Here is a 57,671-nt window from a genome sequence, read left to right as displayed (position 1 = left end):
GTCTTCAACCTGAATTTTCATGTTCTGCTTAACAGGAACCTGACAAGATAACCGCCATCCTTCTTTAGCTTCACGCAAAGTAAAGTAAGTTTCTTCCGTAGGCAGCATAGAGCCACCACCTTCATGAACTTCACATTTACACTGCGCACAGGTACCACCACCACCGCAGGCAGAGGCTAGGAATACACCCTTATCTGCCAGAGCGTTCAGTAGTTTACCGCCCGCTGGTACAACGATTGTTTTATCTGGATCACCATTGATTTCAATAGTGACATCACCAGCACTCACTAATTTTGAGCGTGCAGCCAAGATGATAGCAACCATTGCTAACACCAAGGCAGTAAACATTACTACGCCCAGAATAATTTCTGCATTCATCAGCTTATTCCACCCTTATCATTGAATTCCAGTGGATTAAAGCGATACGCCGGAGAACGACATAAAGCCAAGAGACATCAAACCAACAATAATGAAGGTGATACCTAGGCCACGCAGTCCTTCAGGCACATCACTGTACTTGAGCTTTTCACGAATACCGGCCAGCGCAGTAATAGCTAACGCCCAACCGATACCAGCTCCAGCACCATATACAACAGACTCACCGAAGGTGTAATCACGCTCTACCATGAACAGAGCCGCACCTAAAATAGCGCAGTTAACTGTGATCAACGGTAGGAATACACCCAAAGCGTTGTAGAGTACTGGTACATACTTATCCAAGAACATCTCAAGGATTTGTACCATCGCTGCAATGATACCGATGTAAGAAATAAAGCCTAAGAAGCTTAAATCCACATCAGGGTAACCCGCCCAGCTCAATGCACCTTCACGAAGCAAGTAGTTATAAATCAGGTTGTTTACAGGAGTCGTGATCAACAATACCACTACAACCGCTACACCTAGACCAAATGAGGTTTGGATCTTCTTAGAGATTGCCAAGAAGGTACACATCCCCAAAAAGAACGCCAGAGCCATGTTCTCAACGAAAATGGCACGTACAGCAAGACTGATATACTGTTCCATGACTTACACAGCCTCCTGACGAGTGTTCGGAGCGATAACGAAATCAGGCTTCTCAACCTGCTCTGGGTATTTAGTACGAATCAACCAAATCATGATACCGATTAGGAAGAATGCACTTGGAGGCAACAACATCATACCGTTGCTGTAGTACCAACCACCATTAGTGACCAGAGGCAGAATTTCATAGCCAAATAAAGTGCCTGCACCAAACAGTTCTCTGAAGAAAGCTACGAATAACAGAACCACACCATAGCCAAGACCATTACCTACCCCGTCAATAAAGCTGGGAATAGGAGGATTCTTCATCGCAAAGGCTTCAGCACGACCCAAGATAATGCAGTTCGTTATGATCAACCCAACGAAAACGGAAAGCTGTTTAGAGACATCATAAACAACCGCCTTCAGAACTTGGTCAACCACGATAACCAAAGATGCAATAATGGTCATCTGAACGATGATACGAATATTGCTGGGTATCTGATTACGTATAATGGAAATAAACATGTTCGACAAAGCCGCTACTGCAACCACAGCAAGCGTCATGACGACCGCGTTATTCATGTTTGTTGTAACCGCCAATGCTGAACAGACACCCAATACCTGCAAGGCGATAGGATTGTTCTTAAACAGCGGCGTAATGACGATTTCTTTAGTATTTGACATGATTACACCTCATCCACTTCAGTAACGGCATCTTGCTCAATAACGTCTACTGAACTGATATCATCGGCAGCACGTAGATTAGCCAAGAGTGGAGCAAAACCAGATTCACCCAACCAGAACTGAATCATATTGGTCACGCCATTTGCTGTCAGCGTAGCACCCGCTAAACCATCGATACGATGCTCTGCACCACGTTCAGAGGTATCAACAGCGCCTCTTATCACGCGCAAAGCAGGATTATCTTTTTGGCCTTCAGCAAAAATTTGCTTGCCGACCCAAGAAGCTCTCCAAGATGGATTATCGATTTCACCACCCAAGCCTGGCGTTTCTGCATGCTCGTAGAAACCAAGTCCAGCAACGGTATTCAAGTCACCTTCAAGTGCCAAGAAACCAAACATGGTAGACCAAAGACCATAACCATGAACGGGCAAAATTAGCTTTTGAATGGAGCCATCATCTGCTTCAACGATATAAACAGGCATCAACATAGGTTGACGCTTGATCGAAGCAATATCCTCACCTCGACTGAGTGCGCGAGACATAGATGGATCACCTGCAGCGCGACGGAAGTTTTCAGCTTCTGGGATGAATTCTTCAGTGAACTGTCCGGTTTGTAGATCCACAATACGCGTAGTGATCTGTTCAAACAGCTCATCAACCGTTTTGCTTGGATCTACAATACCCGCTGCACGCAGGATGTTAGATTTACGATCCTGATCCATATTGAATTGTTGCATCGGTCTGAGCATAACTGCTGCAGCCGATACAACGACAGAACAGACTACACAGAGCACAAGTGCAACGATAACTGTTCTTCCGATAGAGTCTTTATTAGACGACATTACGCAACATCCTCCGTTTGATATTCGCCTGCACGACAAAGTTGTCGATTAGAGGTGCAAAGAGGTTGGCGAACAAAATTGCCAGCATGATACCTTCTGGGAAAGCAGGGTTTACAACTCGAATCAGAATGGTCATCACACCGATCAGCGCACCGAAAACCCACTTACCGGTATTAGTCATGGATGCTGAGACTGGGTCAGTTGCCATGAAGAACATACCAAACGCTAAACCACCAATAGTAAAGTGCCACCAGAAAGGAAGACTGAACATTGGATTAGTGTCTGAGCCTATGGCATTGAACAACAAGGTTGTACCTATGACACCTAGGGCCACACCTGCGACGATTCGCCATGCGGCGATCTTGGCAAACATAATAATGGCACCACCGATCATTATGGCAAGCGTTGAAACCTCACCTACAGATCCTTGTATCGTACCAACAAATGTACTAAACCAAGTCACATTCGCAGCCAAGATAGCCTCAACACCCCCTTCTGCCGCTAAAGCTAAAGGAGTTGCACCTGAGAAGCCATCGACCGCAGTCCAGATGGAGTCACCTGAAATTTGTGCCGGATAAGCAAAGTACAGGAAAGCACGACCCGTAAGCGCAGGGTTAAGGAAGTTTTTCCCTGTACCACCAAACACTTCTTTACCGATAACCACACCAAAGGTGATACCGAGCGCTACCTGCCACAAAGGAATGGTTGCCGGAAGAATCAATGAGAACAGAATAGAAGTGACGAAGAAACCTTCGTTGACTTCATGTCCACGCTTCATCGCGAAGAGAACTTCCCAGAAACCACCGACAATAAAGGTCACAGCATAAATAGGTAACCAATACACAGCACCATGAATGATGTTGTCCCAAGTACTGGTAGCATCATAGCTAGTCAGTGCCGTTAGGATTGAACCACGCCATCCGGTTGCTTCCGTGATACCTAAGTTAGCCATTGCAGTGTTGGCTTGTAAACCGACACTATAAAGACCGAAAAATACGGCAGGGAACGTACACATCCATACCAGAATCATCATACGCTTGAGGTCTACACCATCACGTACATGGGCTCCAGCACGCGTGACCTTGCCAGGCGTGTAAAAAATGGTATCAACTGCTTCGTAAAGCGCATACCAATTTTCATATTTGCCGCCTTTGTGGAAATGCGGCTCCATTTTGTCTAAAACAGCTCTAATACTCATGCCTGTCTCCTACGCCTCTTTTTCAATGCGCGTCAGATTGTCACGGAGAATGGGGCCGTACTCGTATTTACCTACGCAGGCAAAGCTACAGAGTGCAACGTCCTCTTCATCCAATTCAAGACAACCCAGCTGCATGGCAAGCACGATGTCACCAGTGACCAGTGCTCGCATCAACTGAGTCGGCAGAATATCAAGAGGCATCAGCTCTTCGAACTGACCCACTGGAACCATTGCACGCTCTGAACCATTGGTTGTCGTAGTGAAATCAAAACGCTTACCAGGAGATAGCTTGGATGCAAACATATTCAAAACAGAGAACTTGTTCGTTCCAGGAGCAACCCACCCCATAAACTCGCGCTTGTCACCTTCTAACAGCACAGAGATTTGATTTGCATAGCGAGTTAGATACGCCAGAGGTCCATTAGCTGATAAGCCATTCCAAACTGAACCACTGATAATTCTGTTCTTACCGTTACGCAATTTGCCCTGAGTTAGCTCAGTCAGGCATGCACCAACACGAGTCCGAACTAATACTGGTTTTTCTACCTGAGGACCCGCCAATGCGACTACACGATCTAAGTGCAATCGACCTGTGGTAAATAACTTTGCCACAGCAATCACTTCTTGATAGCCGATATACCACACTGTTTTTTTCTGAGATACAGGATCTAAGAAGTGGATATGTGTTCCAGGATTACCAGCAGGATGGACACCTTCAAACTCTTCGGTCGTTACGCCATCAGTTGTTGGAATATTGGCATTGGGTGCTTTACATAAAAACACTTTGCCATCAGTCAGCTTGGTTAACAGGGATAGACCTTGCTTAAAAGCGTCCGCCTGCTCTGCGATGATCACTTGTGGATCAGCCGACAATGGATTGCTATCCATTGCAGTGACAAATATTGAATGAGGCACTGAATCAGCAGCAGGAACCTTACTGAAAGGTCGAGTACGAAACGCAGTCCACAGACCTGATTGAATAAGATTTTCTTTGACTTGTTCACGTGTTAACGAAGCAAGCTGACCGTCTTCATAACGGTTGAACTCAACAGCTTCTTCTTCAGCATCCAGTTCTATGACTACGGATTGCAGAACTCGACGCTCACCCCTGTTGATCGCTTTGATCACACCTGCACCCGGAGCTGTATATTGAACGCCTTCGGTTTTTTTATCGGTAAAGATCACCTGTCCAAGCTTTACTCGGTCGCCTTCTTTAACAGCCATGGTTGGTTTCAAACCAACGTAATCATAGCCTACAAGTGCGACAGAGCTTACCTTTACAGCATCTTCAATCGTCTGTGCCGGTTCGCCCGTAATCGGTAGATCCAGACCTTTCTTGATCCTGATCATTCGCCTCACCCAATCTAACTAAGAATTTTGAAATTTCTTTTATGCCCGATATTAAAAACTGTTCATTTAGCACCACTTAAATGAAAACAATTATCTTTATCAAGCAAACCAAAACTCCACCAAAAAACTTTGTTAGTATACCTGATATTCTTGTAATTTTTCTACCGGATACGCACTAGCATTGTGCATTCTAAAGTTGTATGTTGCTTACATAGGTAGATGAATTTGCTATAAAGATATTCACTTAAAGCATAGAGAAACAAAAACGCCGCATAAATGCGGCGTTTTAATGTTGTTAATATGTCGAAACCTTAAGCAACTGGCTCAGTCGGATAAGGCTTAAGCGTCGTGTTACAGATGTACTGAGCCATACGAATAACCTGACAGCTGTAGCCATATTCATTATCGTACCAAACATACAGAACGCAACGATTACCTTCTGCTATGGTAGCTAACGCATCAACCACACCTGCAGCACGAGAACCCACAAAATCTGAGGAAACGGCTTCTGGAGAGTTACTGTAATCTACTTGTTTCTGAAGACCCGAGTGCAATGCGATATAACGCAGGTAATCATTCAACTCATCGCGCTGCGCTTCAGACTTAAGATTCAAGTTAAGAATCGCCATAGAAACGTTGGGCGTTGGAACACGAATAGCGTTACCCGTTAACTTACCTTCCAGTTCAGGAAGCGCCTTAGACACTGCTTTAGCAGCACCTGTCTCAGTAATAACCATGTTCAATGCAGCAGCACGACCACGACGGCTACCTTTGTGGTAGTTATCGATCAAGTTTTGGTCATTGGTATATGAATGAACTGTTTCAACATGACCGTTCTCAATACCATACTTATCTTGAAGCGCTTTCAGCACAGGAACAATCGCGTTCGTGGTGCAAGAAGCAGCAGAAAGAACGGTATCTTCAACGGCGATATCCTGATGATTAACACCCATCACGATGTTTTTCATGTTCTTACCAGGCGCAGTTAAAAGAACTTTAGCGGCACCTTTAGCTTGCAGGTGACGAGACATCGCTTCTGCATCACGGAACATACCCGTGTTATCAATGACCAACGCATCATTGATACCGTATTGGGTGTAATCAACATCTTCAGGTTGGTTAGCAAAAATCACCTGGATAGCAACCCCATTGGCGATGATGCATTGGTTTTGCTCATCAACCTGGATGGTGCCTTTGAAAGATCCGTGAACCGAGTCACGACGCAACAAACTTGCGCGCTTTTCTAAATCATTTTCGGCTTTACCTTTACGTACGACGATGGCACGCAAACGCATACTGTGTCCGATACCCGCACGATCAACTAATTGACGCGCCAGAATTCGACCGATACGACCAAAACCATACAGCACAACATCAACGGGTTTACGGTTATCAATAGGACCGACAGCATCAGCAAGCTCATCCGCAACAAATTGCTCTAGTGAGCGGCCCGCAGCAGAAGAACGGAATTTAACAGCCAATTTGGCGATATCGATGTGGGCATTGTGAAGATCTAAACCACTGACCACTTCCAACACGGGAAAAGTATCAACAACTGACAACTCTTCCTCTTCGACCTGTCGTACAAAGCGATGCGCTTTGATGATGTCGATCACAGAACGCTTAACGATTACTCGTCCGTAAACAGAGATTTCAACATTACGCTCACGGTAGAGTCTACCGATTAACGGAATCATCGCCTCAGCGATAGATTCACGCGCATTCCAGTCCGCTAATATCAGTTCTTGGCTCACAGGCTTGCTCCGAATTTTAAAAGGATCCATTTTGCGTGCGCGCATTATCCCTGTTTAGCTCGCGAGGATCAAATTTGATTCGCTAGACTTTGGTCAGATCTTGTTAATATAACGTATAGCGCGATCTGTTTATAAAAGCATCTGTGTTTTTAGACGCTATTGGGTAAACTATAACCCCTTGAGACTTATTGATTTCAAATCCTAACGGGAGCAAATTGTGCTAACTGCTTTTTCTTACGCCCTGCCTCACTCTGCTGGCGACATTAAACGCTTAGGTCAAGTGACCGGCTGTAGTACTGGTCTGTTGTTGCAGCAACTCTTAGAGCAGCAACATCAAGGACTGGTGTTAATGGTGTGTAAAGATAATGAAACGGCGTTGCGCGTTCGTGAGGAAACTCGATTTTTTTGTCAGAACGATCAAGAGATCCTACTTTTCCCTGATTGGGAAACACTACCCTATGACAGTTTTTCTCCTCACCAAGACATCATCTCTCAACGTATAGAAACGCTCTATCGCCTACCGTCAATGAAGCGAGGCGTGTTAATTGTTTCTGTGTCGACTTTAATGCAGCGCATAGCGCCCAAAACCTTCATTACCGGACATAGTTTAAGCTTAGATGCAGGACAGGCTTTCAACCCAGAAGAACTTCGTAAGCAATTGACCCACGCTGGATATCAAGCAGTCAATACGGTGTTTGAACATGGTGAATTTGCTGTGCGTGGTTCAATCATCGACATCTTTCCAATGGGTAGCGACGTACCTTTTCGAATCGACCTGTTTGATGATGAAATTGAAACCTTGAGGACATTTGATCCTGAAAGTCAGCGATCTATAGATACATTAGATCAAGTTCGTTTACTCCCAGCGCGCGAATATCCCTTTAATGAACAATCTATTCGCTTATTTAAGCAGCAATGGCGTGAACGCTTTGAAGTAGATTTTACTCGCTGCCCTGTTTATCGCGATGTGTCTGAGGGCATGGCACCATCAGGTATAGAATATTATTTACCTTTATTTTTTGAAGAGTTATCGACCCTTTTTGATTACTTACCTGATCAAACTTTAATTGTTGAAGAAGCAGGTATTGATCAAGCCGCTAAACACTTCCACAGTGAAGTCCGTAGCCGTTTTGAAGATCGTAACTTTGATGTGCAAAGACCGATTTTAGCGCCAGATCAAATTTATCTACCGCCAGATACACTTCTTAATCAGTTAAAGTCTTATGGTCGTTTACGACTATCAGTAGATGCAGAAGAACTTCGACCGGGAAGAGATAATCTACCCTGCTCGACACCACCAGACTTAACCGCTGAACCTGGCAGTGATCAGCCCTTATCTCGGCTTAAGCAACTAATCGACCAGCAGCCTAAGGCCCACATCCTGATCTGTGCAGAATCTGCGGGGCGTCGCGAGTCTTTATTAGATTTGCTCAGAAAAACAGGACTCACTGCTGCTTTAGTTGATTCATGGCAAGACTTCGCCAAACAACCTGTCAAACTAGGTATTACCGACTTTCCTTTAGATCAGGGAATCTCGATTGATCAGATCTTTCACTTAATTACTGAAACGCAACTCTTTGGTCGACAAATCTTTCAACGTCGCCGCCGTCAACGTGATAAAGAACAATCGGATCAGGTTATTCGTCATCTATCTGAATTATCCATGGATGCTCCAGTCGTTCATCTTGATCATGGTGTCGGTCGCTATCGCGGACTGCAAAGCATTCAAATCGATGGACAGGTCAACGAATTTCTATCGCTTGAATATGCCAATGAAGCTAAGCTCTATGTACCCGTTTCTTCATTGCACCTAATTAGTCGCTACACCGGTGCAACTGATGAATTGGCACCGATGCATCGCTTAGGCACTGAGCAATGGAGTAAAGCACGCCGTAAAGCGGCTGAAAAAGTGCGTGATACGGCAGCAGAGCTGTTAGATATTTATGCGCGCCGAAATGCACGACAAGGTTTCTCTTTTGATTTCCCCGAAGAAGACTACGCCCGCTTTGCTTCAGCCTTTCCATTTGAAGAAACGCCCGATCAAGCCAGTGCTATCGAAGCGGTTATTCGCGATATGCGCGACATCAAACCCATGGATCGCTTAGTCTGTGGTGATGTTGGCTTTGGTAAAACAGAAGTGGCGATGCGAGCCGCCTTTATTGCGGCTCAAGCAGGTAAGCAAGTGGCAGTGTTGGTTCCTACCACCCTATTAGCCCAACAGCATTTCGATAACTTCCGCGATCGATTTGCAGACTGGCCGGTCAATGTAGAGTTAATTTCACGCTTTAGAAGCGCAAAACAACAGCAAACGATCGGGCAACAACTTAGCGAAGGCCAAGTTGATATTCTGATCGGTACGCATAAATTACTGCAAGGCAGCCTAACCTTTAAAAATCTAGGCTTGCTAATCATCGATGAAGAACATCGCTTTGGTGTCCAGCAGAAAGAGAAAATTAAAGCCTTGCGTGCCGAAATAGATATTCTCACCATGACGGCAACACCGATTCCAAGAACGTTAAATATGGCCATGTCGGGTATGCGTGACCTGTCTATTATTGCCACACCTCCGGCTCGACGTTTATCAGTGAAAACCTTTGTACGTCAATCTGAACCGGCCCTACTGAAAGAAGCCATTCTTCGTGAATTACTTCGCGGTGGTCAGGTGTATTTCCTGCATAACGAAGTCAAAACCATCGACAAAGTGGCAGCCGAAGTGGATGCTTTGGTTCCCGAAGCGCGTGTTGCTGTCGGTCATGGCCAGATGCGTGAGCGGGAACTGGAACAGGTAATGGCTGACTTTTATCATAAACGTTTTAATGTCTTGGTCTGTACCACCATCATTGAAACCGGTATCGATATTCCCAATGCCAACACCATTATTATTGAGCGTGCAGATAAGTTTGGTTTAGCGCAACTGCACCAACTTCGTGGACGCGTCGGTCGATCACATCATCAGGCTTATGCTTATCTATTAACGCCTGAAGCGCGAAACATGACGGAAGATGCACAACGGCGTCTTGAAGCCATTTCTGAAGCATCTACCTTGGGTGCAGGTTTCACTCTGGCGACCCACGATCTTGAAATACGTGGTGCGGGTGAATTGTTAGGTGAAGATCAAAGTGGCCAGATGCAAACCATAGGTTTTGGCTTATATATGGAGATGTTGGAGCAGGCGGTTGAGGCGATACGTGAAGGGAAAACACCGAACCTAGACAAACCATTACAGCATGGCTGTGAACTGAATCTTCATCTTTCAGCGATTATTCCTGAAGACTATTTGCCGGACGTGCACAACCGTTTAATGCTGTATAAACGCATCGCTAATGCTCGCAGCGCCTATCAGCTTGAAGAGATTCAGGTGGAAATGATTGATCGTTTTGGCCTGCTGCCAGAGCCTACCAAGCATCTTTTCCGCATGACCGCCTTGAAGCTCAGTGCTGAAGCGTTAGGTATTTTGAAGCTAGATGCCAATGATAAGGGTGGCAAAATTGAGTTCGACAGTGAACCGAAGGTAGACCCAATGCGCTTAATTCAACTCATTCAGCGCCAGCCTCACATCTTCAAACTCGATGGTCCAACCGGGTTACGCTTTACGATTAAAATGCCAAGTGTTGAAGAACGTTTTCAGCAGCTTGAAAGCTTAATCAATAATCTTCAAGCTGCCTAAAAACGATTAGCACTTAATCATCAGTTAAACGTCAAGCCACTCAATCGCTTAACTCGCGATGTCAGGGCTTGGCGTAACACTGTTTCACGACTGTAGATCAAGCTGAACTTCTCGCGTGATCGCGTGATACCGGTATAGATCAACTCTTGAGTTAACACGGGATTAGGCTGATCAGGCAACACTAACGCCGTATGCGTAAATTCTGATCCCTGGGATTTATGCACCGTCATGGCAAATACGGTCTCAATCGCTTGCAAGCGACTGGGCATGACCCATCGAACTCCACCATCAGCCGTCGGAAAGACAACACGCAAGGCAGCTACACTTTCACCCTGTTCATTAACATTGCCCTGCAGGATGGGTCGTTTCAGTGCAATGCCGATATCACCATTCATTAAACGCAGGTTGTAATCATTTTGTGTCACCAACACCGGACGACCTTCATACCACAAAGACTGCGTTTCTTTGATCAAAGCCGCTTTAGTTAGAATTTGTGTAATCCAACTATTTAAGGGATTGACACCCCAAGGCCCTTCTCTAACGGCACAGAGCAATTGGAACTGCGTATGTGCTTTTAAGACGTTTTCAGCCCAGTGATCAAATTCAGTCGAGTCTGCATTAGCCTCTGGTCGCGCCTGCGTCAGTGTTTCTAAATAACCGCGATAGCCCCGAATGACCAAGTCAGCAAAGGATGAATCGGTGGCACTATTTACTTTATATTGTTGGAGTTGTTCGGGTTGTTGAGTAAAGATCTGTTTCAATGCTGCTAATGAATCCGCCACTTGCTGACCGCGATACTCACGCTGATTAACAAGGTGTGCCAGCGCACCTATTCCACCCTCGGCTGAAAAGCGGTGGCTATAACGCAGCATCGTAATCGCTTGATCTAAGTCTCGACTCTGCTGCTTAACTAGATAATTTTCTGGCAACTGATCTCCAGTGATCTGCGCTAACCATTCAGCGGTATCCTCAGAGTAGCTTCCATTAACCGCATGATGACAGAGATCACCCAACACAGCGCCTGCTTCTACAGAAGCTAATTGATCTTTATCACCTAACAGAATTAAACGTGCAGTGGGTTTTAAGGCACTCACTAAAGTGGCCAGCATTTCCAGATCTACCATCGAGGCTTCATCGACAACAATACAATCCATCGGTAATGGATGCTGCGAATGATAGCGAAAACGTCGACTATTGTGGATCGGTCCTAATAAACGATGTAGCGTTGTCACCTCTGTCGGAATACGCTGTTTAAGTTGTTCAGAATGCTGTGTCAGCTGATCAAACGGTAAAGATTCAATTTGCGCGGCAATGGATGCATTCAGACGAGCCGCAGCCTTTCCTGTAGGCGCAGCTAAGGCGATCTCTAAGGTGGGTAAATTTTGCTCTAGCGCCAGCGCCTGTAACAGTGCCAACAACCGAACAACCGTGGTTGTTTTTCCAGTACCGGGGCCTCCGGTGATTACCGCAAAAGAGCGTCGTGCTGCTAAAGCACAGGCGAACTTCTGCCAGTCCGGCTGCTGTTGAGTGGAAGCAAATAGCACGCTTAACAACTGGTGCATTAAGGCTTTAGGATGCTCATGTAGGCATCCTAAACGTTGATTTATCGACGCTCTAACCAGTACTTCGTAACTCCAATAACGTCTTAAATACAGTCTGGGGCGATCCAGCGATCCAGATAACACCAATGGAGACGTAGATTCTTCATCGGTGTTATCTGAACCTACGACCTGTATCGCCATTGAGCGGCTTAATCGACGCCACCAATCCTGAGTGGTCAGGGATTTGATAGACACTAACCATGCATTCAGTTCTGAATACTCAGGCAGTGTCATCAGTTCATGATTTTGCACTCGATCAATAAGATCAAGGCAAACATCACCATGACCGTTGCGTTCACTGGTTAAGGCAATCGCAAAGAGTACCGCGTGATCCGTTTCGTTGGTTTCTTCTGCAATATAACGACTTAATGCGAGGTCTAACGATCTTAAAAGACCTAATTGCTTAAGTTGTTCAAGGGGCCACATCACAGCATTTTCTATGATCATTTACGCCACCTTTCCGAACAGTGATTGACCGGAAAACAAGCGATCTAAACCTTCAATCACTTTACGGTCAGGCTTATCAAAGAACACACCCTGAGAATCTGCTTCATTGCCTCTTAAGAAGAAATAAGCCGCACCGCCTATATGCTGATCATAGTCATAATCCGGTAATCGACATCTTAAATAACGATGCAACGCCAGCAGATACAAGACGTACTGAAGGTCATAACGTTTTTCCAAAATCACTTTTTGCATCGACTCGTCACTGTAAGAGGTTTCATTTTCACCTAACCAGTTTGATTTCCAGTCGATCACATAATAACGCCCTTGGTGCTCTACCACTAAATCGATAAAGCCTTTTAACATGCCGTTCAACTGATTGGATTGAAGTGCTGGTCGAGTTTTACCTTCCAGTGTATTTTCTGTCACCCACTTGTCTAAAATTAACGTGCTAACTTCGTGACTGGCAAACCAGAACTCCATCTCAACACTCATTTTTTCAGGCGGCAATTTCGCTAAATAGAAGGTATCCTTATTTAGGTTTTCAGCATTTTGTGATGACCCATTCACCGGAAACTGCCAAGCAGTTTTCACAAAGAGCCTTAACCATTCCCACAAACAACTCGTCCACTCCTCCAGATTTCGTTGCTGACACTTTAGCCGCAGCGCTTCATAGTGCTGTTCATCAAGATCAGGTTGCAAGAGTGCACCAAAGCCTTGTTGATCATCTCCATTTTGATCCTCGTAGACCAATTCCGCTGCCCACTCCAACAAACTGTGAAGGAAGGTTCCGATATGACTCCCTTTAGGGAGTGTATGCATGTTTTTTTGATGATCCGTTGGACGAATAACCAACGGATCATTCTTTTCTTGCTCTTCACTCAGCTGATCCTGTTTAGCAGACTCGATCACATAACTGGAGTTGTGCTTTAAAGCAGAATAACTCGCAATCCACCAAGGATCATAAGATAAGGTCGGAGCAGATCTTGCTGAAAATTCAGTGATAGACTGTTCAGCTTGCCAAGGTTCAGACCATTGATTTGGCAGATCAAGCAGTTGCAGATCAGTCAATTGAGTAATCTTGTCACTTAAATCATCAGCCGATGCATTCAATAAGTAAGCAATGGCAGATGCATTAAATCCATCGGTTCCTGCCAAGCCTAACCAATTAACATAGCGCGCCCGTGTCAAAGCCACGTAAAGTTTACGAAGATCTTCGGCTAAACGTTCTTGATCGGCTTGCTCTAAAACCTCATCAGAGACAGTCAAGTGAACTTGCGGTTCTGACGACTCGGCATGAGTGACTAGCACACTATCCTGTTTCTTTGCTTTACGGGTTTCCCCTATAAAGGGTAAAAACACCAAGGGATACTCCAATCCTTTGGATTTATGAATGGTGACCACTCGAACCAATTGACCATCAGTTTCTAGACGAAGTTGTTGTGCTTCACTGCTCTCATCCGGATCAAGGATTGCCTCTTCTAGATAACGAATCAGCGCTTGCTCGCCATCAAGGCTACTCGCTGCTTGATGCAACAATTCACCTAAGTGAAGTAGATCCGTTAGCTCTCTTTCCCCTTGATCACGAGAGCCAACACCCTTGGCTAAATTAAAATCCTGAATCCATCTATACACCAGAGGTAACACACCTTGTTTTAACCAAAGCGTGTGATAATCCCAAAAGCGTCCTGCAAAACTTTCCCAATAGAACTCGTCTTCATTAAGCCGATTTAAGGATTCAATATCCAGCCGCAGTAGTGGACTTGCCAAGGCTGTTCGGATACGACGCTCATTCAAAGGATCAGCCGTTGCCCTCAAGAGTTCCAACAGTTCTGCCGCGATCCAAGAACGAAATACACTGGATCGATCAGACAGATAGACACTGGCAATACCCACGCGTTGTAAGGCTTTGCGAATGAGACTAGCTTCAGTAAAACTATTGACGAGTACGGCACAATCGAAGGGTTGAACAGCACGCCACTGATCTTTTGTATCGCCTTCAGAATGTTCATTAGGAAGTAACGCTTCGCCTCGCTGCCCTAAGGTTAATAACTCAGCAATTTGACAGGCGGTTGCTTGCGCAAGGGTCTCGTTAGTTTTTGACTTAGTCAGCTTGCTATCTTCCTTGCTGATCAACCATCCCTGCAAAGAAGATACCTGCACACCCTTAACTTGAAGACCGAGTAACTCTTTTTTACCGGTATTCACAGGTAGAAAAGGAACTGGATCAAAGGATTCAGACTTAAATAGAAAAGCGCCTTTCTGTCGTTGATCGCCCAACGCAAACACACTATTAACCGACTGGATTAACTCATGACAGGAACGAAAGTTGGTTCCCAAGGTGTAATGATGCCCTTCACTGTCTTGACGTGCCTGCAGATAGGTATAGATATCAGCACCACGAAACGCGTAGATCGCCTGCTTCGGATCGCCAATCATAAAGAAACCGAGCGCTTGATCGGGTGTTAACTCTTGTTGAGAAGCATTCAGATAGATACGACGAAAAATACGATACTGAACTGGATCGGTGTCTTGAAACTCATCCACTAAGGCAACCGGAAACTGCTTTCGTATTGCCGCCGCTAGTTGCTCTCCCTGTGCAGAAGAAAGTGCCCTATCCAAATGCAGTAACAAATCATTTTGGCTTAGGCTATTGGACTGTTTTTTACTCTGCTCGATACGTTTTGCAATCGCATGAGCTGCGTGGGCTAGTAGTTGAGGTTTCAGCTTGGGTAAATTTTCCATCTGCTGCTTAAGCTGAGTCATGGCAACACAAGCCGGATGATTAACCGGTGGCTCAAAGCCTTCATTCCAAATCTCTGCGACTCCCTCTGAAGTCATACGAAGTCCGCTTGATCCCTTAAAACAATCTGGATCAAGCATTGATGGCTGATCAAGCCATGCCTGAAGCTTATCAAGGATTGATTGACGATGACCTGCGTTCAGGCTACTTAATTTAAAAGCTTTACGCTTAGCCTCTTGATCAAAAAGCTGCTGCAATTGAAGGATATAGCCCTGCTGAAGCCATTCAGATTTCAGCCCAGACACAATCGTAGCTAGGTTTTGATTGAATTGAGTCAACACATTAAACAAAGCGCCCGCAGGAGCATCAATGTAATTCAGCTTATCCAAGCAGAAATACACATCATCAAACAACGCCTTCGGCGATTTCCAGCAGGACAGCAGTTGCTTTAACTCTGTTAAAGGAAGTGGATTGACGTCGCAACGCCAGTAATCTTCTGAAGCACGTTGTTGCCATTCCTTTTCGTTGGTTTCTAAATTCGGTTCAAACGCACTGCCGCTATCAAAGGCATGTTCTTTTAACATGCGATAGCACCAACCATGTATGGTAGAGATAGCAGACTCATCCATCCATTGCGCCGCCATGGTTAACTGTCGTGCTGCTCGGGGGTGATCTGCTGATGGAACTTGATCTTTGAGGGCATGTAATAATCTATCACCTGTATCCTCACCTTGAAATACAGCAGCCGCTTCGACTAAGCGGGCTCGTATGCGATCTCGCAGTTCAGCGGTTGCGGCATTGGTAAAGGTGACGACAAGAATTTCTGGTGGTAATAAAGGTCGAGTAAATGCATTTTCCTGACCATGTTGGATGATCAAGCGTAAGTAAAGTAATGCCAGCGTGAAGGTTTTACCCGTACCCGCACTGGCTTCAATCAATGCCTGACCTTTCAGTGGAAAGGTTAATGGATCCAGTAGTTGAACCTTCTGATTCATTAACGCTGCTCCTTTTTCAGATTTTTCAGATGCTTCACCGCCTGAAAAAAATCACCATATAATCCTTCAGCCAAGCTGACAAACTCACCTTCCATCCAAAGATCAGCCAAATTCTCGCAATGATGGTGAAGAAAGCGGCTCTTGCTCATACTCTCCTCTAGCGCTTTTATCATGGCGTTTTCTACCTCAGGTGCATCAAACCCTTCAGAACCGTTTTTTTCTTGAAGCTCAAACCAAGTAACCGCCGTTTCAATACTGAGATTGAGAGGCTTTTGTAAACCAATATGCACAAACTCCAATAACCTGCTTAAGATTTTCTCTACCTCAGCCACAGATTCGGACGGTGTGAAACTGATCTGGCCTTCTGGACTCATTAGGTGTGTCGTCATCGAGAAACCCGCCTGCTGTGCTAACAGATGCATCAACCAACCACGCAGAAAATTAGGCCAGCGGCGCTTTCGTGCAGAATTAAATAGATTACTGCTCTGTACAATAATTTGTGTTACCTCATCAGTATTGGGATCTTGATAGAAACCATCTAATTGAGTCTCTAGTGACAATAACCCCCATTGACTTTGATGCGAGAATCGAACCTGATGAGCATCCAAGACGCGACTGAACTGCTGGCGCTTTTCAGCCCACTCTGCATACAGAGTGTCTAGGCCATCAATTAACTGCTGACCTTGATATTCACCTAAACTACCCTCTACCAACACACCTTCTTGCTGTAAGCGTTTGACCTGCTGACTGATCAATTCTGCATAGTCTTGCTGATCTAAAGCTGGAATGATTGACGCAGCAATCAAACGATCTTTAAGTTGCCAATTCTCTAAGCCATCAAAGGAAAAGTTTTCGGTATCCTTCAGTTGCTGTATCTGATCGACTCTTGGAATTTGTAAGCGCAGCGCATAAAAACTATCGATGGGTAGTTTCAGATGCGTTATCAATTGACTCAAAGACAAGGGGTTCTCAGGCTGCCACGCTGGTAATTCTGCACGCAGCAAAGGATCAGCGGATGATGCTCCTTGATGAACGGCAAGCCACTCGGATGCATAGCTAAACAGCTCTGTTGACTGAGTCATGGATTTCCCAAAATAAGCTGAACTAAACGGCTGTAATGGATGTTCAGTGGTCAGTTCTTTTAAAAGATCATCGGTTTGTCCTAGCCACCCAGCTTTCAAATGATCCCTAAGCTGCCCGACTAAAACCGACGGTGGGCGAACGGAGTTATCACGAATATTTCGTCCAACCCAACTGATGACGAGTTTATCTCTAGCTGACAGCATCGCCTCAAGGAAGAGGTAACGATCATCCTCTCGACGGGATCGATCACCAGGACGATAATCACTGGCCATTAGATCAAAATCGACGGGGCGAACAGGTCGGGGATAAGCGCCATCGTTCATTCCTAACAGCCAAATCTGCTTAAATGGAATGGCTCGCATCGGCATCAAAGTCGCAAAGTTAATCGCTCCGGCAAAGAAGGTTTGGTTTAAGCTTTGCTGATCCAACCCGGTTAACACCTCTTCTCTAACCACTTCAAGACTCAACTCAAGCTGATCAGCTTCTGCCAGTTGTATGGCTGTGTGCCATTGCTCCAGTTGCTTTTCTATTTTTAGGATTAAATTAAGATCTTGATCCGCTTCGGCCTTAAAGAAATCAGCAAGAAGCCGCTGAACTCTATTTACCCAGACTGAGGGTATGGCTGGAGATTGCAGTTCATGCCAATAGGCTTCCAGTTGGTCGATCAGTGTCACTAATGAACCCAGTTTAGTAGCCGCTAAACCAGCCACATCGGCATAGGGTAAACTCCCCCGCCATGCATCTTGTTCTCCTGTGGCATAACCTAACAGCATTCGCTTCAGACCAAAGCGCCAGCTATTACCCTCCACTTCAGGCAGTTGAAGATGACCGCGTTGTTTAGCGTCCAATCCCCAACGAATATTTGCACCCTGAATCCAATGCTTCAGCTCCCTACAGTCTGACTCACTTAACTCAAATCGTGTCCTAAGTGAGGGTACATCTAACAAATCCAGTAGTTCACTGACACTAAAGCGGGATTCAGGAAGGTGAAATAAATGCTCCAAGGCGATGAGTAAAGGCGCTTTATGTCGCTGTCCCTGATCCGCCACATGGAAAGGTAGGTAACGAGGATCTTTAGTATCTAGCTTACCGAAGACCGCATCGATATGAGCGGCGTAGTCCTGAATATCGGGAACCATCACCAGAATATCACGTGGTGAAAGCGAGTCACCCTGCAGATTAGCTTTCTCGGCTGCCTTTTCAAATTCAGCCAGCAGTTGATCTTGGAGTATTTCCACTTCGCGCTGAGCACTATGCGCGACCAAAAAGCTCAAGCTTCTATCGCTTTCTGCCACTCGAGTCTTTAAATCTTGTCGCTCTTTTAAAGGACGTAAATCGAAAATATCTTTTTGTAGTTGATGTAACAAACAGTCATTTTTTGGCGCAACATAGATATCGATTTTTTCGAACTTATCTCGATAACTGGCGGTTTCGTCATACTCATCCAGCAATCGTAAGTAATCTCGTCCCTGCCTTCCCCAAGCAGCCAGTAAAGGATGACCATGCAGATGTAACAGGTTCACATCAAGATCAGCAGAAATGGGATTGTTTGGATTACGTCGATATGCCTGACGAAACAGTTCTCTCCCTTCAATCAAATCCCCCCAGTAATGCTCGCTGGGGTTACACACAAACAGCATCACCTGAGAATAAGGAGCTAGAAGACTCAGCACTTCCAATGTTTGACGCGGTAAAGAAGAGATTCCAAAAACAATAATTCGTTTAGGGATACCCTTGAGATTCAACTTTCCATCAGCCTGATCAAGTTGACTGCAAAAGTGTTGATGCACGCTGGAGCGACTGGCATAACTTAAAAAGGGTTGATCAAGTTGCGATTGGCGAATCTCTTGATGAAGCCAACGCCATAATTCAGGTTGCCAACGCTGTCCTAATGAAATGGGTTCAACTTGTCCTTTAGCACGAATCAGTACGTCATTACCCTGTAACCATGCGTCTAACCAATCTGCCCTATATATTTGATACTGATCATACAAATCAGCCAGTCGTGCGGCCAGTTGCCAGGTTCTGAAGGTCGATGCATCTTGATTGAGAAAATGCTGTAAAGGTTCAATGACTGATGGGTCTGCAAGGCGTGTTTGCAATTCAGGTAAACGGTTCAGTAATGCCTGCAAACGCCACGTCAGCGGTCCTTTATCAAAAGGCGATGCAATGGGAAGCTGTGGAAAAAGTTTTCGATAGGCTTGCCAAATAAATCGCCCCGGAAGCATCACTTGAATCCCAGCGGCGATCCCCAAACCTCCGGCTTTCTCTGGGTCTGCTGCCAAAGCCAACTTCAGCCATTGAGCAATACCGTTGCTTTGCACCAGAATCACTTCGTCTTCAAAAGGTTTCAGTGGGTTAGCCTGCATCCAGCTAACCATCAAATGACGCAGGTCTTCGAGTTGATTGCCTTGAAGAATTAATGGGTGATCAAACTGAAGCTCACTGTTAGATTCGCTCATCGATATCCTTTTTTGATCTTTAACCTTAGGTTAAATATATAAATCAATGGATTAAATTAGAAAGTTCATTTGAATTGTAGTGCTGATTAATCGCGATATAAATACTATACTAGTACCTAGTAGTTACAAGGTAATATAAGGACTTGATTTTTAAATGCCACTACTTTCAAGGTCACTTAACGGTTTGCTGACTTGCGCACTCCTGCTTATGTCGGTGCATAGCTTAGCGAATCATCAAGTTGTAAGTATAGGTGTCTACCATAATCCTCCTAAAATACTTATCAATGCTGAGGGTGAGGTTTCTGGTTTTTTTGGTGATCTTATTAAAGAGATAGCTGATCGTGAAAACTGGAATTTACAGCTTGTACTGTGCGAATGGGATGAATGCCTAACCCTGCTCAAAGATGGAAAAATTGATTTGATGCCTGACGTCGCTAAAACATCGGCGCGTGAAGAATCGATGAGTTTTCATCAGCAACCCGCGCTGCACAGTTGGTCACAAGTCTTTGCTCACAAAAATACTTCCATTAGTTCAGTGCTAGATCTCAATCAAAAACGAGTTGCGGTTTTAGATGGCTCAGTACAACAGAGTTTTTTAACCCAGTTAGCAAAGGAATTTGAACTCACCATCGATTGGCAGATTATTAAGGGATTTCAACAAGGCTTAGAGCTGATTGATGCTGGCCAAGCCGATGCATTGGCGACTAATAATTTGTTTGGGGGGTTTCATGCTAATCAATACAATCTGGAACCTACTGCCATCATTTTTCAGCCTGCTCAGCTTTACTTTGCATCACCCCTAGGTTCTACCGAGCATCTAGAACGAGTCGATTTCTGGATTTCACAATGGATGGATAAAACGGATTCACCCTACCAGCAGATTTTGCAAGGCTGGCAGACACAAACAACCGTTTTCGTTATACCTACCGCTTTTTGGCTAGCTTCAGGCCTTGTCACACTGCTCCTTGCTCTCTCGTTAATTTTTCTCAAGCGAATGAAACGTGAAGTTCACTCAACCCGTGACGAACTGCAACGAAATGATGAAAAGTTATCGGATATTCTTACCAGTCAAAAGCAAGAAGTTCATCAACTGAGTTTTTATGATTATTTAACTCAGCTACCTAACCGTCGCTTGTTCATGGATCGACTGCAAACGCTGCTAGTCAACTTAAAGAAAGAACCGGCTAATGGTGCTTTGATACTGATCGATATCGATAACTTTCGAAGCCTTAATGATACCTTGGGCCACCAAATGGGCGATCTACTTCTGACAGAGTTTTCCAAACGTTTATATGAATATTTAGATAGCAATGTCAATTTGTCTCGATTCGGCGGTGACGAGTTTATGCTGATCTTAGAAGATCTTTCGTTAAATACTCATGACCTATTAACCGAGGTTGAAAAGATTATAGATCAACTTAGATTCGCCCTTGAAGAACCCTTTCATTTAAACCAGCAAGAAGTGTTAACCAGTTTAAGTATTGGTGTGGTTCTTTTTTCAGAAAAAAATCACGATGCCAATGAGTTGATCCAACATGCAGAGTTGGCAGTGTTTGATGCCAAAAAAGCAGGACGCCAGCAAGTCAGGTTTTTTGACAAGGAGATGCAACAGCAAGCTGAACATCGCACTCAAATCGAATTTGGTTTACGTCAAGCACTTAAAAGTGATGAGTTATTGCTCTTCTATCAAGCTCAATACACAGATAGTCAAGTAACGGGAGCAGAGGCACTTGTTCGCTGGCAACCCTTAGGTAAACCATTGGTCTCTCCTGCAGAATTTATTCCGGTAGCAGAGGCCTCTGGACTTATTTTGCCAATAGGTCAGCGCATACTTAAACAAGCCTGTGAGCAACTGGTCGCCTGGTCAGCAAATCCAAAAACCGCTCATTTGGTTCTCGCAGTCAATATCAGTGCGGTGCAAATACATGACAAAGATTTTATTGACCAGGTGATTTTACTGTTGAAAGAGACAGGTGCCCCTGCTGATCGCTTAGAGTTTGAACTCACAGAAAGCATGTTAATAGATAACGTTGAAGAAACTATTGTTAAAATAAATAAAATCAAAGAGTTAGGTATACGTTTTTCGCTTGATGACTTTGGAACGGGCTATTCATCCCTTAGCATGATCACACGCTTTCCACTGGATACACTTAAAGTTGATCAATCCTTTGTTAGCGATATGCACAAGGATATTCGTGCTTTCAACGTAGTTAAAACGGTGATTGAGCTAGGACGAAGCCTAAACTTGAATGTTATCGCTGAAGGAGTTGAAACCGAACAACAGCATAGATCACTGGAAGAGTTAGGCTGCAAGCACTTCCAAGGGTACCTTTTTGCTAAACCATGCCCTATTGAACAATTTATGCTGGAACAAAACCTAGGTCACTAGCCTTTAACGCGTCGCTTAACATACTTTCTAGTCACTGGCTGACTGAGCATCTGCTTCTATCAGAAATTCAGCGTAATCTTGCCAGGGTGTAGATTGTGAAACGAGTTCTGCAACGGTCGATAGTTCGGGCCCCTGACTCATCCAAGCTTCGACTTGACGTACGTTCTTCTCTTCTCCACATAACAGCGCTTGAACTCTTCCATCACTTAAATTTCGAACCCATCCTGATACACCATAAGCCTGGGCTTTTTCTTGTGTGAATTTACGAAACCAAACACCTTGAACGCGACCCGATACGATAACGTTTAAGCAGATTTGAGCCATTGCCTACTCCTCATTTTGTTCACAAACAACACGATTACGGCCTTGATGTTTTGCACGATAAAGTGATTTGTCAGCGGCTTTCAGAATGTTAGGGAAGTCGTCTTCTGCCGGAAGTTTTACCGAAACCCCTAAGCTAATCGTAATATGCTCCGCCACTGATGAAAACTCATGAGGTATTTTAAGATCATCGACCGCTTTACGCATATGCTCAGCGATTATCTTGACCCCGTTAGTGTCGGTTTCTGGCAACAAAGCTACAAACTCTTCCCCACCATAACGTGCAAAAAGATCGCCTGATCGTGAAACCACTTTCTGCAATTCTGCTGCGACTTTAACAAGGCACTCATCACCCTTGCCGTGTCCATAGTTATCGTTATAGGGCTTAAAGAAATCAATATCTAGCATGATAATACCCAGAGGTTTACCGGTTCGTTGAGAACGCAGTATCTCTTTAGTGAGCTGAGTATCGAAACTACGACGATTAGCTACCTGGGTTAATCCATCAATATGCGACATAGTTTCTAAAAGATCAGTTTTGATTTTTAGATTCATGTGATTACGTACACGTGCTTTGACGATATCAGGATGGAAAGGCTTGGTAATGTAATCAACAGCTCCGACATCCAATCCTTGCCTTTCATCGTTGACTTCATCTAGAGCGCTGATAAAAATCACCGGAATTCGACTAGTACTGACGTTGTTTTTTAACGCTCTGCACACCTCAAAACCATCCATCTCAGGCATCATAATATCCAGCAGAATCAAATCAGGCGGGGTTTTACTACGTGCAATTTCGAGTGCTTTTTGGCCTTTATTGGCTACTTGAATGGTGTACTCATCCTTCAGTAAATTAGCTAATATCTTAATATTCGCTGACACATCATCCACAATCAGCACTGTCGCTAGACGATCATTACGGGTTGACGGTAAAGTGGTGTCAGGTTCATATTCAGTCTCAACAGGTTGTGAGTCACCTAGGTGTTCATCAACTACTTGTGTATTTAACCAACCTTTTAATAGGTCAAATAACTGCTGGCTACTGAAGGGTTTGCCTAAGTGGTCGTTCATACCTACATCGAGTGCTTTCTGACGATCTTCAACTAATGCGGCTGCAGTCAGCGCTATAATCGGAATGTCTTGATTGAACTGACGTATCGCGCGCGTTGCTTCATAACCATCCATTACTGGCATCTGGATATCCATAAGTACCAAATCAAATTGTCCCTCTCGAACTTTTTCAACCCCTTCTGCACCGTTATTAGCTAGTGAAACGCGTAAACCCATATATTCCAGTTGAGCTTGTACCATCTGCTGATTAATCGGATGATCCTCAACCACTAACACCTGCTGTTTAGTGAAACTCTCGTTGGGTACTCGCTGTATAGTATTCGTATCACTCTTGTAGTTTTGATTATAGCGTTTGTGATTAGAATGACTCTCATCGTTAGATAGCTCGGTAGACTCTTTAAGTTTCAGTTCAAATGAAAAACAGCTACCCTCCTTTTGTTTACTTACCAGAGTGATACCGACTCCACCCATCAACTGAACCAAACGTTGACTGATCACAAGCCCCAAACCAGTACCGCCATGTTGTCGAGTAATGGAGTTATCGACCTGGTTAAAAGCTTGGAACAGTTCAGTTTGCTGCTCTTCACTAATGCCAACACCGGTATCCTTCACGCTGAACTTAATACGGTGATATGGAAGCTGCTGACTGGACTCTTCAATGGATAACTCAACGACACCCTCACTTGTAAACTTAATCGCATTGGACAACAAATTTGTCAGCACTTGGGTTAAGCGCAACTGATCACCGATAAAAGCACTAGGTAACTGACTGTCCAAACTCATCTTCAGATAAAGCCCTTTTTGCTTCGCTTGAAGTGAAAACAAAACCGATAATTGCTCTATTACAGTCTCCATTCTGAAGGGTTCAGATACTGTATTCATCTTGCCCGATTCAATTTTCGAGAAATCTAATAAGTCATTCACAACTCCAAGCAACAACTTGCCAGACAACAAAATTTGTGAACTATGCTGGACATACTCTTCAGGTAAATCAACGGAAAGTTGAAGCTCACTTAAACCAATAATGGCATTTAATGGCGTTCTTATTTCATGACTCATATTTGCTAAGAATTCTGTTTTCGCTTTATTGGCTGAATCTGCTTTAATCTTCTCGAACCTTAGTTGATTGGCCTGAATCTCCTGTTGTTCAAGTAACTGATTAAATGCGGATACTAAAATTCCTACCTCGTCATGACGCTGAATAGTCAAAGGGCGAACTTGTGAAGGATCAGCTAACATGACAGAAATTTGTTCAGCTGATGTTTTTAGAGGGCGAACTAAGCGCCTGATCACCCATAATGTAATAAGACCTGAAATCAATAATAGTGAAATCATAATAATGCTGATCTGAAGAAATAATTCCTTAGCAGGTGCTAAAATCATCTCTGCAGGAAAGCTATGAACCACTATCCAAGGTGTTGTCTGCATAGGTGTTGCAGTAAACAAAACCTGCTCTTGTTCAGCAACCGTCACTTGACCTTGAAATGTTTGATTTTCTAGCAAATCTAACAAATGCTGTTGTTGCAGCGTACTAATAGCCTGCATTGCTAAGTCTGTCTGCGAACTGGCAACGACAAGATCTTTATTTAGATCCAGAACCAACAGCTTGCCCTGATCACCAATGGTTTCTTTGGAAATATTGATCAACAAATTGTCATCTTTCAATCGTATCGTGCCAAAAATATACCCAATCACCTGCTGTTGATCATTTTTGATAGGATGAATAATGATAAAAATCGGCTCTAATGCAGCACGTCCCATGATGGGCTCGGTAATCATGGGTAGCTGAGTACGTTTAACCTCTTGAAAATAATCACGACTATTTACATCTAGACCCTTTCGTCCAGCAAGTTCTGGGGAGTCTTGAATGACAATCCCATGTCTATCAACAACAACTAACCCGTTGTTAAAAAAGTCATGAATGGTTAAGCGTTTATCCAGTAGGCTTTTGATCTGCTCAATCGACAATAAATCATCGCCATCATGTAACTGATTGGAAAGCGAGTACAGGTAACCAATTCGATCTTGTAAACCTTGATCTATCCGATTGGCAACAAGGTCAGTAAAGCTTCTTTGTTGCTCAATCAAGGATTGTCGATTGTTATCTAAAACAACAAGTTCGATAGCGATCGTTAAAACTAAGCCTACAACCAAAATGGAGGCTAAAGACGTTATTAATAATCGATTACTCAAAGAACGAATGGTTTGTTTAAACATCAACTCATTCCTCGTTCAATTGAGACAATCACTTTTTCCAATAAGGATGCTGCAAGGTCATAATCAAAATCAAGGAATGCTTGATCAATTTCAGCCCATTCAGATTGAAAGTTTACTGCTAACAACTGCTGAAGATGAGAAAGACTATCCTCATCAATATATTCGCTTTTCTGTAGTAACAGCATTATTTCTTTTGCAATCTGGAGTAGTTCAGCATCATCGACGAGTGCAGTTTGTAATGGCTGCGCCTGCTGCTGACTCAGCCATTGCTTCACCTCATCACAGGTTAATTGCAAGATTTTTTCAAAATTATCAACGAAAGATATTTCAGGAATCTGATGATCCTTCATCATTTTATCAATCACTGATGCTTTTTCTGCCAGAGCTTGTAAGGCTAAGTTACCTGCAACCCCTTTTAAGCTATGTGCTATTGTTTGAGCATTAACAAATGCCTCAGAACCACTCTGGTTAGAGAGATTTCTAAGCTCAACAATCAAATTAACCGTATCGGATTTCACCTGATCAAGAAACTTAGATAACAAGTTATAATAGAGAGCAAAATTCCCCCCTAACAGCAACAAACCATAGTCAATATTAAATAACTGAATCTCACCTTCATCAAGGGATGTAACAGGCTCGACCTTCTGTTTGTCACCCTGTATGGAGTCACTAGATAACCAATGCTCTAAAGCAGAGTGTAGTTTCTCAGGATCTATCGGTTTAGATAAATGGTCATCCATTCCCGCTTCATAGGCTTTTTGCTGATCCTCAACCATTGCTGCAGCAGTCAACGCAATGATAGGAACGGAAATACCCAGCGCTCTAATTCGCTTGGTAGCTTCATAACCGTCCATGACTGGCATTTGAATATCCATCAGGATTAAATCGTAAACTTGCTTATTTATAGCTTCTAGAGCAACTTGCCCATTTTCAGCAATCTGTACGCTTAACCCCAAGCGCTCTAAAAGGCTACGAGCCACTTCTTGGTTGATTAGGTTATCTTCAACCACCAAGACATATCCACTTAAGTTAAGATCATTTAAATCTTTCTGCTGAGAAAGGTTTAACAGCGATTGGGTTTGTTCTTCAGAACAAGCTGTCATAGGTAGCGTGAATGTAAAACATGAACCTTTACTCGGTTCACTATTCACTTCGATCGCTTCGCCACCCATGGCAACCACTAAGCGCTGGCTAATCACCAGCCCTAAACCAGTACCACCATATTCCCGAGTGGTTTTGCTGTCCGCTTGCGAAAACGCTTCAAAGAGCTTTCCTTGTTGCTCCTTGGAAATACCTATTCCAGTATCTTTAATTACAAAACGTAGACCTGAAACAGGCTTTTCATTGCTTAATGTTACCTGTACTTCTATTTTACCCTTGCTGGTGAACTTAATCGCGTTACCAATTAAATTGGTAAGCACTTGTCGCAATCGCAACTCATCACCTAAATAGGCTTTTTCAACCTTCTCATCAATTATTAACTTAAACTCTAATTGCTTAGACTGTACCATCTCAGCAAATAGGCTATATATATTGTCCAGTAAAACTGAAATAAAGAAAGGCTGGGGTAGGATTTCTAGTTTACCCGCTTCAATCTTTGAGAAGTCTAAAATGTCATTGATAATGCCTAATAAAAGACGACCAGACTGGTTGATCTTTTTCATTCGATCTTGAAGAACATTCACTTCATCTTCTTCATCGCTAAACTGACTCAAGCCTATAATACCGCTCATCGGTGTACGTATTTCATGACTCATGTTTGCGAGAAATTCTGACTTAGCACGATTGGCTTCATCAGCTGCTAATTTAGCTTCTTTCAACGCCTTTTCGGATGCAACTCTAGCAGATATGTCGGTGCAGAAAGCCATTAAACCCTTACCTTGCAGATGTACTCCACTGAAGGCAACAGGGACGACTCGCCCATCTTTTCGTTTTAATCCAATTTCAGTCTGAACGGAGCCTTGCAAGAAAAGCGCATCTTTCAATAACTCATGCTCACGCTTTAAGCTTTCGGGTACTAATTCATTAAAGTGTTTTCCAAGCAGCTCATACTCTGTGTACCCGAGCAAATGCGCTCCAGATGAGTTAACCTGAATGTAATATCCTTCAAGATCAGTTACGAAAACACCAATGGTTGACTGCTCCATAAACAGTTTGAGACGTTGTTCAGTTTCACGTTGATCTTCAAGTATTTTTATTTTCAATACAGCTAACTCTATTAGCTGAGCGACAGATGCGAGGAAGGACTTATCATCTGTTGAAGGATACTGAGATTCTCTAACCCAGTTAAACACGATGAGCTGATAGCCTATATCAGTGAAGTTAAAGGGATACCAACATAGGCTTTTTATCGACATCTGTTGATGCAGCAAATTAGCCGAACCATCTTCATTGAAAAGAGGATTAATGTGATCTTGATGACTCATCAGCCAATCCTTGGTGATACGCATATTTCCTACGCCAGCAGAAAATAGCGCAAGCGGATAAGTGCCTATCGAAGGTGAAATATTGGGGCAAGCCTCAGTATTTAACCATTCATTAAGACCTGTAATTTGTTGAGCATCAAAGTCAATATCATAGATGAGCGCTCTATCCGCAAGTAGAGCCTTTCCAATACTCTCACAAGCGGTCTTCAGTATGGCTTCTTCTTTATCTTGAGCGGCAATAGTTAAGGCAATTTGATCCAGAGCAATACGATGACGGCTGGTTTTTTCTTCTAGTTTTTTGGCTCTATCTTCGGCCATTTTTTGTGCGGTAATATCACGATCATTGCCTTGATAACCTATGACTTCTCCATTGTCGTTTTTAATGGGATATCCATCGGTAAGGACCCATATAGTCTTACCAGACTTATGCTCAATAGGGTTCAGTACTTGTGTTAACAATTCACCTGAATTAATCAACTGCAAAGAGTCGTCTTTAAATTGTTCACGGCCCTCTTCAGGATGAAGGTGATAAAAACAAACTTTGCCTATTAACTCTTCCGGTTGATATCCCCAAACATCGATACAAACAGGACTCACATAGGTATACAAACCTGCCTTATCGACTTCCCAGGTCACTGTACCACTGTGAACGGCTAACTGACTAAAACGTTTCTCACTTTCTGCAATCGACTTTTGGGCAGTGGTCAATGCGGAGATATCCGTGTGTGTGCCCATCATATAGATAGGATTACCTAACTCATCCTTTTGCGTTACTCGACCACGTCCTTGAATCCATATCCAATGACCCTGAGCATGAAGCAACCTAAAAATCACATCAAAACTAAAGTGTTTCTGTATGCTGACTTGAACATCCTGCATCATCTGGTCGATATCATCAGGATGGACCAATTGCCTAAACTTGTCTAAGGTGATTGGAAAAGCATTACTCTGATACCCCAGTTGCTGATAAGCAATCGCGGACCACTCGACAAGATTGGTTTGTAGATCCCAAGTCCAAAGACCTGTATTGGTGGCTTCCATTGTCAGTTCAAATCTAGAACGTATCGCCTCATGAGACAACTGATCTTCTTTGGATTGGGTAATATCATAGATATGACCATGCCAAACAACTGAGTCATCTGATAGTTTTTTTGGAGTTGCACGCCCTTCTAACCAGCGAATACCTTTATCAGGATGAATATAACGATACTGCACTTCCCAAATACTCATAGTTTCAGCTGAGTATTGAATACTTTGGCTAATTCTTTCCAGATCATCGGGATGCAAGTATTGAAGTACCGGTGAAGCATCTTCTACAACATCATCGGGTTTAAATCCGTAAACATCATAAATACCGTTGGTTGCATATTGAAAACAGCTTCGACCATCAGGAAATAATCGATACTGATAAAGCATACCGGGTACGTTTTCTGCGAACTGACTTAACTCCAAGGTTTGCTCCTCTTGGCGACGAAGTAATCCTTGAATACGCTCAGAAACCAATGCAACGAGGTCTTTCTGATGGAGTAATCCAACCACCTTACCTGAGGCATTACAAATAACGAGACGCTTAAAATTTTGTTCTCGACTAATAGTGAGTGCATCTTGAAGTGTTAAGCTGTCTTGCACCGTAAATGCGGGACTCGTCATAAACAACGAAACAGATTCTTGCCAATCTGTTTGATTTTTTAACGCACGCGTAATATCGCTTAGAGTTAAAATCCCTATTTCATCATTGGGCAATTGAATCAATGCGGCTGAGTGACTGGCAACATGCATTTTTAGCATGGCTGTTTTTAAATCTGTCTCAGGTGATAAGAGAGTGAAATCGGCAAGCCGTAAGAACTCTTTTATACGACGTGTTTCTGCTAAGCTTCTAGGATCTAAGTAATGAATCAGGTCGGTATAACTAAGAATACCCACTAATTGCTGCAGATCATTCACTAAACAAAGGTGTTCAGTACTAGAACCTTGAAGCGCGACTAAGGCATCAGATACTTTTTGATCAGGGTGAACACAGGGAACGACTGGAAGACTTACGCTGGATAATCGCGACTGAAAATCAACTTCCGCTAGGCGCAACATAATAACGATATCAGAGGTAATGATTCTTAGCGCCTCCCCACCTTTAATAATAACATCCTGTATATGATGGTCTGCCATCAGGTTAACAGCATCCTGAATAACATTACTTTCTTCAAGGGTAATAACCTGTTGAGTGGCTATCTCTGATACGCGCGTCAGTAGCATAAGCAGTCCTATAAAATTAAAGTCTGGACTTTCATATTTATTAATTTAAACAATAATCTGATTATACACCCTGTTATGGATTTTACTTCTAACTGAGTTTATTTTTAGCTTCAATCCATTGAGCCATGTATTGAGTACTTTTGAGGCTATGATGACGTAACATCTGACTAATGAAATGCTGCCTTCTTAACTCATAACGTTGGTTATATAGATTAATCAAATGCTCAACAAATGGGGTTTTCAAACAAGTCTGATTAAAGCGCCTGTCTAGTACCTGATCGCCCAGTTGCTGGGCTTCATACCACTCCGACTCATGTTGATACAAGTAAACCGCCTGCTCGATAAAGCTGTCATCAGTGGAGCATACCGCTCCGCTCCATAGGTCATCCGCAACAATCCCCTCAGCACCAATCGGGCTGGTAATACTAGGAGTTCCCACTTGCATCGCTTCTACTAACTTTCCTTTTAAGCCGGCTCCAAAACGCAGTGGCGCTAGCAGCAGCCGGGCTTGCCCAACCACTTGTTTTGCATCTTCTGCCCAACCTTGCACCAAAAATCCTTGCTGGGGATTGTGTAACTGAGTGGCTTTAGGGGGTGGATAAGCCCCGTAGATATGCAACCGAGCCTGGGGTAACTGTTGACGAATGGCCGGCCAAAGTATCTGCTTTAGGTATAGGACTGCATCCCAGTTTGGCGCATGCCGAAAGTTACCAATGGTTATAAAATCTTTACGCTGAGCAAACGTGAGACGATCATTTCTCTGCTCAGGACAGCTAGGCTCTAACATAAATGGCAAGGTATAGAGTTGTGAGCTAGGAACCTGAAAATGATTGATCAATAACTCGGTTTCAACTGATGAGATCATCAAGGTTAAGTCTGATCGAAAAATAGCGGCCACTTCTCTGACCGCTAATTCAGTGTGTAAGTCTTCCGGCTTAAAAACATCTGCTTGTAAACCATTAGACTGCTTGATCAGTTTGTGTCGAGCATCTCGTAAACTATGAAGATCTTCGGTATTGAGAACACGCAATGCATCTGGAAGGTACTTTTCCACTCGCCATGCAAACTGCTCTTCCATCATAAAACGATCAAACAGCACCATATTAGGTGCTATTTCCTGAATAAACTGATCAAAAGAGCTGCAGTTTAAGCGAATAGCATGACTAGTGATGCTTAGGGTTTGCAAATCGACCTGATGCTCCGTTTGTTGCGCAGGACTAGCAAAATCGACCTGCCAGCCCTGCTCTAAGAAACACTGCAGCAGCTGCATCATTCGGCTACCAGCAGCGGACGAATTAGGCTCTGGCCAGACGTAGCCAATGACCAGTACCTTCATTCGTTGATCACTCACCGCATCGCTTCCTTAAAACGGTAGTACCACATCCCGGCGGCCAACATCGGGTTACCTAACCAATCGCCCATGGGTACGCGCACATGAGAGCATCGCTCAAATACGTCAAATTTTTCCAGTTGACCACCTATCGCATCGGCCATGATCTCTCCCATGATATGACTGCTGGCGACGCCATGACCGGAATAACCCTGACAGTACCAAACATTCGGTGATAACTGTCCCAGTTGAGGGATACGATTGACCACAATGCCCATCGCACAGCTCCACTGATGATCGATCTTTATCCCTTTTAGCTGTGGAAAGGTTGTTTCGATGGCAGGCCTGAGTTCAGCGGCAATATCACGCGAGTCACGTCCAGAATAATTACACCCACCGCCAAATAACAAGCGACCATCTGCCGTCATGCGATAGTAATCCAACACAAAACGACAATCATACACCGCTAAACACTCCGGATTTAACTGCCGGGCTAAATCGCCTAAAGGCTCAGTTGTGACGATGCCGCCCATTGCTGGAAAAATCATACCTCCCAGTTGCTTTTGTGCTAAACGGTGGTAAACATCGCCGGCCAGCAACACATGCTGAGCAAGAATGCGCCCTTTGTCAGTGACCACCACAGGACGCGCACCGGCTTCAATATCTTGCACATAGGTATGCTCAAAAATCTGAGCACCTAAAGAACTGGCTGCTTTTGCTTCACCCATACAAAGATTGAGTGGATGCAAATGCATATTGCGGTTATTGCGTATTGCACCGCAGTATAAGTCAGTCGCTAAAATCGACTTTACTTGGTCAGCATTCAGCAAACTAACTTCTTCAGACATCCCTCTGGCTTGAGCTTCGGAAAAACTCTCCTCAAGTTCTTGCAGGTGAATCGGTTTCATCGCTGTGTGTAAATGACCAAAGCGAAGATCACAGTCGATACCGTATTTTTCGATACGTTGTCGTATGATGTCATGTCCACGCCAGCGTAAAAACCAGATAAAATCATCGACTTCATCACCGAGCGTGGCTCGCATCTGCTGTCGCATTGCGGCATCACCCGATAAACTACCGGTCACTTGCCCGCCATTTCGTCCAGATGCACCCCAACCGACTCGATTGGATTCAACCACTGCAACTCGATAGCCACGCTCTACCAGTTCGACGGCAGTCGCTATGCCGGTAAAACCAGCGCCAATGATGGCGACATCGGTTTCAATATCGCCTTCGAGTGATGGGTAGGTTGTAAAGTCATTCAAAGTGGAATGATAGTAAGAAGGCAGGCGTTCTTGATGTGGAGCACCCGCTATTTTTGTTGCATTCATATTAAATCCTTAAAGCCCTATCAACTCAGGTTGAATAACGATACCAGCGCCAATCTTGCTCACTGACTTCAGCCATAAACTGCCGATATTCAGCCCGTTTAACCGCCAAATAGACTGTTAAAAACTCAGCATCAAGGGTGCTGGCTAACCAGGCTGAGTTTGCAGAGGCATCCAAGGTTGTTAGCCAATCACTGGGTAAGGTTTCATTCACCTGCGCATAACCGTTACCCGTCACCGGTGGACCCGGATCTTGTTGATTTTCAACGCCGCGTAAAACCCCTGCCAGAATTAACGCAGCAGCTAAATAAGGATTCGCGTCTGCTCCACAGATGCGATGTTCAATATGTCGAGAAACCGCTGGGCCTCCGGGAATACGCATCGATACCGTTCGATTATCCACCCCCCAAGTCGGCGCTAAGGGTGCATAACTTTCAGACTGAAAGCGACGGTAAGAGTTGGCGTTAGGACAGAAAAATAACAACGAATCATTCAAAGAGGATAGCAATCCTCCAATGGACCAACGCAATAAATCCGTTCCTGAAGGATCTTCACTGGCATAGAGATTATGCCCTTGTGCGTCATTCAGACTGATGTGCATATGCATGCCAGAGCCTGAAAGATGAGTGAAAGGCTTCGCCATGAAGCAGGCTTGCATACCATGTTTATGAGCAACACCTTTTACTAGGCGTTTGTAACGGACGGCTTGATCCATTGCAACCAGTGCATCACCATGCTGCAAGGTAATTTCGACCTGACCAGGAGCATATTCAGATATCGCAGTTCTAGCGGGAATACCCTGAAGCTTACAGGCTGCATAAAGGTCAGCTAAAAATGGCTCTAGCTGCTCCAGCTCGCGTAAGCCATAAACTTGAGTATCATCGGGAATACGACCACCCGGTTCTGCTGCAAGCTGCGGTAACCCTCGCTTGGGTGTTTTGGGGTCAAGTAGATAAAACTCTAACTCGCATGCCATGACTGGGTAATAACCCTGCGCATTGAGTTTATCAATCATTCGGATCAGCAGGTGCCTTGGATCGGCCACTGCAGCAGGTAAGCCTTTTTCTGGGTGCATGCTGACTTGAACAGCTGCTGTTGGAATCTGACGCCAAGGCAGATGAACCAAGCTACCCGACAATGGAAAAGCCATGCAATCGACATCACCGACATCCCAGACTAATCCGGAGTTTTCGACATCTTCACCCAAAATCGACAGTCCCATTATGGTACTAGGCAAGGGTCGGCCAGTTTGAAAAACGGTCATTAACTCGTCACGATGCAACAGCTTTCCGCGTGGGATACCATTGGCATCGACTATAAATAATTCGAACAGATCAATATCGGGATACTGTTCTAGAAACGCAGTCGCTTCTTCTATTTCAGCAAACATCATTGCTGACACCTCAATGTTTTAAAAACAGTTAGTTATTCTTATCAACGCTTTGAAAATAGCAAAAAAACTTACTTAAAACGAGAGGTGTTAGGTAATATTTTTATGGTTTGTTAGATAGGCCAACCTGGCCAATGATCCTTAGGAAGGTAACTGACCATTGGATCCGATTGATTTACACAGAGGTCCATTTTGCTCAGAACATAAGATCTTCCGCGAATTTTGTTATCAATGACGGTCTTTCCTTGATCATAACGACACCCCAAAAAACTACCTATAAAACGGGTTTCACGCAGTGAACAGGTTTCCAGAGTTTCACCTGGCTGTATACTTCCTTCCAACTGCATCAGTGCTAATCGTGCTGAAGTTCCAGTGCCGGTAGTACTTCGACAAATAACGCCAGGATGGACATAGGTTGTGGATCTTGAGCGATAAGCTCCTGGACCTTTTTGTTCAACTGGGCCCATAAAGTGTAAAAACGGAATCGATCCAACATCACCCAATGTATAATGTTTCAGATCCCCTTTATTGCGAATCGCTTCAATGATTTTGTGGGCACATTCTGGTAACTGACGCTCTTCACTTAATTGCAGCGAAAAACCTAGCTCATTAGCATCCACTAGGGCATAAAATCCTCCACTATAAGCAATGCTATAGGTCACATTACCTATGGAAGGTACACTCACTTCTTGGCGATACTGCTCTATATAACTGGGTAATCCAGCACAGGAAACTGACTCTACCACACCACTTTTAACTTCAGCTTGGATCTCCACCAGACCTGCGGGTGATTCCAATTTAAAGCGCTGCATCCCCTCCCTTTTCTCGACAATACCCAACTCCAAAACCGCCGTGGCAGTACATAAGGTATTAGACCCTGAATAGATCGGATAACCCATGACCTCCATAATGATATAACCCGCTACGGCGTCTGGATGAGAGGCGGGTACTAAAAGATCCACGGACATTTCAGGTATGCCATAGGGTTCCGTTAAGAGTAAACGCCTTAAACCATCGGCATTGTGCTGAAGGTACTCCATTTTAGCGCGAACACTGTCACCGGGTATGTCTCCCACGCCGTCGTAAACAATCCTGCTAACATCTCCGCCGGCGTGAGTATCTAAAACCTTAAGATGGTGCTTTTTCATCCCTGAATCTCCTTATTGAGATGGGTTGGCATAGGGCTTGCCATGAATATCCCACTGAGAGTCGGGTACGATGACAATTTTTCCTAAAAACTGTTGGTTACGGCTAACAAAAAACGCTTCTGCTTGGTGCAGTTCAGACAGTTTAAATGCACTATGCAATACAGGTTTCAGCTGGCCACCTCTGATCCATTTCATCAGTTGCGCTGCTTCCTCTTGGGTACCATGTGACACACCAAAGATTTGCACTTGATAAAGATAGATTTTAGTCCACATCATTTGGCTTATATTGCCACCACTTGCCCCAGCGATACTTAACCGAGGATAGGTCTTTCTTTGGTGCATATCCTGTATCATGGTATCGATAAAGCGATCGGTCATCTCACCACCCACCAGATCCATCACCGCATCGATGGGCTTACCTTTTGTTTTTGCTAGGGTACGTTCCACAAAGGTATTCAAGTCGCCACGGTCAATCACCTCTTCTGCACCAAGCTTCATGAGCATTTCGCCCTTACTGAGTTGGCTGACAGCATAAGGGATTGCGCCGATAATACGGCAGAGTTGAATCAAAGCGGTACCAACACCACCACTGGCACCTGAAACCAACACACGTTCACCAGAAACCACTTTAGCAGCAGTCAACATATGGTAGGCAGTTTGATAAGAACACATGCCCATTGAAGCCAATTCCGCATCAGAAAGCTCATCATTCGGAATGTGATAGAACTGCTCTGCTTTAACGGCGACATATTCTGCATAGCCACCATCAGCACCATGACCATAATAATCTGGCATCAAATTAAGGTCAGGACGGTGATCAGGGTAGAGATTAAAATCTAACAGGCCTCTCTCACCGATGCGGCTAGAAGAGACTTGATGACCCACCGCTATAATTCGACCGACAATATCGGCTCCTTGGATTCGAGGGAAGGTTAATGTAGGCGATCCTCCCATTTGAAAGGAGGTTACTTCATCAGAACTACCGACCGGATAGAGTCCTTCTCGAGCCTTACGATCGGTATTGTTTTTGGCGGTCGCGGTTACCTGAACAAGAACTTCGTCAACGTTAGGTGTGGGTACTGGCACGTCAGATTTATAAACCAGTTGCTCAACACCTCCATGACCCATTAAACACATGGCATGCATCACTGATGGAATCATTAATCCTCCTTGTTAGTTTTATTTTTGCTCCATCAAAGACTTTAGGAGATGCATTCAATGGTGTAAATTAAAAAGGCAATTTATTTCCATCCCAATTCCACAAGTAACCACTGTCTTCAGGGGTGACATTTGTTTCCAGCACATCAACCAAACACCGAGCAGCCTGCTCTGGGGTTTTAAGTTGACTATCAGGAACACGTTGCTGAAAAGGCTTTGATAAACCACTATCGGTTGTACCTGGATGATAGGTGGCTAATGCAGCCATTGGGAAGCGTCTCTGCCATTCAATGGCCGTTGTTTTCACCAACATATTCAACGCTGCTTTTGAGGCACGATAAGCATGCCACCCACCCAGACGATTATCAGAAATACTGCCGACTTTTGCCGACACCGCCAAAAATTTAAAGGCTGAGTCACGCTTTAAACGTCCGCTAAGATGCTGAAGACACGCTGCAGTCACTAAAACATTGGCTGAAAACGAAGCAAGTAAGGCTTCTTGGGTCAGTGCTTCTGTGCGTTTTTCTGGCATTTGCGTTTCAGACCAGAGTAACCCGTTGGTCACAATCACTTCATCAGGTAGGGTTAACGACTGAAGCGTGGCGATAACATCATCCCACTGCCAAGATGAAATAATCCGCTGTTCAATAGATGAGGGTAATGCCTGTTTTGTTCTGGTTACCAATGTGACTGCGGCTCCCCCTTCAGATTTTACCTGAGCCACTGCTGATCCGATTGAACCACCGCCGAGTACGAGTGTGCTTGACATGTTAAACTCCTATTTTTAAAGCATTACGTTAGCGCATGAGGATCAGATCCACCTCAAAACTTATCTAATTAGGTTGTATAAGCCACCCTTAAAAATGCTATAATCGCATAAGATTTTATTTTTTAATTCCCAAAAAGCATTACAACCCAAAAGGTTTTACACTTCGTGATTGAATTTCAACGTGTGCACAAGGCTTACAAAGTCGGTCAACGTGAGATTACAGCACTGGAGCCCTGCAACTTGCAGATAGAGCAAGGTCAGATCTATGGTCTTATCGGCCATTCTGGTGCAGGTAAAAGTACGCTGTTACGTCTGATTAATCGACTTGAAGAGCCGAGCTCTGGTCGTATTCTAGTCGATGGTGAAGACGTCACGGCTCTCTCACCCAAAGGTTTACGTCAGTTTCGCCAGAAGCTTGGTATGATCTTTCAGCATTTCAATTTATTGTCATCCAAAACAGTTGCTGACAATGTTGCTATGCCACTCAAACTGGCCGGTCAACTGTCATCAGATCAGATCAAATTGCGTGTTGCGATGCTTCTCGATCGCGTGGGTTTAACCGATCATGCCAATAAATACCCAGCTCAACTCTCGGGCGGTCAGAAGCAACGTGTTGGTATAGCGCGGGCATTAGCCACCTCACCGAAGATACTATTGTGTGATGAAGCCACCAGCGCTTTAGATCCACAGACAACGGCTCAAGTGCTGCAACTCTTAAATGAGTTAAACCGTGAACTAAATCTCACTATTGTACTGATTACCCACGAGATGGATGTCATTCGGCGCATTTGTGATCAGGTTGCGGTACTAGATAAAGGAAAAGTCGTTGAACAAGGACCGGTTGCTGATGTATTTCTGCATCCTAAACATCCGACCACACAACGCTTTGTCTTTGAAGCTGAACAGCTAGATGAAGAAGAAATGAACAGCGATTTTGAGCGAGTTCAGGGTCGAATTGTTCGCCTGACGTTTCAAGGCGATGCAACCTATGCTCCTTTACTTGGTCATGTCGCTAGAAAAACTGGCGTGGATTACAGCATTTTAGGTGGTCGTATCGATCATATTCGTGACACGCCTTATGGGCAGCTAACTCTTTCTCTCGTTGGAGGAGATGCTGACGCTGCGATTGCACAACTACAAAGTGCACAGGTAACCGTTGAGGTATTGCGCGGATGAATCATTTCTTTAGCAATATAGACTGGTTTGACATTTGGATGGCCACGCTCGACACCTTAATGATGTTAGGCGGCTCGATCATCTTTACGGTACTGTTGGGCCTGCCCTTAGGCGTTTTGCTGTTTTTGACTGGCCCAAAACAGATGTATGAGCAAAAAGGCTTTTATGCAGCACTTTCATTGGTGGTCAATGTGTTGCGCTCGCTTCCTTTTATCATTTTATTAATCGTCATGATCCCTTTCACCTTAATGATCACCGGAACGTCCTTGGGTGTGGCAGGTGCGATTCCTCCTTTAGTTGCCGGCGCAACGCCCTTCTTTGCTCGTCTTGTTGAGACAGCCTTAAGAGAGGTGGATAAAGGTATCATTGAAGCCACTCAGGCGATGGGAGCCAGCACCCAACAGATCATTTTTAGCGCGCTATTACCAGAAGCTCGCCCGGGAATCATTGCTGCCATTACCGTTACGGCGATTACACTCGTTTCTTACACAGCCATGGCGGGTGTGGTCGGTGCCGGTGGTTTAGGCGATCTTGCCATACGTTATGGCTATCAACGTTTTCAAACCGATGTAATGGTGGTCACCGTCGTACTTCTACTGATTTTGGTACAGATTTTACAAAGCCTTGGAGACCGTTTGGTCGTCCATTATTCACGCAAATAAACTGCCTATTTTTCCTCGGAGTTATAAATGAAAAAATTGATTTTTGCTTTGGCCGCTTTCACTGCCGTATCAGCAGCTCAAGCAGAGACCCTCAGTATTGCGGCAACAGCCGTACCTCACGCGGAGATTCTTGAGTTTGTAAAACCTGAATTGGCGAATCAAGGAATTACGTTAGATATCAAAGTCTTTACAGACTATGTTCAACCTAATACTCAGGTTAATGAAGGACGTATTGATGCCAACTTCTTTCAGCACCAACCTTACCTAGATAATTTTAATGAGAATCGCAGGACTGAATTAGTCAGCGTTGCTGGCATTCACATTGAGCCTTTTGGCGCTTACTCAGTCAAATATCAAGCGCTGAGTGAACTACCGCAACGTGCTCAAGTCGCCATTCCTAATGATGCCACGAACGGTGGTCGAGCTTTATTACTGCTTCAATCCGCTGGCTTAATCACGCTTAACCCAGAGGCTGGTATTACGGCGACGACTCGTGACATCACGGAAAATCCGTTAAATCTGCGTATTCGTGAAATTGAAGCGGCCACCCTTCCTCGTGTATTAAATCAAGTGGATCTTGCATTGATCAATACCAACTACGCTCTGGAAGCTGGTTTATCTCCGAGTGATGATGCTCTGGTCATCGAAGGCAGTGAGTCACCTTATGTGAATATTCTGGTGACGCATGCTGACAAAGCAGAAAATGCAGCGGTACAATCATTGATTAATGCAATCAAAACCGATGCCGTCAAAGAGTTCATACTTGAAAAATACCAAGGTGCAGTGGTCCCTGCTTTCTAATCAATGAATCAACCTAAACCCAGAATCCTTCTGTTATCAGCCTATGACGCCGCCAGCCATCAGCGCTGGCGGCGTCAGTTGATAGAGGGACTTCCTGAGTTTGAGTGGCAGGTGCTCAGCCTGCCTCCTCGCTATTTCAGTTGGCGCATTCGCGGCAATGCCTTAAGTTGGTTAAATGAACCACTCTTAAAAGAGTCTTGGGATCTTATTTTAGCGACATCCATGACAGATTTAGCCAATATCAAAGGATTTCATCCAGGATTGGCGAAGGTACCCTGCCTTCTCTATTTTCATGAGAATCAATTTGCATTTCCGGACTCTAGTCAACAGTTCAATAGTGTCGAGCCACAAATGATTAACCTTTACAGTGCGGTAGCGGCTGATCACCTACTGTTTAATAGTGATTGGAATCGTCGAAGCTTTATCGACGGTGTTGCGGCTTTACTGAAAAAACTGCCCGATGCGTTACCCAAAGGCTTACCTGATCAACTCTTAGCTAAATCCTCTATCCTTCCGGTGCCTATTGAAGACGGTTTGTTTAGTAAACCGGCTAAGATTAACAATATCGAGTGCCCTCACCTTTTGTGGAATCATCGCTGGGAATATGACAAGGGACCTGATCGTCTACTAAGTTTTTTACAAAAGCTTTCCTCAACAGGGCAGGACTTCCGCTTAAGTCTGGTCGGTGAACAATTCCGTCAGCAACCTGAAGCCTTTAACCAGATTCAGCAGACATTTGCCGAACAACTTTTGCACGCTGGCTACCTAGACAGTGCTGGAGATTATCAACAGCTATTGCAGCAAGCCGATATCGTTATCTCTACAGCCTTGCATGATTTTCAGGGACTGTCGATGCTTGAGGCCATGGCGTCAGGCTGTGTTGCACTCGCTCCAAACCGATTAGCCTATCCAGAATATATTCCGCAGAGTCAGTGTTATGACAGCTATCCTGACGATATAGAGCGTGAGGCTGAAGCGGCGGTAAAACAATGTTTAGCTTGGCTGAAGACTTCACCCGAACAACCACCACCGGATCAATGGAGGCTGTCGAGTCTGTTAAACCAGTATCGTGACGTGTTTAAGATGTACTTGTCGTCATTCGTCTCGGATTGACCATATTCTCAGGTTTTAAAATCTGCTCAAGCAAGGCTTCATCAATCAAACCTTCTTCTTTAACTAGCTCCAATACCCCTTTACCCGTTTCCAAGGCGGTTTTAGCGATACGGGTGGCATCATCATAGCCAATATAAGGATTTAGCGCGGTGATAATACCGATTGAATGTGTGACTAAGTGTAGGCAATGTTCACGATTGGCGGTAATACCCACCACACAACGTTCACGCAACATATCCATCGCACGACGCAATAATCGCATCGACTCCAGAATCTTGTAAGCAATTAACGGTTCCATCACGTTTAACTGTAGCTGTCCATTTTCAGCAGCCATGGTAATCGCTAAATCATTACCGATGACCTGATAGGCAACTTGATTCACCGCTTCTGGAATCACTGGATTCACTTTACCTGGCATGATCGAAGAACCCGGTTGCTGCGGTGGCAGGTTGATCTCGTTAAACCCCGTTCTGGGACCGCTGGATAACAAACGAAGATCATTACAAATTTTCGATAGCTTAATGGCCAAACGTTTAGTCATACCAGAAAAGAGCACGAAGGCTCCCATGTCAGAAGTCGCTTCAATCAGATCAGCCGCTAAACGCATCGGATGACCGCAGACTTCTGATAGATGACGAACCGCTAAATCTGCATAAAGTGGATCAGCATTAATACCCGTACCTATGGCGGTTCCACCTAAATTAACTTCTCGAAGTAAATCATACATACCCGCAATACGGTCTATGTCTTCACCGAGGGTGGTTGCATAAGCACCAAACTCTTGCCCTAGTGTCATGGGAACCGCATCTTGTAATTGTGTACGTCCCATTTTGATAACGTCACTAAACTCATCTCGCTTGGTTGCAAAGGCATCTTTTAGCAACGCTAGGCTATCCACTAGCTCTGCATGAGACAATTGCAGCCCAACACGTATGGCAGTGGGATAGGCATCATTTGTCGACTGTGACATATTGACGTGGTTGTTTGGATGCAGATGTTGATATGCACCTCGCGCATGACCTAAATATTCCAAACCAATATTGGCAATCACTTCATTAGCATTCATGTTGGTTGAGGTGCCCGCTCCACCCTGAATCATATCGACAACGAACTGATCATGATACTCGCCATTAATAAGACAATCACAAGCGAAGTGAATCGCATCCTTATGCTTAGCAGACAAATGTCCCGTATCAAAATTGGCAGAAGCGGCTGCTTTTTTGACCATCGCCAAACCAACAATCAGTTTAGGAAAGTGCGCTAAAGGCACACCGGTTAAAGCAAAATTCTCCAACGCTCGTTGAGTTTGTACGCCATAATAGGCACTGGCTGGAACGGCCAGATTTCCGAGTAGATCTTTTTCAATACGGTGTGGTTGTTGCAGAATTTCATCTTGGCGCGGAATATCAATAATCATGATGGCTCTCTAAGAAAAGGCAATGTGACACAGTCCTACTGACTGTTTGAGGCATTGTCATACAAGGATAGGTCTATAATCCAATGCCGTTATCAGATACATTATGCAAATATTGCATAATGTGGGCATGTATTGATGGATTTTGAAACTCGGTGGTTAGAAGACTTTTTAGCGCTCGCTTCCACGCAAAGCTTTTCCAAAGCGGCTGAACGTCGTCATGTAACTCAGCCAGCCTTTAGTCGACGGATTAAATCATTAGAAGACATGGTTGGTGTTCAACTGATTGACCGATCCAGAACACCGATTAGCTTAACGGCTGAAGGCCAACTATTTTTGATTACCGCTCGAAGTATCGTCAGTCAGCTACATGAAACACTGGCACGCTTACGCGGACTCTCACCGCAACAACATACCATTCTTGAGGTAGCTGCTGCTCACTCATTAGCATTTACCTTTTTCCCAGATTGGCTTAACTCACTGGGTAAACTCACGAATGACCTATCGATTCGCTTGGTCGCGATGAATGTAGAAGATGCGGTTCATGCCCTGAGAGATGGTCAGTGTGACATGATGCAGGTTTACTATGACTCTTATGCGACACTTCAGCTGGACCCATCTCTTTTCCCGTCGATTCACTTACTAGACACCTCGATGGTACCTGTTTGCAAACCTGATGAGGAAGGCAACCCGCTGTACAGTTTACAATCACTATCCGATGAGCCAATTCCGTTACTCTCCTATACCTCAGGTGCTTTTTTAGGAAGAACGGTTCGCTTATTACTGAAGCACCATCCTATTCGTTTACGCCTTAAAACCGTTTACGAAACCGCCATGGCGGAAGGCTTAAAAGGCATGGCACTTCAGGGGCATGGCATAGCCTGGATGCCTAAGCTATGTATTGAAAGAGAATTGACCGAAGGAAGATTAGTGATCTGTGAAGGTGAAGAATGGCAGACGCCATTGGAAGTTCGCCTGTATCGCTGCACACTGGTTAATAAACCGATCGTGGATGATCTATGGAGACAACTGCAAGCCAAGTAACATTGATTACTAGCGAAACCATTCCACTAAAATAGCTTCATGGGTTTGACTCATCGTCTTAGCGTTGCATCAATCGACTAAAAAAATCGACTACCACCTCGGTCGCAGGTCCATAGTAGCCTTGATCAAACGCACTGCTGGTTTTCTCGAGATTAAGTTCAACCGTTTCTGCCCCCGATTCTTGGGCAACCTGCATAAAACCAGCCGCTGGATAGACTTTTCCGGATGTTCCAATGGATACAAAAAGATCTGCTTTAGAAACGACTTCAAAACAATCATCTAGCTGATAAGGCACCTCACCAAACCAAACAATATCAGGGCGTAATGATGACGGTGTTTCACAGCATTGGCAGTGATGTTCAGCGGTTAAATCATTGGTCCACGGAATCGATAAACCACTAACGCTACAGAGTGCACTTTGCAGTTGACCATGCATGGCTATGATGCGTTGATTGCCTGCACGCTGATGTAAGTTATCAACATTCTGAGTGATCAAGGTAAAGTGTCCGCCACGAGCGATATGCTCCGCCTCAAATTCTGCCAAGATCTGATGGGCGGCATTAGGCACCACACTAGCATCTAAAAGCTGCGCACGACGCATATTATAAAATTGATAGACTAGATTAGGATTTCGCTGAAAACCCTCTGGCGTCGCTACATCTTCAACGGGGTGATCTTCCCATAAGCCGTTTTGGTCACGAAACGTTCGGATACCCGATTCGGCCGATATACCGGCACCGGTTAAGACAACAACACGCTTAAATTCCATCGTTTCACCTTTGTTTAGAGATTAATGACTTAATGAGTTCTAAACTGTAATTCAGCCAAACGCCGATAAAGCGTTGAGCTTTCCAACAGATCCTGATGCGTTCCAGAGGCAACCAACTTCCCTTGATCTATCACTAGTATTCGGTCTGCCGACACAACCGTCGATAGTCGATGTGCTATGACTAATGAGGTACGTCCTAACATCAACTTATCTAAGGCAAACTGCACACGCTGTTCGTTTTCGGCATCCAATGCACTGGTGGCCTCGTCTAATAATAGTACACGGGGATCTCTGAGTAAGGCACGGGCAATGGCAATACGTTGACGCTGACCACCGGAAAGCTGCAACCCCCCCGTTCCAATGGAGGTGTTCAGCCCTTGTGGTAGTCGTTCAATAAACTCCCAAGCTTGAGCTTGTTGCGCCGCGTGCTTCAACTCATCATCGCTAGCATCAATATTACCCAAGCGAAGATTTTCTGCGACCGTTCCAGTAAATAAGATAGGCTCTTGCGAAACCAATGCCATGCAGCGTCGAAGATCTTGCGGATCAAGTGACGTTAAAGCCACTCCATCCAAGAAGATACCTCCCTCTTGAGGATCATAAAAGCGAAGTAGCAGCTTGAGCAAACTGGATTTACCGGCACCAGAGGGACCAACTAACGCAATACGCTCACCCGAAGCAATGGAAATACTCAATTGTTGAATAACCGGCGAGTCTGGTCTTGATGGATAAGCAAAGGAAACATGATCAAAGGTCACCTGTCCGGTTAATGGATCAGGTAATGGTGTCACAACTTCTGGCGCAGCAATCATCGGTTTAGCATCTAACAATTCTATCAGGCGCTCAGTTGCCCCTGCTGCGCGTTGAACTTCTCCAGCCACTTCGGCCAACGTCGCTATCGCACCCGCAGCAATTAAGGCGTAAAACACGAATGCAGTTAGCTCGCCCGGTGACATGCGCCCGGATAATACATCCTGCCCGCCTTGCCATAAAATTAATCCCACAGCAGAGAAAATCACCAGCATTGCAAAACCCGTCAGTAACGCACGCTGCACAATGCGTTGACGCGCTGCAATAAACGCATCTTCTACATGCTGACCATAGATCTTTCGATCTTCTGACTCATGAACGGATGCTTGAACCGTTTCAATGCCATGAAGCACTTCACCTGCATAACGTCCTAATTCTGCCACTCGATCCTGACTGGTACGTGACAAACGACGCACTCGACGACCAAACCAGACCACGGGAACCACGGTTAATGGAATGCCTACCAATACCAACAGCGTTAACAACGGACTGGTAATCAATAAGAAAATCAGTGCGCCAATAAAGGTCAGTAAATTACGAAGCGCCATGGAGATAGAAGAACCAAACAGCGTTTGCAAAACGGTGGTATCGGCGGTAAGTCGACTTTGAATTTCACCGGCGCCATTACGAGCAAAGAATTCAGGCTCCAACGAAAGCAAATGATCAAAGACACTGCAACGCAGATCAGCAGCCAAACGCTCACCTATCCAACTGACCCAATAAAAACGTGCGGCAGATGCCAGTGCCATAATGGCCACGACACCTAAGGTGACGAGTAAGCCAATATTTAACCAACGCGGATCACTGGCAGCAAAACCTCGATCGACAACCAAGCGTAACCCTTGCCCCAACAGCAACACGCAGGCAGCAGCAATAATCAAGGCAATACTGGCAAACAGAATTTGGGGTTTATAGGGTAAAAGAAAGCGTCCTAGACGCAATAACAATCGAGGACTGGGCTTTGCTAATGGGGTTGGGGTCGTTGACATATTACTCCTACGACCAAAACCCCATAAACGATTAAGGCATGATCGGATTAAACACTTTGTAACGCTAATGCGATCTGATGATACAGCGGAATACCCAAAATGACATTCAATGGGAAGGTTAATCCTAATGCCGCTAGCATAGCCAAACCGATATTCGCATCCGGTATCGAGTTACGAATAGCTGCTGGTGCGGCAATATAAGATGCACTGGCTGTCATGCTGGCAAGAATCACGATAGAGCCTATTGGCAGCGCTAGCCATGTACCCATTAATAAGCCCACCATCGCCAAAATCGGCGGTGCTACCAGTGCAAAGGTCAGCAAACGCCAATGCTGCAGGGGTATCGGTCTTAAGGTAGACGCGGCTGTTAAGCCCATATCCAGTAAGAACAAGGCTAATACCACTTGGAAAGCGCCCATCAACAGACCAGTCACATTAGCACCCTGATTAGGTCCATACATAAAGCCAATCACCACACCACCGACCAGTAATATGACGCCCCGGTTAGTCAAGGCTTCATGCCAAACACCCGCCAAGGTTCCGTTAACACTAGGTTGAGCACGACGGTACAACAAAATCGCTACGATAATAGCAGGAAGCTCCAGCATCACCAGATACAGCGTGACTTCTGGCCCTACATCCAGCAGTTGAGTTTGTGCATAAGCCAAGGCAACTGCGAAAGTACCTGCGCTCACCGAACCATAATGCGCTGCAAGACTGGCACTGTCCGCAATGGATAGACGAACCAAACGGCGCAAAATTGGCATTAGGACGATGGGGATCAGCGCGCCTATGGCAATAACACCCAAGAGTTCAGGAATCAGTGACATCCGCAACTGACCATGCAGCGCGAAACCACCCTTCAAACCAATGGTCAACATCAGTAACAAACTGAGAACATCGTAGGCAGCTTTAGGAACACTCAGATCAGAGCGAACAATACCGGCAACCAAGCCGAGTAAGAAGAACATGACCACGATATCAGGCATTTTTAGAACTCCATCTGGATTTTGGCAAATTCTGCCTTGATAAATACATTTATTCCAATTAATTTATCAATATACATACATAGATAATCATCTATACTGGAGAGATATGAAATTAAATCATTTAACCTTTCGATTATTAGAAGTGTTCAGTTGTGTCGTTAAAACTGGCAGCGTTACTGAAGCTGCTCGTCAACTGCATCTGACCCAACCCACTGTCTCACTGCAACTCAAGCGCTTGAGTGAATCGGTTGGAGAGACGCTGTTCTACTCAGACAAAAAAGGGATGCAGCTCACCGACAGTGGCTATATCGTTTATGCTGCTGCATTGGATATGTTGGGTCGTGTCAATGATCTTCAAGATCAGTTGGATAGCGTACAAGAGGGTCAACAGGGTCGCTTCAGTATCGCCATGGTCAACACCGCGCAGTATGTGCTACCGCGATTACTTGGACCTTACAGCAAAACCTTTCCTGATGTTGATTTAACCTTGGAAATAGGTAACCGAGAACAGGTGCTTCAACGCTTTAATCAACAGCTTGACGATATCTATATCTTTAGCCACCCTCCTGCACTGGATCATGCAGCCGCAGCGCGATTTCTGCGAAACCCCTTAGTCATCATTGTTGCAAAAGACCATCCTTTTGCCGCACAGGAAAAAATTTCTATGACAACGTTGTTACAGGAACGATTTCTGCTCAGAGAGCCCGGATCGGCTACGCGCATGCTGTTCGATGGATGGTTACAAACACAGGGCCTGCAGTTAAATCGCAGCTTGCAAATGGCCAGTAATGAAGCAATCCGTGTCGGCGTTGCTGCTGGGATGGGTATTGCGGTGATTTCTCGCCATGTTATTCCAACAGGGACTGTTGGGCTAGTCGAGCTGTCTGTGGATGGCTTTAACCTAGAAAGCCACTGGCATTTTATTGTTCGACGAGATCGCCGACTGCCCCATGCAGCAAGGCGCTTCTTAACCTTTGCCGATGCTGAGCTGGAAAATTGCCTTGACCCGCAATACGTGTGCCATGAAACCGATCAATTACTGAGAGCTTTAGCTAGCACTACTCACAGTTAAACAATTTTTTGAGCAAAGTATCTATTCATGACCACAAATACATACTCGACTCTTTGTTAAGAATTTTTAATTGAAAATACTCGCTGCATTCAGTCTGAGCAACCCCATAACATACATGCAAAGGCAGTAAATGCTCTTCTCTTGGATGACAAAAGCGAGCAGCTGGAGCGTTCGTCCAACTCACTAATCGCTGCCGCCGTTCTTTTTCATCAATTCTTTGACTGCTAAGGGTGTCTAACAACCATGACTCAAATGAACTGTTTTTCAATCTTGAATCATGGGTATCCGCCGTAAAGAAGGCTTTCATGTTGTGAAATGAGAAGCCAGACCCAATGACCAATAGATTGTCGTAATCTAATCCTTGAATACACTCGCCCATTTTAATGTGGGCCTCTGGGTCAAGATTGTTGATGAGTGAAAGCTGGACACAAGGCACATCAGCATCAGGAAACATTATTTTCAACGGTATAAAAACGCCGTGATCGAAACCACGCTCTTTATCCAAGTTTGCATTAATACCAGCACTGGCTAATTGCCTATGTATTTTTTCGGCAAGTTCAGGCGCGCCAAGACAAGGATATTCTATCTGGTACGATTCTTCAGGAAATCCATAGTAGTCATATATTAGCGATGGATTACTCCCCGCAGTAATCGTTGCTACACTTTCTTCCCAGTGGGCACTGATCACGAGAATAGCCGAAGGTTTACTAATTTTTTGAGCGATGGATTTTAAGCATTCAACCATCTCTACATGTGTCTTATCCCCTAGCAGCGGCATAGGTCCGCCACCATGAGACAGAAAGAGAACTTGATGATTATTCATTGTGGAGAATCTCCAAAGAGTTTCTGCTGAACCCATGCTTCAAGCGCTTGTTGTGAAGCATGATTCCATTTATCTGACTGTAGCTGTTTTGCCCAGCGTAATAACGTGACTTGCTCTGAAGAAGACCAATTCGACGCATTCATAGCTAGCTCAAGCTGATCTCGTCTTGCGTGTGTTCGAGATCTTAATTGTTGAACAAAACTTAAAGCGCGAGACATTAATACGAAAGGAAAATTGGGGTGTTGAACGGGGCCAACAAACTGATGCTTGCGGATACCGGGCAGGTTAAAGCGACTTCCAGGCACTTTTTGAGTCATTAACCAGCCACCTGCCGTGCCTAGTAAACCTCCAGTCACCGCCCCTAACAACATCGACCCACCTGCGGTACCAACATCGATCAAAGATCCTGCTGCAGCGCCAGCAGCGCCTGAAACCCAGAGTAATTGCTGTTGTTTTAGCCCCCAATAAGACCATTGCTCAACATTCATCAAATCAGCATAGTCAGCCATCCAGTCGGATGAACTATTAAACGATAGTTGTGAATAGTTAAAGGCCTTAACCCATTCGTTAAACAGCTCTGACTCTGCTTCATTTAGAGATAAATGGAGTGCTTTTTCAGCAGTGTTGACCGAAGGAAATTTGTCGACATCAAGTCGTCTTGTGACCTGCTCACACCAATAGTGGGCAATTTGTGGAGCTAATTGATCGACACGTTGAAGGTCACGACGCTTAAGAAAATCAACAAGAGATAATACCGAGTCTCGTTGATTCGCTTCTAGCAATTCTGCCATTGCACTGAGTAAACGTAGGCGTGTTTCCAAGGGTGCTTTCAGAGGATCAAACTCTCTAACCCACTGGAAATATTGATCTAAGGTTTGGCGCCATTCCGCTTGATGGGCTTCACCTGCGATGGGATTAATCACGGCCATACGTGGCTGCCCTGTCCAACGTAAAATTTCCATTTCAGCCAGATCACTTCCTGAAACAGGGCTGGATGCATCAGTCACAAAAACAATACCAGCGCCTTGCATGATAGGCGTCAGTAACTCAACTTCATCAGGAAAACGCTGTCGATGACTCGGATCGGATAAAAAAGCTCGGATGCGATCAGCTCTTGCATGTGGGGCAACGGTTTCTTGCTGCAGCCAATGAAGCACTTCTCTTGCACGCTGGAAACCAGGTGTGTCAGTTAACGTCAATACCAGTGCATCATTCACACTAAAACTGAATGCGTTAGCCGTTCGAGTCGTTCCTGATTCAGGCCCTATGACCACACTGTCTATTTCTGTCAGTGTCGCCACTATCGAAGACTTACCCTTGTTAGGATGACCAACGACGCAAAAATTAGCACCCGAGCCACGTACCATTACTGAATCCATATCAATTGATGTTGTTTTGCAAACGCTTGCCAACTCAACACCAAGTGAGGCGGATAAGCCGTTTCAGGTTCTATCAGAAACAGCGCCTGTTTTATCCCCTTATGGTTGGCTTGTTGAATTTTATCGCCTAGCTCAGCAATAGGCGAACGCCTAACATCCACTTTCCATAATAACTGCTTTGGCGGTTTGCTTATCAGTGCCTGCCACTGATGTTGATCTTCCTGCCAATCAGCAACGCCGAATTGAATCTCATCAGCTGATACTGCGGGTGACTCCCAATAGACAGAGGTTGCATTTTGCCATAGCGACATCGGCTCATACTGAAGCTTGTCATCCTGCTGATCTTCATCCACCGCTGCCGATAAAGTGTCTGAAGCTGTCGCAATAGGAGCAAAGGTTCCTTTTGGCGGCTTGGCATGTTTTATTTGCAATAGACAGACACTGATTAACAAGCAGCGCGGCAATAAGTTATAGATCAACAAGCTTGCCAAAATAAAGGGCCACCAATCACCCGCATTGGAGATATTTTCTGCATTAGGTGCTATTCGAACAAAGCGAGTGGATTCAATCAAAGCAGAATCGGGAACCGCTGCAGGCCAGTAGGCTTGCCAATGAAAACTAATCAGACTAACAATCGAGTGAATTCGTTCAGGATCACTAATTAAGGTTGAACTCCAACCAAAGGCCAAGTCTGTAAAAAGCAGTAGTGTCAAAAATGCCAGTAAAATACCCAGACCCACTAGATACCAAAGCTGGTGAAGCTTTAACCATAGCCTGAGTTGGAATTGATGATCCACTTGCCACCCCGGTAGCTTTGCAAATCGGACTAGCCAAGGGGGTTGGTGGCGTCTAAACATCATCACACCGGAAATACAGGCTCCGATGAATGGAAGTCCACACCATACCAGCCAAATCAACATTAAATTGATTCGACCGTCTGGCGTGTATCGCAGGCCAGCCAACCCCATTACAACGCCAAATATTAATGCGACTAGGTAAAGCCAAAAAGGAATTTGTAATTTCAAGGGTGTGGCCGATTCTAGTTTAGTTACTTAGGTTAAGCAGTATTGCTAGGCTAACGATTATAATAACTATTAACCTAGCAAAGGGGATATTTTTCAGACCAACTGTCTAGGTTTTTCTATCTAGTTTCTTCTATTTCGGTCCTAGAAGGAACCACAAAATAAAGCCGATCACAGGAAGTAACAGAATCAGAACAACCCACAACACTTTCCTACCTGTTGATGCGCGGCTCTGCACGATTTTGATGATGGCATAGATATTTAGGATCAGCAGTAGCAGACCCAAAACCCCTGACACTTCAACTCCAAACATAGTTAACTCCTTTACTTGTCTGTTGTGTGCTGGAGATACCATAGTACCCTATCCTCATGAGTGAGAGCCAGTTTGAGCCTACGGGTTAGATAGACTAGTGTCGACAGGCATTCCTAATCTACCCAGCCCAGGCAAATTAACCGCTAAAGGCCAAAAATCAATGCCCGCATTTAATCCAAGAAAATTAACCTCTAACCCCTCTTCTACTGCCATCAATCCACCGAGCAACCCTGCTAAAGACACTTGAAAACCTGTACCGCTGGGTGCTTTTGCAAATACACCGCCTTCAGGCAAGTAATCTTTACCTATGGCGGTGGGTGGTAAAACGAGCCGAAGCTCCGGTACTTCTCGAGCTAAATAAGCAATATACGTATTACTATTAGGGCCTGGCCAGATTCGATATTCATCGTTGTATGGATACTGACTTGAGGCTTCATGAAGGCGCGCAATCAACGCATCAATCTCATCGCCTCCACGCAAATCTCGCAGTAACGTTGGGTAACTTCCATACCAGTAACCATCCGGTGTACCTTGAGCAATGCGGATCGCCTGCCCACCACGCGCAACACTAAAACCGATGACTTCAAAGCGCGTGTAATAATCCGCTCCCTGAGGTTTGGCTGCAATCCAAGTGTGAACGCCAAATGCACCTCGCCAGCGAAAGGCACGAGCTGCATAAACCTGTATGACAGCTTCATTAACCTCTGATGGATTAGGCGCTATGCCTGAACTATCTTGTCTGGCGGTTCGCCAATCATTGGAACGTTCACTATTGGTAAAATGCGATGTTAGCGCACAACCTACCGGTAAAATGAAGATGAAAACTACCAGTAATAACGAACGAAACATCAATGTAAACCCACTGTAAGATTTCATATTGCTCCCTGTTTAAACCTTAATCATTTGTTATTACGTAAAACATCACAATCTAGCTCAAATTAAACACTGACGGGACAGATTAAATGAAAAAGCTATCAAAGAGAAATGATTAATAGTTTAAGACAAACGTAACAATAAAATCATTTAAATGGCGAATACACTCCCAGTAGATGATACTAATACTCATAAGCAATGAATGAATCAACCAAAAACTGAGGCACCTGATGAACATACCGTCGCTCAAATCGTCTCGCCACAGTGGTTTTCAACCTTCGTTTAGTAAGGTTTTTGGCTTACTTATTTTAACCGCAAGTGTGGCGCTGCTGCTCTATCAACTCGGTGTTCTTTTAACAACACGAGAGGTCGTCAGACATGCTTTTTATGCGGGCATGGTGGCTGCAGCTTCGACTGCAATCGGCGCGGCTTTCGCAGTGTTCACCAAACAGATCACCAATCGTATGCTAGATACTCTCATGGGGTTTGGTGCTGGCGTCATGTTAGCTGCAAGTATTTTTTCACTGATACTTCCCTCAATCGAAATCATGCAAGAACAAACCTCCTCTATGGTGATGGCATCTAGTAAAGTAGGTTTTGCTTTATTGCTGGGTGCTGCTGTCATGCTATTGATGGAAAAAGCAGTTCCTCATGAACACTTTTTTAAAGGCACTGATGGTCGCGCTAGTACTCGTTTGCGTCAAAGTTGGCTATTTGTGCTTGCTATAGCATTGCACAATATTCCCGAAGGCTTAGCCATAGGTGCGGGTTACGCTTCAGGTGATGGTCACAGTTTAGCAATCGGTATTGCTATTCAAGACATGCCTGAAGGATTCATTGTTGCAATGGCGCTAATTGCCGCGGGCTACTCTAGACTCTTCTCTATCACTATCGGTGTGTTATCAGGTTTAACAGAACCGATTATGGCGATCGTTGGAGCGACCATGATGGAAGTCAGCACGGCCATGCTCCCTTGGGGATTGGCAGCTGCCGCTGGAGCGATGCTATTTGTCATCAGTCATGAAATCATTCCTGAGTCTCACAGAAAGGGGCACGAATTTTTTGCAACCAACGGTTTAATGCTAGGCTTTGTATTAATGCTAATTCTGGATACGGCCATTTGATGAAAAACTAGTCTACAATAAACGCATTAGTAAAACCTCACAGGGAAGTGACCACTATAATCTTGTTTTACTAATGCATGCTTAATAAAGGGTTAATATAATGATAACTATAGACCTACGCCTCTATGCCCCAGCAGTGACAAGAAATCGTGAGCCTATTTTGACGGTTCTGAATGATCATCTTCCAAATCCAGCTCATGTGCTTGAAATAGCATCAGGAACCGGAGAACATGCGATTTATTTTTCTGAACACTTGGGACAAGTTCACCTGTGGCAACCCACCGATATTGAATCCTCCTCATTGAAAAGCATCGAAGCTTGGCGAGAACATTATGAGGATAATGAACGAGTGACTTCCAAAGTCGTCAGATCTAAGTATTTAGACGTGACTGCAAAAGGTCCCCATATTGATCACCCCTGCAACGTCATTGTGGCCATTAACCTTTTACATATTTCCCCTTGGACTGTGACCGAAGCCTTGATGAAGTTTGCTCAACATCATCTACCTGCGGGAGGATTGCTTTATCTGTATGGCCCTTTCTGGCAACAAGGTGAAACACCGGCAGACAGCAATGTTCACTTTGACTCTACGCTGAAAAAACAAAATAGTGCTTGGGGAATTCGAGATTTAGACACTGTCTTAGAAGAAGCTCGCAAGCATGGATTATCAAAAAAAGCGGTGATAACCATGCCTGCGAACAATTTATCGGTGATATTGGAGTGCATCAACCCACTTTAAGTCTGTTTTTCTACTACCGAGCCAGTACTAACAACATCAGCCTCTGGCACAACGCCTAGAGCTACGTCAGTGTGCGGGTCTTCCCAACCAGTGATCATGGTTTTAATGTGAGCTAACGGCGTATGACCTAGGGTTGCTAATGTGAAAGGTCCTTGCAAGACTTCAAATTGACTAGGATCAGCTGTGATTAAGTGCACTCACGATGCGATGCGCCCATTGCTTGGCCGCTTGCTCACCCACGAGCTGATCTTGTCTCACTTCAATCATGGCATGATCCAACCCGCGTTTAACAGCATGCTCAATCAAGGTGAAATCAAATTCCTCATCGACTTCATAGGGTTGATGATAGCCAATACATAGCTGTTTATTTTGAGTCAGTCCAGCATGGAGTAAATCCGTTAACTCTGCTTTTCCCTTGAAAGATAAACCGATGTGCCAAGGGCGAGCTGAGTCTTTCCCTGACTCAGCCAGCGCTGGACTAAAACTATGGATACTTAACAGTTTTGTGACTCTATCTTTTCGCTGGTCAATTACCGCATTAATCGCTTGATGGTAAGGCGTAAAGAAGGTATCGATGCGCTGTTGACGCTCTTTATGAGTCAGGTTTTGATTTGCCGGTACTTTAATCCCATCACTGATCGGCGCAATAAGCTGAGGACTGATAAGTGCACGATTACAATCTATCACGAGTCGAGAATAGCCGCTCATGATCAGCGTGGCATCAAGAAGTTGTGCCAAAGCTTCAGCCACTTTTGCGGCACCAGGATCCCACGCAATATGATCATGTAATTGTTTAGGAGTTAAACCTAAGTCATTTAGAATCAAAGGAACTTTGTTAGATGCATGATCGCACACTAGCAAATAATCGCTTTGCCCTTCCGGATTTATGACACTAAATACTTCGGTTTCATCAGAACGCAACAATAGCTTTACTCCACTTGATCAGTCCAAACTCTGAAGGACTTTAATACGTTAGGACCAAATACATTACTGAGCGGCACATCGGTCGCATCTCGCCCTTGAGCCATCAACAAATGTGCAACTCTTGGATGATTATGGCGTGGATCAAAGGTATACCATTTACCATCTAGATAAGCTTCAAACCAAGCGGAAAAATCCATCGGTGCGGGTGAATAAGGTACCCCGATATCACCAAGATAACCGGTACAGTATCGCGCAGGAATATTCATACAGCGGCACAGTGTAATGGCCAAATGAGTATAGTCTCGACACACACCGGCACCTTCATTGTAGGCATCAAAAGCAGTTTTCGTTGATCGTGAAAATTCGTAACCAAACTTGATGTGATTGTGGACAAAATCACAAATGGCTTGCACTCTAGGCCAACCCATTGGGGTATTACCAAACAAAGACCAGGCTAACTCAACCATACGATCCGTCTCGCAGTAACGACTACCCAACAAATAGACCAGTGTATCTGTCGGTAGATCACACACTTCATGTTGTCTAGCGTTAATGTTTACCGGGTCTCTTAAGCCTGTATCCTTCACCATGGCATCCGTTGAAATACGAATTTCTCCGGCAGGAGCCGTAATTCGACTACACCAATTGCCAAAACCATCGCGATAAGCCGTAATCGGCACTGACGGTGAAGTCACGATATGATCCGGAATTAAAATATCGGATGCACGCGTATAGTGTAAATTAAGTAGTAGTAACATGGGCGTTGGCTGAGGACATTCATAAACCAACTCATAACCGACACGAATTTTAATCATAAGATCCCCTAGATTCGTTGAATAATGTTTTCTAAGGGGGCACACCCAAAGGGTATTTTTTATTCAAAATTTATCATTTCACACTTTTATTTATCTCAATCTAACATTACCAGAGCAAGAACCCAATGAACTGTGATACAAATATTGTTCGTATAGGAAGTTCCACGATCCATTGATAGGTTAAGGGGTTATATGCGTCACTCTATACTGATGACTTTTTTTATAAGCAGCGCACTAAGTATCGTGCCTCTCGCCTTAGCTGAAGAAGCAGTACCCAATTTCACTACCGCACTGATGTCAGAGATACAGCAATCTCGACAACACCGTTTTGCGGCGTCAGTCATTACCCTAAATGACACTCAACTTGCGAGCGAATTAGCGACAACCGTTTTGGAGTTTTTTGTTCGCCCTGGCGATCGTGTTGCTCAAGGACAGGCACTGGTTTCTCTGGACTGTCGTGATGCAGAGGATCAACTTAACCTTCTAAGCTCTCGCTTATCAGAGACGCAAGCAAGCTTAACTCAAGCTCAACGCTTAGCTAATCGGTTAAGCTCTTTGCGTGAACGTCAGTTAACCGATAATCTATCTGCAGAAGATGCACAAAGTGAAGTTGCACGACAACAATCTCGTTTAGCGGCCATGAATACGGAAATTCAGTTAGCTAAGCGCCAAATCGATCGTTGTACTGTTAAAGCACCTTTTGAAGCCGCCATTACCGCCCAGCATGCGGGTGTGGGTGAACGAACATCGCCAGGCTCGCTATTACTGTCGTTACAGCAACTGAGTGATGCAGAAATTGAAGTAACCCTTCCGGTCAATCGCTTTGATTTGCATGGTGGCGTAAAGGCTGAATTTGAACTGGGAGATGACCGCTTTCCAGTTGAATTGATTCGACAATCCCCTGTCATTGATACACGTAATCGTAGTCAAAAGGCGTGGTATCATGCACCTGAATCTGTAACGATTGGTAGCTCTGGAACCTTGATTCTTACAGAAGCTCAGCCGCTTATTCCGGCTGAGTATATCGTTAGCCGGTCAGGGCAATTGGGTATCTTTACCCTATTGGAAAATGAACTCAGTTTTTATCCTTTAATCGATGCTCAGGAAGGACGCCCCCACCCTGTACCCAGTGAATTGGAAAATGCACAGATTGTCATCCAAGGACAACAGTGGCTTCAGGTGGGATCGGCAGAATGAT

43 protein-coding genes (2 of these 43 cut by a window edge) are annotated in these 57,671 nt (G+C 44.6%); 12 read left to right on the top strand and 31 right to left on the bottom strand.

Features of this window, described 5'->3' with window-relative positions; translation table 11 throughout:
- The 7 genes from nqrF to F7R24_RS03765 form a co-directional block, all read right to left on the bottom strand.
- Nucleotides 1–378 carry the start of an NADH:ubiquinone reductase (Na(+)-transporting) subunit F gene (nqrF, locus tag F7R24_RS03795; protein WP_151669922.1) on the bottom strand. The gene continues 849 nt to the left of window position 1, outside the view, so the window shows 378 of its 1,227 coding nt (coding positions 1–378); its start codon is at nt 376–378; its stop codon lies beyond the left edge, outside the window.
- 36 nt (nt 379–414) lie between these two features.
- Entirely contained in the window at nt 415–1,023 is a 609-nt protein-coding gene (gene nqrE, locus F7R24_RS03790) for an NADH:ubiquinone reductase (Na(+)-transporting) subunit E (RefSeq protein WP_036546028.1), read from the bottom strand.
- Between the two features lie 3 nt (nt 1,024–1,026).
- Nucleotides 1,027–1,686: an NADH:ubiquinone reductase (Na(+)-transporting) subunit D gene (locus F7R24_RS03785; RefSeq protein ID WP_151669921.1), complete on the bottom strand. Its 660-nt coding sequence runs from the start codon at nt 1,684–1,686 to the stop codon at nt 1,027–1,029.
- A 2-nt stretch (nt 1,687–1,688) separates the two neighbouring features.
- Complete coding sequence (locus tag F7R24_RS03780) at nt 1,689–2,528, bottom strand: Na(+)-translocating NADH-quinone reductase subunit C (RefSeq protein WP_151669920.1); 840 nt, start codon at nt 2,526–2,528, stop codon at nt 1,689–1,691.
- On the bottom strand, nt 2,518–3,726 hold the full coding sequence (locus tag F7R24_RS03775; protein WP_151669919.1) for an NADH:ubiquinone reductase (Na(+)-transporting) subunit B: 1,209 nt from the start codon (nt 3,724–3,726) through the stop codon (nt 2,518–2,520). Before F7R24_RS03775 ends, F7R24_RS03780 begins: the two co-directional genes overlap by 11 nt.
- Before the next feature lie 9 nt (nt 3,727–3,735).
- Entirely contained in the window at nt 3,736–5,076 is a 1,341-nt protein-coding gene (locus F7R24_RS03770) for a Na(+)-translocating NADH-quinone reductase subunit A (protein WP_151669918.1), read from the bottom strand.
- Between the two features lie 311 nt (nt 5,077–5,387).
- The gene (locus F7R24_RS03765; RefSeq protein WP_206057466.1) at nt 5,388–6,830 is read right to left on the bottom strand and encodes a glyceraldehyde-3-phosphate dehydrogenase; all 1,443 of its coding nucleotides are present in this window, start codon (nt 6,828–6,830) and stop codon (nt 5,388–5,390) included.
- Nucleotides 6,831–7,047: 217 nt separating this feature from the next.
- On the opposite strand from F7R24_RS03765, the gene mfd reads away from it, so the two are divergent.
- A complete protein-coding gene (mfd, locus tag F7R24_RS03760; protein ID WP_240775972.1) occupies nt 7,048–10,497 on the top strand; it encodes a transcription-repair coupling factor in 3,450 nt (1,149 codons plus the stop codon).
- Between the two features lie 20 nt (nt 10,498–10,517).
- On the opposite strand, the gene recD is transcribed toward mfd, so the two are convergent.
- From recD to recC, 3 genes are read right to left on the bottom strand one after another with little or no spacing between them, the layout of a single operon-like run.
- Complete coding sequence (recD, locus tag F7R24_RS03755) at nt 10,518–12,545, bottom strand: exodeoxyribonuclease V subunit alpha (RefSeq protein WP_151669916.1); 2,028 nt, start codon at nt 12,543–12,545, stop codon at nt 10,518–10,520.
- A complete protein-coding gene (recB, locus tag F7R24_RS03750) occupies nt 12,546–16,280 on the bottom strand; it encodes an exodeoxyribonuclease V subunit beta (RefSeq protein ID WP_151669915.1) in 3,735 nt (1,244 codons plus the stop codon).
- Nucleotides 16,280–19,825, bottom strand: coding sequence for an exodeoxyribonuclease V subunit gamma (gene recC, locus F7R24_RS03745; RefSeq protein WP_151669914.1), 3,546 nt, complete (start codon nt 19,823–19,825; stop codon nt 16,280–16,282). Before recC ends, recB begins: the two co-directional genes overlap by 1 nt.
- A 154-nt stretch (nt 19,826–19,979) precedes the next feature.
- Between recC and F7R24_RS03740 the strand changes: the two genes are divergently transcribed.
- A complete protein-coding gene (locus F7R24_RS03740) occupies nt 19,980–22,214 on the top strand; it encodes an EAL domain-containing protein (protein WP_151669913.1) in 2,235 nt (744 codons plus the stop codon).
- A 27-nt stretch (nt 22,215–22,241) separates the two neighbouring features.
- Here F7R24_RS03740 and F7R24_RS03735 read toward each other — a convergent pair whose 3' ends face one another.
- The 9 genes from F7R24_RS03735 to F7R24_RS03695 form a co-directional block, all read right to left on the bottom strand.
- The gene (locus F7R24_RS03735; protein ID WP_151669912.1) at nt 22,242–22,538 is read right to left on the bottom strand and encodes an acylphosphatase; all 297 of its coding nucleotides are present in this window, start codon (nt 22,536–22,538) and stop codon (nt 22,242–22,244) included.
- A gap of 3 nt (nt 22,539–22,541) precedes the next feature.
- Nucleotides 22,542–25,823: a response regulator gene (locus F7R24_RS03730; protein ID WP_151669911.1), complete on the bottom strand. Its 3,282-nt coding sequence runs from the start codon at nt 25,821–25,823 to the stop codon at nt 22,542–22,544.
- Entirely contained in the window at nt 25,823–30,499 is a 4,677-nt protein-coding gene (locus F7R24_RS03725; protein WP_151669910.1) for a PAS domain-containing protein, read from the bottom strand. The genes F7R24_RS03730 and F7R24_RS03725 overlap by 1 nt, the downstream gene beginning before the upstream one ends.
- Before the next feature lie 88 nt (nt 30,500–30,587).
- Complete coding sequence (locus F7R24_RS03720; RefSeq protein ID WP_338087082.1) at nt 30,588–31,850, bottom strand: glycosyltransferase; 1,263 nt, start codon at nt 31,848–31,850, stop codon at nt 30,588–30,590.
- Entirely contained in the window at nt 31,847–33,160 is a 1,314-nt protein-coding gene (locus F7R24_RS03715) for an NAD(P)/FAD-dependent oxidoreductase (RefSeq protein ID WP_151669909.1), read from the bottom strand. The genes F7R24_RS03720 and F7R24_RS03715 overlap by 4 nt, the downstream gene beginning before the upstream one ends.
- Before the next feature lie 25 nt (nt 33,161–33,185).
- Nucleotides 33,186–34,550, bottom strand: coding sequence for a glutamine synthetase family protein (locus F7R24_RS03710; protein ID WP_151669908.1), 1,365 nt, complete (start codon nt 34,548–34,550; stop codon nt 33,186–33,188).
- Between the two features lie 110 nt (nt 34,551–34,660).
- Complete coding sequence (locus tag F7R24_RS03705) at nt 34,661–35,695, bottom strand: proline racemase family protein (protein ID WP_151669907.1); 1,035 nt, start codon at nt 35,693–35,695, stop codon at nt 34,661–34,663.
- Nucleotides 35,696–35,707: 12 nt separating this feature from the next.
- Entirely contained in the window at nt 35,708–36,856 is a 1,149-nt protein-coding gene (locus tag F7R24_RS03700; RefSeq protein ID WP_151669906.1) for a zinc-binding dehydrogenase, read from the bottom strand.
- A 67-nt stretch (nt 36,857–36,923) separates the two neighbouring features.
- Nucleotides 36,924–37,622 (bottom strand): SDR family NAD(P)-dependent oxidoreductase, encoded by a 699-nt coding sequence (locus F7R24_RS03695; protein WP_151669905.1) that lies wholly within the window; start codon nt 37,620–37,622, stop codon nt 36,924–36,926.
- Nucleotides 37,623–37,787: 165 nt separating this feature from the next.
- On the opposite strand from F7R24_RS03695, the gene F7R24_RS03690 reads away from it, so the two are divergent.
- From F7R24_RS03690 to F7R24_RS03675, 4 genes are read left to right on the top strand one after another with little or no spacing between them, the layout of a single operon-like run.
- Complete coding sequence (locus F7R24_RS03690; RefSeq protein WP_151669904.1) at nt 37,788–38,798, top strand: methionine ABC transporter ATP-binding protein; 1,011 nt, start codon at nt 37,788–37,790, stop codon at nt 38,796–38,798.
- Nucleotides 38,795–39,460: a methionine ABC transporter permease gene (locus tag F7R24_RS03685; protein ID WP_151669903.1), complete on the top strand. Its 666-nt coding sequence runs from the start codon at nt 38,795–38,797 to the stop codon at nt 39,458–39,460. Before F7R24_RS03690 ends, F7R24_RS03685 begins: the two co-directional genes overlap by 4 nt.
- Before the next feature lie 27 nt (nt 39,461–39,487).
- Nucleotides 39,488–40,261, top strand: a complete 774-nt coding sequence (locus F7R24_RS03680; RefSeq protein WP_151669902.1) for a MetQ/NlpA family ABC transporter substrate-binding protein — start codon at nt 39,488–39,490, stop codon at nt 40,259–40,261.
- 3 nt (nt 40,262–40,264) lie between these two features.
- Nucleotides 40,265–41,374: a tRNA-queuosine alpha-mannosyltransferase domain-containing protein gene (locus tag F7R24_RS03675; RefSeq protein WP_151669901.1), complete on the top strand. Its 1,110-nt coding sequence runs from the start codon at nt 40,265–40,267 to the stop codon at nt 41,372–41,374.
- Here F7R24_RS03675 and F7R24_RS03670 read toward each other — a convergent pair.
- Nucleotides 41,340–42,791, bottom strand: coding sequence for an aspartate ammonia-lyase (locus F7R24_RS03670; protein ID WP_151669900.1), 1,452 nt, complete (start codon nt 42,789–42,791; stop codon nt 41,340–41,342). The two genes, F7R24_RS03675 and F7R24_RS03670, sit on opposite strands and share 35 nt — an antisense overlap.
- A 135-nt stretch (nt 42,792–42,926) precedes the next feature.
- Between F7R24_RS03670 and F7R24_RS03665 the strand changes: the two genes are divergently transcribed.
- On the top strand, nt 42,927–43,832 hold the full coding sequence (locus F7R24_RS03665) for a LysR substrate-binding domain-containing protein (protein WP_151669899.1): 906 nt from the start codon (nt 42,927–42,929) through the stop codon (nt 43,830–43,832).
- 58 nt (nt 43,833–43,890) lie between these two features.
- On the opposite strand, the gene cobB is transcribed toward F7R24_RS03665, so the two are convergent.
- Genes cobB through F7R24_RS03650 form a run of 3 tightly spaced genes read right to left on the bottom strand, consistent with a single transcriptional unit; the run spans nt 43,891 to nt 47,389 of the window.
- Nucleotides 43,891–44,601 carry a Sir2 family NAD+-dependent deacetylase gene (gene cobB / locus F7R24_RS03660; protein ID WP_151669898.1) on the bottom strand — a complete coding sequence of 237 codons (711 nt, stop codon included), beginning with the start codon at nt 44,599–44,601 and terminating at the stop codon, nt 43,891–43,893.
- 29 nt (nt 44,602–44,630) lie between these two features.
- Nucleotides 44,631–46,400, bottom strand: coding sequence for an ABC transporter transmembrane domain-containing protein (locus tag F7R24_RS03655; RefSeq protein WP_151669897.1), 1,770 nt, complete (start codon nt 46,398–46,400; stop codon nt 44,631–44,633).
- Nucleotides 46,401–46,447: 47 nt separating this feature from the next.
- On the bottom strand, nt 46,448–47,389 hold the full coding sequence (locus F7R24_RS03650; RefSeq protein ID WP_151669896.1) for a sodium-dependent bicarbonate transport family permease: 942 nt from the start codon (nt 47,387–47,389) through the stop codon (nt 46,448–46,450).
- A gap of 106 nt (nt 47,390–47,495) precedes the next feature.
- Between F7R24_RS03650 and F7R24_RS03645 the strand changes: the two genes are divergently transcribed.
- The gene (locus F7R24_RS03645; protein ID WP_151669895.1) at nt 47,496–48,461 is read left to right on the top strand and encodes a LysR family transcriptional regulator; all 966 of its coding nucleotides are present in this window, start codon (nt 47,496–47,498) and stop codon (nt 48,459–48,461) included.
- A gap of 25 nt (nt 48,462–48,486) precedes the next feature.
- Here the strand turns inward: F7R24_RS03645 and F7R24_RS03640 are convergent, their stop codons facing one another.
- From F7R24_RS03640 to F7R24_RS03620, 5 genes are all read right to left on the bottom strand, one after another.
- The gene (locus F7R24_RS03640; RefSeq protein WP_151669894.1) at nt 48,487–49,284 is read right to left on the bottom strand and encodes a DODA-type extradiol aromatic ring-opening family dioxygenase; all 798 of its coding nucleotides are present in this window, start codon (nt 49,282–49,284) and stop codon (nt 48,487–48,489) included.
- The gene (locus F7R24_RS03635; protein WP_168926768.1) at nt 49,281–50,651 is read right to left on the bottom strand and encodes a DUF3482 domain-containing protein; all 1,371 of its coding nucleotides are present in this window, start codon (nt 50,649–50,651) and stop codon (nt 49,281–49,283) included. Before F7R24_RS03635 ends, F7R24_RS03640 begins: the two co-directional genes overlap by 4 nt.
- A complete protein-coding gene (locus F7R24_RS03630) occupies nt 50,651–51,688 on the bottom strand; it encodes a DUF2868 domain-containing protein (RefSeq protein WP_151669892.1) in 1,038 nt (345 codons plus the stop codon). Before F7R24_RS03630 ends, F7R24_RS03635 begins: the two co-directional genes overlap by 1 nt.
- Before the next feature lie 130 nt (nt 51,689–51,818).
- Entirely contained in the window at nt 51,819–51,998 is a 180-nt protein-coding gene (locus F7R24_RS03625; RefSeq protein WP_151669891.1) for a PLDc N-terminal domain-containing protein, read from the bottom strand.
- A gap of 78 nt (nt 51,999–52,076) precedes the next feature.
- Nucleotides 52,077–52,874, bottom strand: a complete 798-nt coding sequence (locus F7R24_RS03620; protein ID WP_151669890.1) for a DUF3750 domain-containing protein — start codon at nt 52,872–52,874, stop codon at nt 52,077–52,079.
- A gap of 227 nt (nt 52,875–53,101) precedes the next feature.
- On the opposite strand from F7R24_RS03620, the gene F7R24_RS03615 reads away from it, so the two are divergent.
- Together F7R24_RS03615 and F7R24_RS03610 are read left to right on the top strand one after the other, a co-directional pair.
- Nucleotides 53,102–53,995 (top strand): ZIP family metal transporter, encoded by an 894-nt coding sequence (locus F7R24_RS03615; protein WP_151669889.1) that lies wholly within the window; start codon nt 53,102–53,104, stop codon nt 53,993–53,995.
- Nucleotides 53,996–54,095: 100 nt separating this feature from the next.
- Entirely contained in the window at nt 54,096–54,734 is a 639-nt protein-coding gene (locus tag F7R24_RS03610; protein ID WP_151669888.1) for a DUF938 domain-containing protein, read from the top strand.
- Here the strand turns inward: F7R24_RS03610 and F7R24_RS14640 are convergent.
- The 3 genes from F7R24_RS14640 to F7R24_RS03595 are packed head-to-tail and all read right to left on the bottom strand — an operon-like array spanning nt 54,731 to nt 56,473.
- Nucleotides 54,731–54,931 (bottom strand): hypothetical protein, encoded by a 201-nt coding sequence (locus F7R24_RS14640; protein ID WP_206057465.1) that lies wholly within the window; start codon nt 54,929–54,931, stop codon nt 54,731–54,733. The two genes, F7R24_RS03610 and F7R24_RS14640, sit on opposite strands and share 4 nt — an antisense overlap.
- Nucleotides 54,912–55,658, bottom strand: coding sequence for an N-formylglutamate amidohydrolase (locus F7R24_RS03600; protein WP_151669887.1), 747 nt, complete (start codon nt 55,656–55,658; stop codon nt 54,912–54,914). Before F7R24_RS03600 ends, F7R24_RS14640 begins: the two co-directional genes overlap by 20 nt.
- A gap of 5 nt (nt 55,659–55,663) precedes the next feature.
- Nucleotides 55,664–56,473 carry a transglutaminase-like domain-containing protein gene (locus F7R24_RS03595; protein ID WP_206057464.1) on the bottom strand — a complete coding sequence of 270 codons (810 nt, stop codon included), beginning with the start codon at nt 56,471–56,473 and terminating at the stop codon, nt 55,664–55,666.
- Nucleotides 56,474–56,665: 192 nt separating this feature from the next.
- On the opposite strand from F7R24_RS03595, the gene F7R24_RS03590 reads away from it, so the two are divergent.
- Together F7R24_RS03590 and F7R24_RS03585 are read left to right on the top strand one after the other, a co-directional pair.
- A complete protein-coding gene (locus F7R24_RS03590; RefSeq protein ID WP_151669886.1) occupies nt 56,666–57,670 on the top strand; it encodes an efflux RND transporter periplasmic adaptor subunit in 1,005 nt (334 codons plus the stop codon).
- Nucleotides 57,667–57,671, top strand: partial view of an efflux RND transporter permease subunit gene (locus tag F7R24_RS03585; RefSeq protein WP_151669885.1) — the start only. It continues 3,076 nt past the right edge of the window; only the first 5 of its 3,081 coding nucleotides appear in the window; it begins with the start codon at nt 57,667–57,669; its stop codon lies off the right edge, out of view. Before F7R24_RS03590 ends, F7R24_RS03585 begins: the two co-directional genes overlap by 4 nt.

This window comes from Nitrincola schmidtii (assembly GCF_008973715.1).
GTDB classification, from domain to species: domain Bacteria; phylum Pseudomonadota; class Gammaproteobacteria; order Pseudomonadales; family Balneatricaceae; genus Nitrincola; species Nitrincola schmidtii.
Note: the sequence above shows the minus strand (reverse complement) of the source record. Positions and strands in the feature narration are given on the sequence as shown.

Excerpts from the sequence above, each read along its gene's own strand:
- nqrE (WP_036546028.1), bottom strand. The coding sequence starts at position 1,023 with ATGGAACAGTATATCAGTCTTGCTGTACGTGCCATTTTCGTTGAGAAC.
- F7R24_RS03785 (WP_151669921.1), bottom strand. The coding sequence starts at position 1,686 with ATGTCAAATACTAAAGAAATCGTCATTACGCCGCTGTTTAAGAACAAT.
- F7R24_RS03780 (WP_151669920.1), bottom strand. The coding sequence starts at position 2,528 with ATGTCGTCTAATAAAGACTCTATCGGAAGAACAGTTATCGTTGCACTT.
- F7R24_RS03775 (WP_151669919.1), bottom strand. The coding sequence starts at position 3,726 with ATGAGTATTAGAGCTGTTTTAGACAAAATGGAGCCGCATTTCCACAAA.
- F7R24_RS03770 (WP_151669918.1), bottom strand. The coding sequence starts at position 5,076 with ATGATCAGGATCAAGAAAGGTCTGGATCTACCGATTACGGGCGAACCG.
- recD (WP_151669916.1), bottom strand. The coding sequence starts at position 12,545 with ATGATCATAGAAAATGCTGTGATGTGGCCCCTTGAACAACTTAAGCAA.
- recB (WP_151669915.1), bottom strand. The coding sequence starts at position 16,280 with ATGAATCAGAAGGTTCAACTACTGGATCCATTAACCTTTCCACTGAAA.
- recC (WP_151669914.1), bottom strand. The coding sequence starts at position 19,825 with ATGAGCGAATCTAACAGTGAGCTTCAGTTTGATCACCCATTAATTCTT.
- F7R24_RS03740 (WP_151669913.1), top strand. The coding sequence starts at position 19,980 with ATGCCACTACTTTCAAGGTCACTTAACGGTTTGCTGACTTGCGCACTC.
- F7R24_RS03735 (WP_151669912.1), bottom strand. The coding sequence starts at position 22,538 with ATGGCTCAAATCTGCTTAAACGTTATCGTATCGGGTCGCGTTCAAGGT.
- F7R24_RS03730 (WP_151669911.1), bottom strand. The coding sequence starts at position 25,823 with ATGTTTAAACAAACCATTCGTTCTTTGAGTAATCGATTATTAATAACG.
- F7R24_RS03725 (WP_151669910.1), bottom strand. The coding sequence starts at position 30,499 with ATGCTACTGACGCGCGTATCAGAGATAGCCACTCAACAGGTTATTACC.
- F7R24_RS03715 (WP_151669909.1), bottom strand. The coding sequence starts at position 33,160 with ATGAATGCAACAAAAATAGCGGGTGCTCCACATCAAGAACGCCTGCCT.
- F7R24_RS03710 (WP_151669908.1), bottom strand. The coding sequence starts at position 34,550 with ATGATGTTTGCTGAAATAGAAGAAGCGACTGCGTTTCTAGAACAGTAT.
- F7R24_RS03705 (WP_151669907.1), bottom strand. The coding sequence starts at position 35,695 with ATGAAAAAGCACCATCTTAAGGTTTTAGATACTCACGCCGGCGGAGAT.
- F7R24_RS03700 (WP_151669906.1), bottom strand. The coding sequence starts at position 36,856 with ATGATTCCATCAGTGATGCATGCCATGTGTTTAATGGGTCATGGAGGT.
- F7R24_RS03695 (WP_151669905.1), bottom strand. The coding sequence starts at position 37,622 with ATGTCAAGCACACTCGTACTCGGCGGTGGTTCAATCGGATCAGCAGTG.
- F7R24_RS03685 (WP_151669903.1), top strand. The coding sequence starts at position 38,795 with ATGAATCATTTCTTTAGCAATATAGACTGGTTTGACATTTGGATGGCC.
- F7R24_RS03680 (WP_151669902.1), top strand. The coding sequence starts at position 39,488 with ATGAAAAAATTGATTTTTGCTTTGGCCGCTTTCACTGCCGTATCAGCA.
- F7R24_RS03675 (WP_151669901.1), top strand. The coding sequence starts at position 40,265 with ATGAATCAACCTAAACCCAGAATCCTTCTGTTATCAGCCTATGACGCC.
- F7R24_RS03670 (WP_151669900.1), bottom strand. The coding sequence starts at position 42,791 with ATGATTATTGATATTCCGCGCCAAGATGAAATTCTGCAACAACCACAC.
- F7R24_RS03665 (WP_151669899.1), top strand. The coding sequence starts at position 42,927 with ATGGATTTTGAAACTCGGTGGTTAGAAGACTTTTTAGCGCTCGCTTCC.
- cobB (WP_151669898.1), bottom strand. The coding sequence starts at position 44,601 with ATGGAATTTAAGCGTGTTGTTGTCTTAACCGGTGCCGGTATATCGGCC.
- F7R24_RS03655 (WP_151669897.1), bottom strand. The coding sequence starts at position 46,400 with ATGTCAACGACCCCAACCCCATTAGCAAAGCCCAGTCCTCGATTGTTA.
- F7R24_RS03650 (WP_151669896.1), bottom strand. The coding sequence starts at position 47,389 with ATGCCTGATATCGTGGTCATGTTCTTCTTACTCGGCTTGGTTGCCGGT.
- F7R24_RS03645 (WP_151669895.1), top strand. The coding sequence starts at position 47,496 with ATGAAATTAAATCATTTAACCTTTCGATTATTAGAAGTGTTCAGTTGT.
- F7R24_RS03640 (WP_151669894.1), bottom strand. The coding sequence starts at position 49,284 with ATGAATAATCATCAAGTTCTCTTTCTGTCTCATGGTGGCGGACCTATG.
- F7R24_RS03635 (WP_168926768.1), bottom strand. The coding sequence starts at position 50,651 with ATGGTACGTGGCTCGGGTGCTAATTTTTGCGTCGTTGGTCATCCTAAC.
- F7R24_RS03625 (WP_151669891.1), bottom strand. The coding sequence starts at position 51,998 with ATGTTTGGAGTTGAAGTGTCAGGGGTTTTGGGTCTGCTACTGCTGATC.
- F7R24_RS03620 (WP_151669890.1), bottom strand. The coding sequence starts at position 52,874 with ATGAAATCTTACAGTGGGTTTACATTGATGTTTCGTTCGTTATTACTG.
- F7R24_RS03615 (WP_151669889.1), top strand. The coding sequence starts at position 53,102 with ATGAACATACCGTCGCTCAAATCGTCTCGCCACAGTGGTTTTCAACCT.
- F7R24_RS03610 (WP_151669888.1), top strand. The coding sequence starts at position 54,096 with ATGATAACTATAGACCTACGCCTCTATGCCCCAGCAGTGACAAGAAAT.
- F7R24_RS03595 (WP_206057464.1), bottom strand. The coding sequence starts at position 56,473 with ATGATTAAAATTCGTGTCGGTTATGAGTTGGTTTATGAATGTCCTCAG.
- F7R24_RS03590 (WP_151669886.1), top strand. The coding sequence starts at position 56,666 with ATGCGTCACTCTATACTGATGACTTTTTTTATAAGCAGCGCACTAAGT.